The sequence below is a fragment of the Burkholderia sp. D-99 genome (genome assembly GCF_011605345.1).
Lineage (GTDB): Bacteria > Pseudomonadota > Gammaproteobacteria > Burkholderiales > Burkholderiaceae > Burkholderia.
Window position 1 is genome coordinate 229,881 of record NZ_JAAOXM010000004.1, and the last position, 57,671, is coordinate 287,551.

Sequence of the window (57,671 nt, forward strand, 5' to 3'; positions counted from 1 at the left end):
GCGCCGGAGGTCAGCGCCAGACAGGGTGCCGATCGACCTTGACGTGCATGGCCGTTGCCGGCCGCGAGCCGCAACATTACCAGCGAATCGGCGCGGCGAAGGCGGCTCAGTGCCGTGGCGAGAGTGCCCAAAGACCGTGCTGCAGCGCATGACACATGGCGACCACCTGCCCCGGCAGGCCAACGCGCCACCTGCTCCGCGCCATCTCGAAGCAAAACGACGCCAGCGCGAATGCCGTCCTTCACCGCAAAAATATACAATCGACGCGATACATCGAAGGCATGAAGCGCCGGCCGCCCACTCTCGCTCGCCACCATGAACGCACCCGCTGACTCCAATCCCTCCGCCCCGTCGGTACTCGGCGTCTATCGGCAACTCGCGGACCCGTCCGCCGGGCAATGGATCGTCAGCCGCTCCGAACGCGCACACATGTACCGCATCCAGCACCACCGTCCCGACGGCAGCACGTCGGTCGATACGGTCGTCGATGCGGACAACCTCGATGCGAAGCTGCACAAGTGGATCCAGGAAGGCTTCGTCCGGCGCGACACGGGCGACCATCCAGCCCCCGCGCATCGCGACCGGTTCATGCAGGACCTGCGCAGCGCGCACGCGTCGCGACCGGCGGCAGCCGGCGATGCGGCGCACGTCGCGCACGTGGGCGGCGTGCCGATGCCGCGCGGCCCGGGCGGGCCGCTCGTGCCGCCGCGAAACCCAGCCTACCTGTTCACCGCGCGTGCGACGAACGTGCTGGAAGACATCGTCGAGAACCGGCGCATCCTGCTGATCGGCCACACCGGCACCGGCAAGACGAGCCTCATCGAGCAGGCCGCCGCGCTGGCCAGCCACGGCGTGCTGCGCTCGAACATGAACGGGCAGACGACGGTCGGCGACTTCGTCGGATTCTGGACCGTCAAGGGCGGCGAGACGATCTGGGTCGACGGCGTGCTGCCGACCGCGATGCGCGAAGGGCTGTGGCTCATCGTCGACGAGATCGACTTCGCTGAGCCGGCCATCCTCGCGGTGCTCACCGCCGTGCTCGAACCGGCCGGGCGCCTGTTGCTGAAGGAGAAAGGCAACGAGATCGTCGTCCCGCATCCGTCGTTCCGGTTGTTCGCGACCGCCAATGCGGTGGGCGCGATGGGGCAGTTCCGCCATCTGTACCAGGGCGCCAACGTGATGAACGAAGCGTTTCTCGACCGCTGGCGCGTGTACCGCCTCGACTATCTGCCGCCGCCCGACGAGGCGCGCGTGCTGCAACGCACGTTCGGCGCGGCCATGACCGAGGCGATGGCCGACACGCTCGCGGCGATCGCGGCGGACTGCCGCGCCGCGTTCGTCCGCGAGGATCTGGCCGGCGCGTTCTCGACGCGGCGCCTGATCGACTGGGCCGAGCTGATGCTGCGCACCGGCGATCCCGAAGCGGCCGCCGGCCCGACGATCTATGCGAAGGTCAGCACGGAAGACGCCGACCTGATCCGCAGCATCATTCGCCACTACATCGACGTCGAGGCCTGACGCGATGGGCCCGGACGACGATGCGCGCTCGCTCCACCTGACCCGGCTCGCCCGCACGCTCACGCAACGGCACGGCATCGAGGTACGGTTCGCGCGCCACGCGCCGCTCGCGCAGCGCGACCTGCTGGTGCTGCCCGACACGCTGCTGGCCGGCGACGTCGACGACGACGCGATCGTCGGCCTCGTCGACCTCTACGCGGCACGTGCGCGCTTCGGCACGATCGATGATGTTGCCGCGCTGTCGTCGCCGGTTGTGCGTGCCATCGCGCAGGCGATCGACGACCGGCGCGCGGCCGGTCGCCTCGTTGCGCACTATCCCGGCGCGATGACGTTCCTGCGGCGGATGCGGGCGGCCGCGGCCACCGACGCACTTCGGAGATGGCCGCAGATGGCGTGGCGCGACAGGCTCGTGTGGCGCATCGAGCGTGCGCTGTGGGACGAACCGCCGCCCTCCATCGAGCGCGTGCCGTCGCTCGACGCGACGATGGCTGCATCGGACGATCTCGTCGACGAAGCACGCGCGGCGACATCGACGGCCGACAGCATCCGCGCCGCACACCGGATCGTCGAACGCGTCCGCGCGCTGGCGTCTGCCGGCGCGAACAACATGATGTTCACGGCCGACCCGGGCAGCACGATCGACAGCGACAGCATCGCCGCCGAATTCGAATCGGACGGACAGGGCGCGCCGGACGACGCACGCGCGCCGGTGTCGGCCGAATCGAGCGCCGGTGCGCTCGCCGACACGGAATCGTCGGCGGAAGCACCGACGCCGGGCGATGCGACACCCGGCACGATCCGCCTGTCTGAAGACCATCGGCCGCTGCTGTCGATCCCGCTGACCACCGCATTCGATACGGTGACGGACTTCACCGGCAAGGGTGAGCCGGCGCGCTGGCACCGCCTGCGAAGCGCGGCCCGCGCGCAGACCGAGCCGCTCAAGCTACGGCTCGAACGTGCGTTGAAAGTGGACGAGCAGACGCGCTGGAAGCGCGAACAGGAACGCGGCGAGCTCGACCGGATGGCGCTCGCCCGCCTCGTCACGTCGCCCGGCTACCGCACGCCGTTCCGCGTCCGGCGCGGCGCGCCGGGGCGGGACGCGGCCGTCAGCCTGCTGATCGATTGCAGCGGGTCGATGGCCGGCAGGAAGATCGAGCTCGCCCGGCTGTGCGCGGCGGCGCTGTGCGATGCGCTGACGCAGCTCGGCTTCGCGTGCGAAGTCCTCGGCTACAGCTCCGTCGAAGACGCCGCGATGCGCGCGCATTACCAGTGCTGGATCGACGCCGGCCGCGACACGTTCGGCTATAACCGGTTCGTCGAACGGCTCGACCTGCGCGTCTACAAGCGGTTCGATTCCGACCACCCGAGCGGCCTCGCCTGCATCGAATGCGGCCACGAGAATCCCGACGGCGAGGCGTTGAGCTGGGCCGCCGAGCGGCTGCTGGCGAAGCGCGCGCGGCGGCGGATCCTGATGGTGCTGTCGGACGGCTATCCCGCAACCGGCGACGGCAACCCGGCGATCCTGCGCACCGACCTGCGCGCCCGCGTCGACGCACTGCGCGAGCGGCGCGTCGAACTGATCGGCGTCGGGATTCTCGACGATTCGGTCGAAGCGTTCTATCCGGTCAGCAGCGTGGTCGAGCATCTGCACGAGCTGCCGGGCGCGGCGTTCACTGTACTGAGCGATACGCTGCTGGATCGGCGCTAGCCTCCTCCACGGCCACAGCCGCAGTCACGCTCGCGTCGTCGCCGGCCCGCCGGATCGGCAGCCGAACGCAGAACGTCGTGCCGCGCCCGGGCTCGCTCGTCACGTCGATAGTGCCGCGATGGCGCTTGACGATACCGTGCGATACCGACAAGCCCAGCCCCGTACCCTGCCCGACCGGCTTCGTCGTGAAGAACGGATCGAAGATCCGCCGGACGACGTCGGGCGTCATGCCCGTCCCGGTGTCGCTGATCGCGATCGACACCTGTTCGCCGTCGCTCGACGTGCGGATCGTGATCACGCCACGCTCGGGAATCGCGTGCGCCGCGTTCACCAGCAGGTTCATGAAGACCTGGTTCAACTGCGACGGCAGGCACTCGACCTGCGGCACGTCGCCGTAATCGCGCACGATCTCGGCCTTGTACTTGAGTTCGTTGTGGACGACGTTGAGCGTGCTTTCCAGTCCCGCACGAAGATCGACCGCGTGCCACTCGTCGCTGGCCGGGCGCGAGAAATCGCGCAAATCCTGCACGATGCGCCGCACGCGCAGCGCGCCGTCGATCGACTCGTCGATCAGCGTCGCGATCTCGCTGCGCACGTAGTCGAGATCCGCCGCCCGGCCCTTCGCCGCCAGCGCATCGCGTGCGGCCGGGTCGAGCTGCGGCAGCGCGGCTTCATGCGCAGCGATCACGTCGAGCAGGCTGCGCACCCACGTCTTCAGCGTATTGAGGTTCGCGCTGACGAACCCGATCGGATTGTTGATCTCGTGCGCGACACCGGCCGCGAGCTGACCGATCGACGCGAGCTTTTCCGACTGCAGCAACTGCACGTGGGTTTCCTCGAGCGCATGCAACAGGCGCCGCTGCTCCTCCTTCTCCTGTTCGAGCCGAGCCTGCGCGGCCTTGCGTTCGTCGATCTCGGTCGCCATGTTCTCGCGCGTACGCTGCAGCATCGCCGTCGTCTGTTCGTAGCGGTGCAGCGCGCGTTCCAGTTCGACAGTGCGCAAGCGCACGAGCCGCTCGAGCGTATCGGTCATCCCGCGCAGGAAGGTTGTGCGCGCATCGAATCGGCTCAGCAGCAGCGTGACGACCAGGGTCCCTGTCGTAAACAGCGCGACGGTCGTCGCGAGCCACGGCGTGTCGACCCCGTTCGCGGCCCCGCATCGTGCGTCCAGCGCGAAATGCGCGGCCGCCATCGCCGTGTAGTGCATGCCGGTAATGCCGATGCCCATGACGAAGGCCGCGCCGACCCGCTGGGCGGTCGCGTGGCGCGCCTGCTGCACACGCAGCGCCTGCGCGATCCACAACGCGGCAGTCGACGCGAGCACCGCGACGCCGATCGACGCAGCGAACAGCGCGGCATCGTAGCGAATGCCGGGCTGCATGCGCATCGCGGCCATCCCCGCGTAGTGCATGCCGGCGATCCCGCTGCCCATCAGCGCGCCGCCCAGGAGGAGCCGCCACCAGCCCAGCCGCGCGCGCGTGACGACAACCAGCGCGAAGTACGACACGAGCACGGCAATCGCCAGCGACGCGCCCGTATCCGGCAACGCGTAGCCGAGCGGAATCGGCAGGGAAAACGCGAGCATGCCGACGAAATGCATCGACCAGATCCCCGTCCCCATCGCCGCCGCGCCGCCGCCCAGCCACGCACGCCTGAGCTTCGGGTTGTCGAGCAGCGAAATGAAGGCGGCCAGGTCGAGTGTCGTATAGGAGGCCAGCGTCGCGATCGCGAGCGACAGCAGGACGAGCGGAAGATTGTAGGTGCCGTGCATGTTCGAGCGCCCGGATCGAGGTGAGTGCGTTGCCGCGGTGCGTGGTCGTGCACCGCGGCCATCAGGCCGCGCGTCCGGGCTCAGGCAGGCGCCGCGCCCGCGTTCGGCGCCGGCTTCGCCGCAGCCTGGCCGGCCAGCACGAGGATGTCGAACGACGTCCCCTCGCGCGTCTCGAAACGGCGCACGAGGTCGATCTGGTGCGCCGACATCACGCTGCCCTTGGTCATCAGCAGCACGCCTCGATGCGTACGCAGATCGTCGGCGAGCTGCATCCCTTCGCGCAGCTGCGCGGACTTGATCTCCGCGACGGACGCCGCGATGCCGAGACTCGCCGGGTCCCGCATCAGTTCGACCAGGCCGTCGACGATGCGCGGGTCGTAACGCACGCCGGCCTGCGAGCGCAGCGCGTCGATCGCCTGCTCGACCGAATGCGGCGCACCGATGTCGCCATTGCGCAGCCCTTCGAAATCGCGCGCGATCGCGACGATCCGCGAGCCGGGCGGGATCGAGTCGCCTGCCAGCCCGTCCGGCGTGCCGCGCCCGTTGAAGCGTTCGTACTGGTGCAGCACGATCGACGCGACCTTGTGCAATTGCGCGACCGGCGTCAGCACCATCTGCGCGCGCAGCGGATGCTGCAGGAACAGCCCGTGCTCTTCCGCCGTCATCCGCGCGAGCGGCTTGTGCAGCAAATTGTCCGGCAGCGACAACTTGCCGATGCCGTGCAGCAGCCCCGCGTAATAGACGTCCTGCGCGTGCAGCTCGCTCATCCCGGAGGCCAGCGCGAGCCGCCGCGCAATCTCGCCGACCCGCATCGCATGACCGCTGGCGGACCCGCAGCGCATCTCGATCATGCTCGCGCAGACCTGGACCATCGCGGTGAAACTGCTTTTCAGGTCGCGTTGCGCGGCTTCGAGGAACATTACGGTCTGGCCGAGCTCCTCCGTGCGCGCGCGAACCTGCGTTTCGAGTTCCGTGTTGAAACGGCGCAGCGCTTCGTTCTGCGCTTCCGTCAGCGCGGCCAGCCGCGCCGCTTCGCGCCGCAAGCGCCGCTGCTCCAGCGCCTGTTCGATGGTCAGCAGCAGGTCGTGATCGTCCCACGGCTTGTTCAGGTAGCGATAGACGCCGCCGTCGTTGACGGCCTGCACGACCGACGCGATCTCCGCATAACCGGTCAGCAGGATGCGCATCGTGTCCGGGTAGAGCGCCCGTGCACGGGCCAGGAACTCCGCGCCGCTCATGCCCGGCATCCGCATGTCGGACACGATCAGGTCGACTTCGGTCGACGCGAGGACCTCGAGGGCCGCCTCGCCGCTTTCCGCGGTCAGGATCTCGTAGCCGGCGGGCCGGAACGCGCGCCTGAGCGCCGACAGCACGCTCGGCTCGTCGTCGACCAGCAGGATCGACGGTACGCTACCCGCATCGTCGAATGTCGCTGCCGCCCCGGTCGTTTCAGGCGATACCGCATTCGGTCCGTTTGTTGCAGATGTCGTCATGATTGGCCTCGGATCATGTCTTTATATTCTCTCTGCATCATCGGCATACGCCGCGCATTCCACATCCGGGAAAACGCTGATGCGCTCGCCCGGATCACACCGCGCATGCGTCGCGTCGGCGCGTGGCCGCATGCGATCTACACCGTCGCCGAACCCGGTTCGCGCATGTAGTAGATGTCCCACTCCGCTTCGTCTGCCTGCACGAAGCCGTGCCGCGCATAGAAGCGGTTCGAATCGCTGCCGCGCAGCGCGCCGACACGTACGGGCACGCGCTGCGCGTCGGCCTCGGCAAAGATCCGGTGCAGCACGGCCGCGCCGATGCCCTGTCCCTGGTGCCCGGGCACGATGTACAGATGGTCGAGCAACCAGTGGTCTTCCTGCTGCCGAACCACGAAGAAACCCGCGTTCACACCGTCGGCTTCGATGAAACGGCATAGCGCCGGGTCGAACGACGCGAGAAAGCGCTCGCGCGCACGCCGGGGATCGAAGCGGCCGATGCGCTCGAGGCTGTCGCGCATCGCGGCGATGCGGATCGCAACCAGCGTTTCGGCGTCGGACTGGGTGGCAAGGGGAAAGGTCAAGTTCATGGGCAAGTAGCGCTTACGTGGAGAAAACGCCCGGCATTGCATCGCTGCGCGGCCGTCGAAGCCGTCTGGCGACGCCGGCCGGCGGCCGGTGGCCGGCGCACGCGGCGCGCATCAGGGCGTCTCGATGCCTTCCGCCCGCGTGGCAAGGAATCGCAGGTACTTGCCGTCCTCGTCCTCGAACAGCTCCGGTCCGCCAGCCATGTACGCGCGCATCAGTTCGTCGGCCGCGCGGTCGAGATTGCCCAGTTCGAACTGGCACTGACCGAGCCTCAGGTGCAGGAACGGGTTGCCGATCGCGTTGGGGAAATGCATCGCCTGGGCAAGATTGTCGCGTCCGGCCGCGTAGTCCTCTTGAAGGAAATTCGCGTCGCTGATCGCGGCCATCAACCAGGTTCCGGCCTCCCAATTGGTCTTGGGTTCGGGAAGCAGGTCGAATCCCGCCCAGAATTTCGCCAGCGCGCCTTCGTAGTCCCCGTCTTCCATCAATGCATCGCCCGCGTCGCTCAGCGCGCCGATCCGCTCATACAGCACGTTGTCCAGTTCTGCCATGTCGAGTCCCTGTTCAGGAGTTGAATTCGGCCCGGTGCGGCCGGTGGTTGCCATGCGATCGCGGTGTGGCGCGCAGTGTTGCCGTCCTGGTCGTTCACCCGCCCGGCATTCGTCCAGCATACCCGAGCCGTATGACGCGCGCGTCTCGACTTTCACCGCATCTGTGCGGCGTCTGTCGAATGATCCGTGCCAGCGTCGTGCGCGTGAATCCGGCGCGGCGCGAATCCGGATGCTACGCTGACGGATGCCTCGCGCAGCGGTGATCTGCACGTTTGTGCGTTTGCACGTTTGCGCGTTTGCGCGTTTGCGCGTTTGCGCGTTTGCGCGTTTGCGCGTTTGCGCGTTTGCGCGTTTGCGCGTTTGCGCGTTTGCGCGTTTGCGCGTTTGCGCGTTTGCGCGTTTGCGCGTTTGCGCGTTTGCGCGTTTGCGCGGCCAAGCGGCGATGCGCGATAACCGCTTCTCATACGACGCGGTGATCTCATGCCTGTCACCCCGCCCCCGGTTGTGCCGCGGCGACCGCCGTGGCAGCATGCCGGGTTCGTGTGCTCAGTGAAAGGGAGCTGGAAGCATGTTGTCTTGCCGACTGAGGTGGTACGCGCTCGCGACGTCCAACCTGCTGCGCAGGCATTGGCAGGCACTGCTCCTGCTGGCCATGCTGTTGCTGCCGGCAATGCCGGTTTTTTCGCAGACGCGTATTCTGGGTGCGCCGGTACTCGCGGCGCTGGCACCGTCGCATGGCATCGAATGGCGGTTCGCGTGGGTGCACCTGCTCGAAGCCGTGGGCATCCTGTGGGTTCTGGCGCAGCGTAGCGCCATCACCGGGGGGCCGTTCGTCACCTTCCTGGCGTCCTTGCCCGTCTCCAACGGCCGCCGTCGCGTCGTCGACACGATCGTCGTGATCATCGCAAGCACCCCGCTGCTGCTGCCCGTCCTTGCCGCCGCCATCGCGCTCGCGTTTCTGCCGCAGAAGGCGATCAACTATCTGTTCGTCCTCGACCTGTTCCTGATTACGCTGGGATGGCAACTGACCGCGCTGTCGCGCAACATGCGCAACGCAATCGCGTTGATTGTTGCGAATCTCTTCCTCGTCGGCGGCTTTCACGCCGAGGGGACGTTACGTCCCGCGTTGCTGACCGTGCCGTTGTTGATCGCCGCGTTCACGATTGCGCATGCCGCCCCTGCGGCGGCCGCGCGTTCGGCAACGGCAGGCGCGTTCTCGCGTCGCGTCGCTGATGCCATCCGCGCCCGCGTGCGGGACGGGCTTTCGCCCTTCGCGAGGCTGCAGATCGGTATCCTGCGGGAGCGCACCGCGAGCACCCTCGGCCGCTGCCTGGTGATGGGTGGGGTCGCCGCCTCGACATGCTTCCTGCTGGCGCTCTGGGGTTTCGACAAGCGCGCCGTTCCCCTGACCCTGATCACCCAAGCCGCCATTGCGCTGATCGCGGCGACGACCTATCGCGATTTGCGCGCGGCTCACCTGCGTGCGTCGCACTTCATGCAATCGTTGCCGCTGTCGGCCTTCGCGAAGCGCCGGGCCGACTGGCTGACCGTTGCCGCGCTGGCGCTGCCGTTCGCCGCCGTCGCGCCGCTGTTGCTGGTGATGCACGGCGTGCTGTCGTCGCAGAGGGCGGCGGCGCTCGTGTGCTCGGGCGCACCGCTTCTCGCATTACACTATCTGCCGCAACGCTACACGCCCCGACAATCCGTGTTGCTGGGCATCCTGCTGACCGTGGTCTGGGTCACGCTCACCTGGCACGTTTTCGTTTGAACACCCGATCCATGCTCCGCTTCGACAATCTCGGCAAGCGCTTCGACAAGCGCGTCATCTTCCAAGGGCTCAACTTCGCATCCGGCGCCGGGTGCGTCGCGCTGTGCGACGAAAACGGCAGCGGCAAATCGACGTTGCTCGGCATTCTCGCCGGCACGATCGACGCGGATGAAGGCGAGGTATGGCTCGGCGGCTATTCGCTGCGCACCGCGCCGCTCGATGCGAAAGCCGCGCTGGCGTATGTGCCCGACGATTGCCTTGCGTATCCGTTCCAGACCGGACGCGCGTTTCTCGACTTCGTGGCGGACGCCAAGAAGACCGTCGTCGACGCCCGCACGCTAGAGCTGGCCGATCGATTCGGGCTCGCCCCGCATATGGACAAGCGTTTCGAGCAGATGTCGCTCGGCACGCGCAAGAAACTGTTCCTGACGGCAACGACGCTCGGCGCGCCCACCGTCGTGATCGCCGACGAACCGGGCAACGGGCTCGATGCCGCGTCGCGTGCGGTGCTCGTCGATCTGTTCAAGACGTTGGCTGCGGATCGTACCGTCTTTTTTTCGAGTCACGATCTGGCGCTGGCACGCGCGTGCGACGCACAGATCACCAGTTTCGCGGCGCTCGGCGCAACGGAATAGGCGCTATCGTCGCGCGCAATCGCGTGGAAGAAACCGATTTGGCTGCGTGACGCAGGAAGGAGAGGCACCGATACCATTCGCGGCAAGCGCGGTATCGGCGGTAGGCAAGGACTCGGTGTCCGTTGCGGGTTCATGCGGACGGGTGCGACCGCACCTTCAGGCAGGACAGCGGCCAACCAGCGCCATTCCGGCAACTGACGAAGCACCTGCGTTCGCCGCGCCGATCATCGGGCAGCCCGGCATCATTTGCGTGGTTCGTCGATCTGCGCACCGACGATCGATCGCCGCTTTTGCCGGAAGTGCGAAACATCCCGTCCCGTCTCGCACTTCCGTGATCTTGCCGATGCGCATGTCGGGCGTGCCGGGCCCCGATCAACCGGCTGTCCGCCACCATGGCCGGCTACCGTTCGACCCGTGCACACGCACGCCCCTGCTTCCCGTCAGGCCTTCAACGCCCCGAAGACTTCATCCAGCATCTTTTTCGCGTCGCCGAACAGCATCCGGTTGTTGTCCTTGTAGAACAGCGGATTGTCGACGCCCGCATAGCCAGACGCCATGCTGCGCTTCATCACGATCGAGGTCTTGGCCTTCCACACCTCGAGCACCGGCATGCCGGCGATGGGGCTCGCCGGATCTTCCTGCGCCGCCGGGTTCACGATGTCGTTCGCGCCGATCACCATCGACACGTCGGCTTCAGGGAAATCGCCGTTGATCTCGTCCATCTCCATCACGATGTCGTAAGGCACCTTCGCCTCGGCGAGCAGCACGTTCATGTGCCCCGGCATGCGGCCGGCCACCGGATGGATCGCGAAGCGCACGTCGACGCCCTTCTCGCGCAGCACCTTCGTGAGTTCATGCACCGTGTGCTGGGCTTGCGCCACCGCCATCCCGTAGCCGGGCACGATGATCACGCTCTTGGCCTCGCGCAGCATCTCGGCCGTTTCGAGCGCGCTCACCGCCACCACTTCGCCGGCCGGCTGCGAACCGGCGCCCGACGCTGCAGGCGCACCGCTGCCGGTACCGAAGCCGCCGGCAATCACGCTGATGAAGTTGCGGTTCATCGCGCGGCACATGATGTACGACAGGATCGCACCCGACGAGCCCACCAGCGCACCGATCACGATCAGCAGGTCGTTGCCGAGCATGAAGCCGGTGGCCGCCGCCGCCCAGCCCGAGTAGCTGTTGAGCATCGACACCACGACGGGCATGTCCGCGCCGCCGATCGCCATCACCATGTGCACGCCGAACAGCAGCGACATCACCGTCATCACGATGAGCGGCGTCATGCCGTCCTGGATCGTCTCCGCATGCAGGAACGCGCGACCATACACGATCACCACCACCAGCGCGGCCAGGTTGAGCCAGTGCCGTGCCGGCAGCAGCAGCGGCTTGCCGCCGATCTTGCCGGAGAGCTTGCCGAACGCGATGACCGAGCCCGCGAAGGTCACCCCACCGATCAGGATGCCTACATAGATCTCCACTTCGTGGATGGCCTTCTCTGCACCGGCGAACTGCACCGACGTATCGATGTAGCTGGCGAAGCCCACCAGGCAGGCCGCCAGACCGACCAGGCTGTGCATCAGCGCAACCAGTTCGGGCATCTGCGTCATCTGCACCTTCTTCGCGGCGTAGAGGCCGACCGCGCCGCCGACGACCAGCGCGGCCACGACATACGGAATGCCTTCGGCCGACACGCGCGGGCCGAGTACCGTGGCGAGCACGGCGATCAGCATGCCGATCATGCCGAGCAGGTTGCCGCGGCGCGCGGTCTCGGGATTGGCCAGCCCGCCGAGGCTGAGGATGAAGAGGATGGCCGCGCCGATATAGGAGACGGTAGTCAGGTTGGAAGTCATTGTTGTCGTCTCCTTACTTGCGGAACATCGCCAGCATGCGGCGCGTCACGGCGAAGCCACCGAACATGTTGACGGCCGTGAGCGTCAGTGCGCCCACCGCCAGGCCCAGGATCAGCCCCGACGGCCGGTCGCCTGCCGCGGCCGCGCCCAGGGGCGGCGCGACCTGCACCAGCGCACCGATCGCGATGATCGACGAGATTGCATTGGTGACGCTCATCAGCGGCGTATGCAGCGACGGCGTGACGTTCCAGATCACCATGTAGCCGATGAAGCAGGCCAGCACGAACACCGTGAAGTGCGACAGGAACGTGGCCGGCGCAAACTGGCCGACCAGCAGGAACGCCAGTGCGCCGACCGCGAACACGATCGCGAGCGACTTGGCCGACATCGGTGCGCCGCTGCCGTGACCGTGGCCCTTGGACGCGGCTGCCGCGACCGGCGCCGCGGCGGGTTTCGGTGCCGCGACCGGCTGCTGGATCGGCGGCGGCGGCCAGGTCACGTTGCCTTCCTTGATGACCGTGAGGCCGCGGATCGCGTCGTCGTCGAAGTCGACGTTGATCGTGCCGTCCTTCGCCTTGCACAGCTCCTCGATCACGCGCAGCAGGTTCGTCGCATACAACGTCGACGACTGTCGCGCCAGGCGCGATGCGAGATCCGTGTAACCGACGATGGTCACGCCGTGACGGACCACGGCCTGGCCCGGCACCGTCAGCTCGCAGTTGCCGCCTTGCTCGCCGGCCATGTCGACGATCACGCTGCCCGGCTTCATCGACTGCACCATCTCGGCCGTGATGAGCTTCGGCGCCGGCTTGCCGGGAATCAGCGCGGTGGTGATGATGATGTCCGCATCCTTGGCCTGCTGCGCGTACATCGCGCGCTGCGCCTGCTGGAAGCCTTCGCTCATCACCTTCGCGTAACCGCCGCCGCCCGAGCCCTCTTCCTCGTAGTCGACCTTGACGAATTCGCCGCCGAGCGACTTGACCTGGTCGGCCACTTCCGCGCGCGTGTCGTTGGCGCGCACGATCGCGCCCAGGCCCGCGGCCGTGCCGATGGCCGCAAGGCCGGCGACGCCCGCGCCGGCGATGAACACCTTGGCCGGCGGCACCTTGCCCGCGGCCGTGATCTGGCCGTTGAAGTAACGGCCGAACGCATGGGCCGCCTCGATGACGGCGCGGTAGCCGCTCACGCCGGCCATCGACGTGAGTGCATCCATCTTCTGCGCGCGCGACAGCGTGCGCGGCAGCGAATCGATGGCCAGCACCGTGGCCCGCTTCGCGGCCAGCTGCTGCATCAGTTCGGGGTTCTGCGCCGGCCAGACGAAGCCGACCAGCGTGCCGCCGTCACGCATCAGCGCGACTTCCTCGCTGCTCGGCGGGCGCACCTTGAGGACGATATCGCTGCGGCCCCATAGATCGGCGGCCGACGCCACGACTTCGGCGCCGGCGGTACGGTAGTCGTCGTCGCTGAAGTTCGCGCCGGTGCCGGCACCGCTTTGCACGGCCACGGAGAACCCGAGCTTGATCAGCTTTTCGACCACGTCGGGAACAGTCGCTACGCGCCGCTCCTCGTTGGCCGTCTCCAGAGGGACCCCAATCAGTAATGTCATATCCTGAACTGTCAGTAGTGGCCGTCGCAAGGAGTTACGGCCCGCGTTTCAAGTCACCCAACTCAATCCGTGTACGACGTTGCTCCGCGCGCAGCTTCGCACTGCCGCGCCGATTTCACAAACTGTCCGTCCTCTAAATAATCGTCTTGTCAGATCAAGCCGGTTCATGCCCTTGCCTGATCCTCCTGACGAATATCCGGCGCATGTTCGAATCGGATAAGAACTGCGAAGCATATCCCGTGCCAGAGTCTTTCCAAAATTTATATTTTGAATCGGCGCGCATTCAATCCATGAATCCCCTGTCTGGACACGACGGGCCAGCAACCGCCCGCGCTGCCGCCAGAACGGGCCCGCTCGGCCTGTCGGCGCGTCAATCCGTTTGAAATCCGTTTGAAACGTGGAAAAACGGCGATCGGCACAAAAGCTTGGGAATCGGTTTCATCGCGAATCCCCCGCTTGTCGGCACAATACGATTTGTCGCGCGCCAACGACATAATCCGTGCGGCCGATGACATTCGGTGCCGGCGAGTTTAAAGGAGAACCCGGCCTGTCCGGATCAAACCCGTCGACGATCATTCACGCTGCGCGTCGACGTGGGCACGGATGCGGCGCGCGCCCTCTTCCGGCGTGCATGTCGATGTGTCGATGCATAGCGCGTAGGGTCGCGAATAGGCCGGATGCCCGAACTGGGAGCGGGCCATGCCTTCACCGCGATCCGGCCTCGCGCGTTCGCGCTGTTCGAGGATATCCAGCGGGCACGTAACGCCTATGACGAAGGTCTGACGAGGCGACAGCGCCGCAATGCATTCGTCGAGCGCGGACAGATCCCGAAGCACGAGATCCAGCACGATCTCGAAATGGCTGGCCGCGATCCGCGCGAGCGTCGACTGCAGGTTGAGCTGGTGAAGTCTCAGTGCCTGATTCAACTCCTCGTCCGAGCGCATGTCACGCCGGCGCGACATTTCGACGAACGCGTCGAGCGATACGTGAAACGTCGGCACGTCCGAGCCCTGCTGGAGCGCCCTGGCCAGACTGCTCTTCCCTGCACTGGTCGGGCCGTGCAACACGACAGCAACGGGTTTCATGGCGATGGGCGATGGGCGATGGACGATGGGCGAGGATGCCGGTTGCCGCGCTAGATCAGCTCGGCGACGCGCACGATGACGAGCGCGGCAGGAACGAGCACCGCCTGCGCACACAACGTGCCGAGCACGCGCGCGCCCGCGAGTGTCGTGATGGCCCGCCGAAAGCTGTTTTCCGAGATCCGCCCTTCGATGACGTCGTCGGTCATCACGGAAACCTGCGGATCGATGACGACCGCCAGCACGACGGTCGCGAAACCGTTGATGACGGACGACAGATTCGCGCATGTCACTCTCAGATCGGGTTTCAGGTAGCCCGCATACAGCGACGCGAACACGCCGACCGTCCATATCGCCATCGCGGCAACGTTCAGCGCGATGACGCGCCAGGACACGCCCGTGCTCGCGGTCAGTTGCGTGACGTTCTGGCTCGACGGCAGTCGTGCGCCGATGCGCAGATAGTTGATCCCCGCACGACTGCATGCGTGCAGCAGCAGGCGGGGAATCGAGCGGTTCACCTGAAAGTGTTCGACGGCGCGACTGAAATAACGCTGGAACGTCGGGATCAGGAACGACCCGGCAATGGTCGCCAGGGTGGCGGACAGCAGGAACCAACGGAAGTCGATCAGCAACCCGCTCCCCATCCGATGCGCGATGTCCATTTCAACCCGCTTCGCGATGAACGGCCCCTGAAAGGAATTGGCCGTTCGGGACACCAGCGCGATGATCCCGAACAACGAGAACGACAACGCGATACGACGGGTGCGAACGCCGGCGATCCGCACGGCATACGCCAGTGTCGCGATCACATGGATGACGAAGGTAAGCCCGCAGATGATCCAAAGCTGACTGTCCATGCTGTTGCCGCGTGCGTGACGGGACACCGAGTGTACCCGAGCACGGCCTGCGCCCAGTCAGCGAATCAGCCTGGCGGGGAAACGCTGCCGTGATGGCTGCTTCACGATGCGCATCACGCGCTGATCACGCGCTGCCGTGCGGTGCCGATCCCCGGGCTTCGTTCAGCATCCACGCCGCGAAGGCCTGCAACGGCCCCGCGGCCAGTTCGATCGGCTCGGGCAGGACGAGGCAGAAGTTTTTCGTGACCGCCTTGCCCGCCGGCCAGGGTGCGACCAGCCGGCCCTGCTCGAGCTCCGCGTCGATGTAAAGGCGCGGCACCAGCGCGACACCCAGGCCGGCCAGCGCCGCTTCGATCAGCATCGAATGGAGATCGTAGCGCGCGCCAACCGCCGAGTTGGTCAGCACGATGCCGGCCTCCTGCGCATAAGCCTGCCACGCGTCCGGGTTTTGCCGCCGGTGAAGACGGGGTAGCGCATCCAGCGACGGGCTCGCCCCAGCGCCTGCCAGCAACGCCGGGCTGCACACGGGCACCAGCACTTCCTCCAGCAGCGGATGCAGATGCATCCCCGCCCATCCCGGATGCTCGAAATGGATGGCTGCGTCGAAGCCGCTTCCGGCCAGCAGGAACGGCTCCATCCGTTCGGCGATATGCACCGTGATGTTCGGATGCCGGTCTTGAAAGTGTTTCAGCCGGGGGATCAGCCAGCGCGTCGCGAAGGTCGGAATGGCGGCGATATCGATGCTCGCGCCTTCGATGGGCTGCCCCATCAGGTACAAGCTGTCCCGTTCCAGACGATCCAGAATCTCGCGAACCTGCACCGCATACCGCGCACCGTTCGGCGCCAGCCGTACCCGATTGCCGATTCGCTCGAACAGGGTGACGCCCAGGAACGCCTCCAGCCGGCCGATCTGACGGCTGACGGCGCCCTCGGTCCGCGCGAGCTCCTCGGCGGCTCGGGCAAAGCTGCCATGTCGGGCCGCGGCTTCGAACGCCTGCAACGCGGAATTGCTCGGGATCTTGCGGGGCATGGGCGTCTCGCCGGTCAGGGTGGGTTCGACGTCAGCTTGATCAAATGTCACTGAAGGCTGACTTTATTTCGTTTTATCGCGCGGAAATGCGAGCTTAGCATTACGTCAATGCACTGACCATCAAGCGCTCGCTGAAGGATGTGCACCCTGTTCAAAGGACGATCCGATGATCTACACCGTGGAATGCAGCTTCGCCGACCTCGACAGCGAAGCCGAATGGAACGACTTCTACAGCCTTGAAAAGCTGCCCGCCCTGATCTCGGTGACGGGGTTTCACACGTCGCAGCGGTTCAAGGCGATCAACGGCGGTTGCCCTGTCTATCTGGCGATCCACACGATCGACGGCCTCGATGTCCTGACCGGCGACGAATATCGCCGGAAAGGCGGCGGCAATTTCGCGAAGTGGCAGCAACACATCACCGACTGGCACCGGAATCTCTACAGCGATATCGGTTTGGCCCCGGCAGTGAAGGAAGGTGAACACCTCGCGCTGAGTGCCGACGGCCCCGATCCGCTGATTCGGTTGGGCCTCGAACCGCTGGCCATGCAAGCCGTTGCGCTGGAGCAGTTTCCGGCACGACGCTGGCTCGCCGTCGTGCCGCGCAACAGCATGCCGTTTGTCGAGGAACGCGCGGAAGGCATTCACCTTTACGCGCCGATGACGGAGCAGCTCACGAGCGCACGCTCCCTTTCGGCTGCCCACGAGTAGGCCCGCGATGCCAAACGTCACTTTCTCGATCGATGCGAAGCGGATGCCGGCCGATGAAAATCTTGCCGAGCTGTCGCGCGACGCGGTTCAGCTCTGTACGCAGGTGCTCGAGGCGAAGCTCGAGAACGTCCACGTCATGTTTCAGGGGGTTCGTCATGGGCACGGACATCCTGTCTTCGCGAACATTCGATATCGCGTCGCGACATCTCGCACGCCGGCGGTCATGAACCGGTTCATGGAAGCGCTGGATCACGCGATCGTTCGCCGCACCGGTCTCACGGCGCGCATTCGGTGTTTTGGTTACACCGCGTCGAACATTCACGCCCGCAATTAGGCGATTCGGAGCAGCACGATGGCCACACTTACCTTTCCCGGTCAGCAAGTCGGGGATTTCACGATTACCGCCATCAGCGATGGCTACCTCACCGCCAGCCTCGACTTCCTGTCGAATATCGATTCGGACGAGGCGTCAAAAATGCAGCGTGACGCCGGGCAGAAAGAGCCCGCGGCCGTGCATATCAATTGCTACGTCGTACGCGGCGCGGGCCGCACCGTTCTCATTGATGGTGGGGCGGGCGGATTCAGGCAATGGGGCGGCCAACTCAGGACGAACCTGGTGCTTGCCGGTATCGAGCCCGCTGCGATCGACACCATCCTGCTGACCCACGCACATCCCGATCACGTCGGGGGGCTCGTGAATGATGAAGGACAGGTCGCGTTTCCGAATGCGGAGCTGGTCGCGCATCAACGAGAGATCCGGTTCTGGCAGGACGACGGCAATCTGAGTCGCGCCAGCGAGCGGGCACGCGGAAATTTCGGGGTGGCGCGTCGGGTGTTCGATGCTTATGGCGACAGGCTTCGCATGGTCGACGAAGGACAGGTGCTCCCCGGCATCAGCGCACTGCCGATACCGGGACACACCGATGGACACACCGGATATGTGCTTGAATCCCGCGATCAAGGCCTTCTCGTGTGGGGGGATGTGGTTCATTTCCCGCATATCCAGGTTCAGCGGCCGGAGGTGTCGATCGCGTTCGATCATGATGCGTCGCTGGCAGTTGCGACGCGGTCACAGCTTCTGGATCGGGTCAGCTCGGAGGGGCTTTTGATCGCCGGCATGCATCTGGGGGAACTCGGGTTCGCACGCATCGAGCGACTGGGCGGGGGATACCGTTTGCGCTACGAGAACGAGGAATGAAGTTGCGTGCTCGGCATTGAAAGAGATCAGCCGCCAGCAACCGTGGCGTTCTGCATCGTGCTCGGTCATGTTTCCGACCGTCCTACCGCCAACGCATACTCAAGTCCTCATTTCCCTTACTGCTCGTTCCAAATTCGCCTGCACAATCACGCGATGAAACGGCGCAATGGTCGCAAGATAGATACGTCCCAGTCTGTTATGGCAATGCACCACCGTGCCCGCAAGCAGCGCGCGCCCATTCTTCGCATCGGCGAGAAGTTGGATGGTGACGCGAAAGTCCAGATGCCGGTCATCCGCGCCAACGATCAACTCCGTCGCGCTCTTTGACAGCACCGGTAAGTAGCCGATCACCGGTCCACGCGCCGCTCCGGCAAGACCTACGGCGCGAGACGATTTGACGCCGACTGTCGCCATCACCACATCGCGGATACACGTGAGCACACGAATCCATCCCGCCTGGTGCTCGAACGCGATACGTGCCAGCACCTCGAGATCGTCGCTAGCTTCGGCCGGCAATTGAATTGCAAAGGCATCCAGCAGGTCCGCACCCGCGTAGAGCGGCACAAGCACACTGTCGCCAGGCATGGGAACGGCGCGCGCTTTGGTCATGAGTTCAGGTACCGGATGCTGGGGAGGGGCGTAGCCACTACTTCGGCACGTGCTACACTTTTCATAGCAATGAGAATGTAGCTAATTTTCCTGACATGCGCTACTGATTTGATAGCATCTTTGGAGCAAAAGACGTGGCCGACACACCTCTCCCGGGCAATCCGGTTCGTGGCTCCCGCACAGGCCAGCCCGTTATGGCGCTGTTCGATCTTCTCGGGCGCAACTGGACCATGAGAATATTGTGGGAGTTGTGCCATGACGGACCCTGCACGTTTCGAGAATTGCAAGGTCAGTGTGAGTCCATTTCTCCTGGTGTCCTCAACTCGCGTCTCAAGGAACTCCGCGAGTCGCAACTCGTCGAGCTTGGTGCCGAGGGCTACCAGCCGACGCCCATGGGAAGGAGCTTGTTTGAAGTGCTCCTTCCGTTGGATCGGTGGTCGAAACGCTGGGCGACTTCATTAGCGCGCGATCAGTTGCCATGAACCTGGAAACTGCCGTTGGACGCGCCCGAGCGGGCTGCCATGCGGTGCGTGGGTAAGGAGGAGCAACGCTACCCGCGTGCCATAGCGCTGCTCGATCGGGTGCGTAACGCTCTCACCGGGTGGGTGAAGGCGGCCGTCAGTGCCAACGTCAATGTTCGCGAGGCTTCTCTGGCGGAGGCAAGCGATCAACTGCGGTTTCCGGGATGAATCTTCGCCCTGATGTTCTCGATTTTGCAAAAAACTCATCGGAATAACGACCCTATCCAATCAACGAGGCGGCGACGGCAGTTGCATAGCCTTCGGATCGTCGCGGTCGGAGCTTTTTTGTTCGTTAAGCCAACCAGTCTCTCGCTCTAGTATCCGTCAACCTGGTAATGCTATCTCTGTCTACCGCTGCGCTAATCATGGTTCACTTGCTTAAGCCACGCGTTTAATTCACGCGTGCGATCACGTGTTCTGTCGATTTCACAAGTCAGCAGATCAAGATTACGATCCGCGCCTGCCTCGTTTATCAGATACCAAGCGGTACACTCGTTACCGAGAAAACGGATCCATTGTCGCTGAGCCTCGACAAATTTCACCTTGAGTTCCGGATAGTTGACGTACTCGTCACGTGGCCGAGACATCAACTTCAAAACCTTTTGGTAAGTGCGGTTCAACTCGTCGTCTGCTTGCTGAAATTCATCTTGACTACGCTGCAGCAAGCACTCGGGCGCCACGCTATCCGGTTCGCAACTCCGTGCTTGCGCGGCGGAGAACCAAGAAAATGTCAGCGCCATGGCGACGCCGAGCGCTGCGCGACGGGGGCTGGACGCCGATGCGTAGATATGCATTTTTGCTCCCATTCCTGTTTTTCTCATTCATATGGCGATCGGAGTAATTCTGGCGTCGATCGAGGTCGACAGCGCCGACTGAAGCACATATCGTTGACTTACTTTAAAAAAACGCAACCAACTTTGTAAAGTCCAATTTTCAACGAACTACACGGAGACACAGTCAGATCAGGTCGCGAGGGGCCTCACCATTTTCGAGGCAAAGGGCGACAAGCGACACTGAAGAGACAGCCATCTCGCTTGCGGATTCAACCCGACGCGATCAGCACCTGCTACCCTTGAGCAGACCTTCGAACAGTTCGAAAGGAAGTACAAAGCGTCGCGGATCATCTTGCTTCCACTCCGTCAAAGCCTGCGCTTCGCTGCTAACCGAAAGTCGCCGCTATCAGATGCCGCTCAGAGTATGCAATCAAGGCAAATATGATCAGCCCTGTCACAATCCCTGCAACGCGCCGGGTCGTGACATTCGTCGGTTTTGGCATGATATCGCCGGCATTGCGCCGCCCTTTAAGGCGATTCATGGCGTAAAGCACGGCAGCCAATGCCGCCGCCCGGACAATTGCACTCTGAATAGTCACGTATCCCCCGGGCTGATCTGCTTTATCTAATGTGTCGTCGATAGACGGCTATCGAGCGACGGCGAACCATTTTGTTGGTATGCGGCTTTGAGATGCTCGTGAGGGCAATTTTGGACGATTTGAGTCACGGCGTCGAACGACCGAAGCTGGCCGGCAACTGCCGGCCGTGAGCAACAGAAACCGCCCCCAAGCGGACACTCAATCGTCATTGAGGTTCTTCAATTTACCGTTCAATGCTTCCCGTTCATGGTCAGACAGAATGGGCAACTCCAACCAGCCTTGATATAGCGGCCCAAGCCAGCAGCAGTATCCGGAATCCGGCCGCCAAGCCTCCAACCGCTCGAAGTGCCGGTGAATATCCAGCGCGTTGGCTCGTTGCGTGACGGATACCCAGGCAAGCGTCTTGATTGCCGCTATCGTCGCCCAGTCGCTGGGCCCGAGCAAAGCGCTATATAGCAGGCTCCGGCGAAGCGAGCCCTCCCAATCGGTGCCATGCTGCGCGATGATCTGCAAGGCAACCATCTGCACCCGCGTCAACCACGTAAGCGCCGAGATTGATTGTGCGCGGCCCTCCGGTATGGCCGGTGGATGCACGATACACGCGAATACCTGAAGGACTTCGTCCTCGTTGAGCGCAACAGCAACATGACTCGCTTGCGCCCAGTTTCTCGGTGGTGAAAACGGCTCGAGGGCCAGCGCCGATACCGTCTCCAGGATGCGCAAGGAAGGCGACGGCAATGCGGGAGTCGCTTGATCACCTTCGTAGCGCCAAAGTGGATACCCGACAGGCGCAACCGGTTGGCGCGGGTCGGGAGACGGAATGCCCTCCGCAACGATGTGGACGGTACATGCCTCTCGGCCATGGGATGCCAACTCCAGACGCAACGCCAAAGCATTGCTAGGCGCTTCCAGAGACGAGACCTTTAGGCTGATGTCCCCGCCCGGATCGACAGGGTGACCTGTTTGAATGAATCGATCACGGAGTTGTCGAAGAACGTTCGCGCAAGCATCCTGCGGTTCAGGCAATGCGCCGCGTGCTCGAAACCACAAGCTATTGGCGCGCTCATTGCCCTCGCGGGCCAGACCGACAACTTGCTCCAACCAGGTGTCGTCCGCGGTCTCCTTCCACTGGCAATAGAAGCGTGACGGCTGCGCCCACGCATGTCCCGGCTCTTGTCGCAGTACATCTTCATACCAACCCCGCGCGGCGGACCACCCTTCGCACTCCAACCACGTATCGGCGGCTTCGAGATACGCACTGATATCGTCAGGGCGGATCTCGATGGCTTTGCGAAAAGCGTGCTCGGCATCATCCGGGCAACGCATTTGTCGCAGAACCAGACCACGTGCAACGGCGGTGAACCAATCTTGAATCTCGGCCAGCGAGCCAGCCAATCGTAGTGCCTCGTCGAATTCCCCGGCGCGGCGCAAGATTCCAAGGCGCAGCATCGGCCACTGTTGGCGAAGCGCTTCCGACGGCACGACCCGCGCTGACAGGGCGGCCCATCGTCGCGCATCGTGCAACTGACGCGCGCCGGATATCGAGGCTTCGGGGGTACGTGAAATGACGTTGCCGAACAAACGCATCTGCAGGTTTGCAGGGAGGGATTCCAGCGCGCCGGCTGGTTCAAGCCATTCGAGTGCCCACGTGTTCAAGTAGTCCGTCGGCTGGAGGGCGGCCTGTGCCTGCAACAGGCGATCGACCGCCTCCGGCAGTCGTCCTTGCCACGCCCAGAACAACGCCCGAAGCGCTTCGGTCGACGCGTAGTGGTGCTCGGTGTCCGGCAGCAAGACTTCATCCGCTCGACCACCCGCGCGTTCTGCATAACGTCTCGCCAGATTCAGCCACTCCGGGCGCGCAGGTGCATAGGTGAGCAGATTGGCCAAGTGCTCGGCACCGTGCGTGAGTTTCTCGCCCGATTCGATTTCGGCGAAAGCAATAAATGCTTCGAACTCGGCAGTACCCGTGCGAAGTTCAAGTGCGTCACCTGACGCGGTTGCTGGCGCCGGGGCTTCCGATCCGTTTCGTAAAAGACGCTTCCACCAGGACATCGCTTAGTTTTCCAATCTTGTAAAGGAGACTTGCAGTCTGCGAATAGACGGACCTGCAGGCCATCGTTCGACCTCGGGCGCTCGACGACTGCTCTTGGCAGGCTCCGCGCGTGGCGGTCGGTTGAAGTCGCCCCGGAGCGGTCTTTCAAGCATTCTCGGCGCGGTCATTTGATTTCCATGCGGACCTCGCGTCACTTCCGACGCAAGTAGGCTATCTGACGTTCACATACATCGGGTGAATAAGGTTGATAGTCGACGTCGTTCTGCACGACATAGACTCCGTAGCCAACGAATTCATAGTAAACGCGCATCGTCTCGGCATGCGAATGCGCCCAAAACGTCCAGACCCATTCACTTTCCGGCTCGTTGAGCGCGCGGGCGGCATCACCGTCCGGCCCGCTGGGAATGCATGCTGGAAGCAGGTTGCCGTACTCGTCAGGACACAGCCAAACCTCATGCAGATAGCCCAACAGGGTTCTCATCCAAGCATCTCCCGGACTAGTGATCACGTCATCAGCCACCCATGCACTCAGCTACTGATTTGCGGAGCGAGGCATTGTCAACCATTGCCGGGATCGAGTCGAGTCTCTCCAATTGGCCGAGCCGAGACAGACGAACTCGCTTCGGCTAGGATTTGTGTTGTATATCGCCGAGAGGCGCTGACGCCTCCAACTCGCGGCGAACTTTCCGCAGAAAGCGGATGTTCCGAATGCCCCACCCGAATACGGCTATCATAAACACCGCGATTACCGACATAGTCAGTGACCGGTCCCAAAAGCCGCGCACTGTCATGCAAAAAGCCAGAATGCTCCACACGCAAAGGAAAATTTCCCCACCTTCCGGCTCGCACACGATCTCACCGTTCTCATGGTCGCGCCACCCGATCAACGTCTGCCAGTTTCCGGCCTCTTTGAGATAAGCGGTAATCGTCATTCCTGATTCGATACGGGGCTTGCCGGGTGCAGCTACCGAGTACTCCTTGTGACTTGCACTTTCGAAGCCGAACAGCGTGACCTGCTTACGGTTCTGCGACGTCTGTACGACACTAAAAACGCGATCGAGTCGCACCGTTTCAAGCGGCATAGCCGTTTTCCCTGTCTTGAGCCTTTCTACACTGCGCAAGCTGCGTTGGCACACGAGAAAGAAGATCATTCGCCGACGTGACTGTGTGTTCCTATTGCAGCCAAGATGGAACGGAACCCCTCGCGCTCGCCCAAGAAATCGGGCCACCGTGGACCTACCGACTATCCGGCTGCCCGGTTCCTCGTGAATCGTACATGTAGTGCAAACGCACGATGTCGCAGACTCTGAGGAAAACGTCGGTTCTGGGAAATTTCCCGCAGTATGCCGCCTATCTCGTCGTCAACGGCTAGACCTTGTTCCAACCAACCGATCGCAAGGTCACACCAATATGGAGTAGGCCATCGTAGCCCAGCCAAGACAACTTCGCGAGCGGAATCGATGCTCGACGAGAATGCATCCAAAGGGTGTTCAAGCGGCTTGACTAACGAGGGCGATTTCATTTGAGACGTTGCTCAACCTGGTTGGGGAGGTCACGTACAAGGCGAGTCTGATCGATTTTCACCAATGCAGGCGTCCATGTCGACTGACCGCTGCTGGCCGAACTGAGCCGGATGCGATCTGACATCGTCTGTCCAATCAAGTCCAAATTTTTACATATGAGCAGGCATCTGGACATACGTTGCCCGGCCAATGCGTGACATTGCGTTCCCACCATCCGCCGGCCGATTTACGCCGAAGCCGCACTGCTCGCCGCCATCGCGCGGACATCTGCATCTCGACCACTGCGCGCCCGATCGCCGCGCAAGCCGCCCCACACACGTTCCTCCCGCCTGCGAGGCCGCACGTGAATCGCACAAACGCACGATGCCCCCGCCAAACGCCGAACCGCGTTATTCACCAGTTTGAATTGAGTGGCGCATTTTGAGGGTTATACGACCTTTGCGCCATACGCCTCGCATTCCATACTGCACGTGGAAGATCAAGCCGGAAAAGGCACACAAACGCGACTGCGTTTCGAGCCCTCGGCCTGATCAATCACGACGTAAAAATGGAGCAGAAGATGAGGCTTAAAAACAAGTCAGCGTTAATCACGGGCGGTACCAGCGGCATCGGTCTCGCAACCGCAAAGCTGTTCATTGCGGAAGGCGCCCGGGTAGCGGTTACGGGCCGCGACGATGCGGTGTTCGAGCGGGTGAAGGCCGAGCTTGGCGAGAATGCGCTCGTTCTCAAGGGCGACGTCCGTTCGCTCGAGGACATGCGGGCGATTGCCGCCGAGGTAAAGGAGAAGTTCGGCGGCCTGGACGTCGTGTTCGCGAATGCGGGCTGGGCTTTCCCGTCCGCAGTCAACGACATCGACGACGCACTCTACGACAAGATCATGGACGTCAACGTCAAGGGCGTGGTGGTCACGCTTCAGGCGGTGCTGCCGGACCTGCGAGCGGGCGCGTCGGTCATTCTCAATACATCGTTCGTCGCGCAGACCGGCCAGCATGGCATCTCGTTGACGGCGGCAGCGAAGGCCGCCGTCCGATCGCTCGCCCGCAGCTGGTCCTACGAGTTTCTCGACCGGAAGATCCGCTTCAACGCGATCGCTCCCGGCGCAATCGACACGCCCCTGCTCTCCAAGTGGGGCATGCCCGACGAATGGGTTCGCGACCGCAAGGCCGAGTTCGCCAAAGCCATTCCGGTGGGCCGCATGGGCCAGGCCGAGGACATCGCCTACGCGGCGCTTTATCTCGCCAGCGACGAATCCGCGTATGTCGTCGGCACCGAACTGGTCGTCGATGGCGGCGCCTCGCAGCTTTAAGCCGGCCGCGCCCGATTCCTGAGCCCTACACGTCTTCCCGGCTCATCCACATCCTCATCTCACGTCCGCCACGGTGTTCGTCGCGGCGGCCATTCAATCCGGCCCAGCCTGGTTGCGCTCGCAGCGGGGCCGAAGTGCAAGGAGAAACGATCTTGACCGACAGTAACGAAAACAATGCTTCCGGAACGCCGCTCACGAGAGCAGGCCGTTCGCGCCGCGATGCGCTCAAGTTTGGCGGCGTCGCCACCCTCGGCGCCGTCCTGGGCGGAGGCGCATTGCTTGGGCACGTACCCCCTGCTCTTGCGCAGGCTGGCGGCGAGGGCGCACTTGCCCCGAATGAACCGCTCAATATCCTGATCGTCAACTACGACGGCGGGACGCTTCTCGACTTCGCCGGCCCCAGCGAGATCTTCCATCGACTGCCGAATACGAACGTGCGCTACGCGAGCCTCAACGGCGGCAACGTGACGCTCGAATTCGGCGTCGTGTACGGCAAGACCGAGCGGCTGGCCGATATCGAGAAGGCCGACGTGCTCCTGGTCCCTGGCGGGTCCGATCTGTCGGCACCGATGCAACCCGCGTATCAAGCGCAGATTCGGCGCCTCGCAGAAAGCGCCAAGCACGTTACGTCGGTTTGCAACGGCTCGCTCGTGCTCGCCGCAACGGGCGTTCTCAAGGGCAAGCGAAGCGCCTGCCATTGGGCCTTCGTCAACAAGCTGGCCGAATACGGTGCCATTCCCGTTCCCGATCGTTTCGTGGAAGACGACAACGGCCGGTTCATGAGCGGCGGCGGCGTGACGGCGGGCATCGACTTCGCGCTTCGCGTTGCAGAGAAACTGCGCGGTCGACAGGCCGCCGAATTCACGCAACTCGTGATCGAATATGACCCCGCGCCGCCGTTCCACTCCGGCCATCCCAGAGACGCGCGGCCGGAAGTCGTCGCGATGGTCGACAAGGAATTGCCTGGCGCATCCAGGGGGCTCGCACGCATTCCAGGCGTTCGGTGAAACATGCGCAGGCAATGTGTAAGGACCATCTTCAGGTCTCGATGATCACCGGCTCCGACATCGCCTGCTCGCCGCGATAATTTTCGTAGTCCTCTCAATTCAAGCCATGACCGGAATTCACTCGATGCAACAGAATCGTATTTTCGCTACTGCACTTGCAGCAGCCTGCGTCACCTTTTTCGCGTTTGCAACGCCGGCGATTGCCGGTGGTTCGCAACGTCCGCCCGAAGCGGCCATCAAAGCCGAGAATGCACGATGGGCGGATGCCTTTGCGCGAGGAGACTACGAAGCAATCGGTCGCCTCTATACCCGCGACGGCGCACTCTTGCCGCCCGGCGGCGACAAGATCACGGGCAGCAGCGCGATCACCGAGTACTTCACCAAGGGGTATGCCGGATCGAAGCCTGCCACCGTATCGTTCAGCAACTACGAGTTCTACGGTAACGACCGGATCGTGACGGAGGTTTCGGATGCGGAGATCCATGACAACGATGGAAAGCTCAAATACCGCGGCAAGCAGACGCTCGTCTTTCTGAAGCAGGGCGGCGCCTGGAAGCTGCATCGCGACATGTGGAACGACTACGGTCCGCTGACCGCGAATGACCATTGAGCATCGTGCGAAACAGGTCATGACCTGCTCAAAGCACCACTAGTCCGTTAAACGGACATTCATAGGCAGCGCGCCGATCGTCCGGGAGTCGATCAGCGCGCGCCGTTCGATCGGCTCTCTCGTCGAATCGCTTGCGGCGGGTGCCCATGCAATTTGATGAAGGCCCGCCGCATCCGCTCCGGATCGGTGAATCCTACCGCCAACGCAATCTGTTCGATCGGTTCGCTACCGCCCTGCAGGCGCAGCCGCGCCGCTTCGACTCGCAAGCGCTCGACCGCCTTGGCCGGTGTTTCACCGGTTTCCCGGCGAAATGCCCGTCCGAACTGTCGCAAACTCAGGTTTGCGGCATCGGCGAGCCGTTCGACAGGCAACGCTTCAGCCAGATGCTCCCTGGCAAAATTCAACGCGATGCGGATACGATCCGATTCCGGCTCCATCTGCGACATCGCGGAGAATTGGGACTGGCCGCCCGGTCGACGATACGGAACCACCAGAAGCCTGGAGACAGCGCGCGCAACCTCCGCGCCCATATCCCTTTCAATCATGCCGAGCGCCAGGTCGATTCCGGAGGCGATGCCCGCCGACGTCCAGATCCGGCCCTCCTCGATATAGATACAGTCGCCCTCGACCCGGGTGCGCGGGAAACGCGACTGCAATTGCGCCGCGTATAGCCAGTGCGTCGTGGCTCTCAAGCCGTCCAGCAAGCCGGTTTCCGCCAGCAGAAACGCCGCCGTACACACGCTTGCCACCCGCGAGGCGCGGGCGCCCAGTTTCCTGGCGGCGGCGATGTTCTCCGGTGCCTGCATCGGCTCGATATCCCCGCCCACGAAAATGACGGTGTCGAACGTACGCCGTCCGACCGGTTTCGTTTCGATCGAGACGCCCGAGTTGCCGGGAACCGGCCCGCCGGACTGCGAGATGACATGGAGATCATAGGGCGTATGGCCCGCCGCCATGGCCACCTGATTGAAGGCCGACAGTGGCCCACCCAGATCGAGCACATCGTAGCCACTGCAAACGTAGAATCCGATTCGATGCATGACGAAGTCGTTATATGAAAACCCCGGAAAGTCGTATTTTACGGAGAACCCTCGAATAGCGCCATCGAGCCTGAAATGAGGGAAAAATGTCGTTTACGTCGTGATCAATTGTCCGTATGCCTAACGGCTGACATCAGCCCGGCTCGGCCAGGACAGGAGCCAGGCCCACCCCTTTCCGGATTCATCATCCGCCACAGCATCGGCGACATCTCATACCGTCCTCGCAACGCGCGGCAGAAGAAACGCGAACCACACCCGCTTGAACGTCTCGCCATACAGCACCATGAAAAACACCCCAAGGGCTGGATTTGCATCCAGCTTTTGGGGTGTCGTTCATGAAGCGTGTTTCCGTTCTTGCCGCTCGACTCAGTGCCCGGCTTGCTGCTGCGTGAGGTATTTGTCGAGCGCGTCCATTGTTCCGCCCCAGCCTTGCGACATGCTGGCGTGCGACGCGTCGAAGATGGCTTCCTCGGCTTCGCTGGCATCCAGCGCGCGCCACTCGAGGCGCATCAACGTGCCGCTCTCGATTTCGCTCAGCGTGGTTGTCGAGAGCGTATGGAGCGGCCATTGCTCCGCCATCGGATGTCGCGTCACACCACCTTCTGCATCACTGAATTGCACGACGACGACGATACGTTCAGGCGGCGTCAATTCGCGGAATGTCCATTTCCCCCACATCGCCGGGGCGTCGGGCGCACTCTTCGGCTTCATCGCGTAGTGAAAGACGCCACCCACACGCGCGTCCACCGTGCAGTGGGGCATTTCCATACCGGGCGGGCTCATCCACTTGCTCAAGTGCTCGGCTTCGGTCAACGCGGCATAGACGAGTTCGCGTGGCGCAGCGAAGCGGCGCTCGATGACGAAGGGAGCGGACAGTTTGTCAGTCATGGCGGCGAATCTTCCTGGTTCGGGTTGAGGTGACTTTGGACGTGGTTTTCGGTGCAACTTTCTTGTCCAGGTCCTGGACAGGCTTCTGTTGCAATTGCTGCAGGTAACGATCGAGCTGGTCGAGACGCTGCTCCCACAGAGCGCGATATTGCATTGCCCAGTCGGCGGCCTCCTTGAGCGGCGCGGGCACGATACGACACGGGCGAAACTGGCGGTCGCGCCCTTGCGTGATGAGGCCGGCCTTCGCAAGGACGCGCAGGTGCTTGCTGATGGCCGGCGCACTCATATCGAATGGGCCGGCCAGATCGCCAACCGTGGCCTCGCCTTGCGCCAGTCGCGCGAGGATCGCGCGTCGCGTAGGGTCAGCAAGCGCAGCAAATGTGACGCTGAGGTGGTCCGCTTCCAATTATTTTTCCAATTGGTTAATTAGCCGATTGGTTAATCATGATGCAGATCGAACCTGCTCGTCAAGGTGTCCGCGCACATGATCTCCGCGCAGGCACGTTCAGGCGGCTGGCGAACTCACGCAGCCCACGGGTGACACGACCATACATCCCGCCAACGTACCTGCAAACGCCCCCAACGCTGCAGCAGTACCTTCGCCCTACCCGACAACGTCCAACGCGGACAGTTGCGCCAAGCCCCATGCCCGCCCATTCCGGGGCCTGACACGCCGCCCTCTCATCCCTCTACGATGCTCATCGCATCCCCGCCGAAGCGTCCCGCCCGACACGCGCGTTACCCGGTCGAACAAAATCGGAAACATTCAGCGAAACCGTATCGGCTTTCGCACTCGAACGCGTCTTCCGGGCGACCGCCAGGATCGGGGCCAAGTGCTCGTAAAAACATTCGAGCTGTCGCGCATCGGATGCCAGTCGCTCAAGGTCGCACGCCTTCTCGAGAATCAACCGGGAAATATGAAAACGCTGAAGCCCGCGGCCGACCCGAATCTGAAACACGACGCCATCGCTGCTATGCGGCACCCCCGCCCACACAAGCGAACTGCGATCCATGAAGCCTCCGAAAAATCATAATCGTCACATCAATATGCCAGTCATCTCCGACGCTGCATATTTGTATTTCAAAATTGTGGCGCTCGACACATCGACATGTTCCCGGGAATTGAATATTGCGCCGCAGCAAAAGTGTCCGTAGACTGGGTTCGCACGTCCGATGTAGTTGCCCTGCAGTCGCCCCATGACGGGAGAGCACGCCATGACGACTTCTTCGTCCGCACTGAGCCAGGCCCCCCCGGCCCTCCACGTGTTCCAGCAAGACGGTGGCTGGCACTGGGGCATCACGGTTCCTCGTTCCCCGGGGGGCGGCTTCAAACTGATCGCATTCAGTCACCACATCTTTTCCACTGAAGACACCGCCCAACACGACGGCGCTCGAGCGTTGGCGTCCATCGTCGCAAATGACGTGCATTGAGGCTCGCGGCTCAGACAATTGCACCGTCCTTGAGTTTTCACAGTCAGATGCAATACTCCTATCACCCTTCGATGCGAGGCTACGTACCGCGCGCGATGACGGGCTTCGCCACTCGTCTGACCTGCCCGAACGTCGGTGACGAACCAGGCCGGCCGGTCTCCGCCTGCGACCCCGTTTAGGGGTGCGTTGCAATCAAGCTCGCGGCGAACATCACTCGAGAAAGGTGCGGCGCAAAGACTGCTACACCCACGCAATTGCTCACCGTGTTTGAAAGCCATCGAGAGAAGATCACTGCCACGGTCAACCGACCGACATTGCCGAAAGACGGCCGGCAGATCCAACTCGACCAGTCAGACTTCTAAACCGAAGCCAGCTTGCGGGCCGGCATGCCGACAGCAGACAGGAGGCGTTACATGAACATCCGGATCGTGGTTCCCTGCACCCTCGTTCTTGTTGCCCTCAGCGCTCACGCTGCCGACATCACCGGCGCAGGCAGCACGTTCGCAGCACCGATTTACGCGAAATGGGCCGATGCGTACAAGAAGGCGGGCGGTGGCAAGGTCAACTATCAAGGCATCGGCTCGTCGGGCGGCCTGAAGCAAATCAACGCGAAAACGGTCGATTTTGCCGGCTCGGACGCGCCGCTGAAGGATGACGAGCTCGCGAAGGCAGGCCTGTTCCAGTTTCCGACAGTGGTGGGCGGCGTGGTGCCGGTTGTCAACGTGCCGGGCGTGAAGGCTGGCGAACTGACGCTGTCGGGCCCGGTGCTCGGCGACATCTACCTCGGCAAGATCACGAAGTGGAACGACCCCGCCATCACCGCATTGAACCCGAAGGTCAAGCTATCGGATACGGACATCGCCGTGGTTCGCCGGGCTGACGGTTCGGGCACGAGCTTCATCTGGACGAACTACCTGTCGAAGGTCAGCGGCGCATGGAAGGCGAAGGTCGGCGAAGGCACGACAGTCAACTGGCCGACGGGCACGGGCGGCAAGGGTAACGACGGCGTCGCCGCGTTCGTGCAACGCCTGCCGGGCGCAATCGGCTACGTCGAATGGGCGTACGCGAAGAAGAACAACATGGTCTACACCGCGCTGAAGAACTCGACGGGCACGGTGGTCGCGCCGAAGACGGAAACGTTCAAGGCCGCTGCGGCAGGCGCGAACTGGTCGAAGTCGTTCTACCAGATCCTGACGGACGAGCCGGGCAAAGACGCATGGCCGGTGGTCGGCGCGACGTTCGTGCTGCTGCACGCGAAGCAGGACAAGCCGGCACAAGGTGCGGAAACGCTCAAGTTCTTCGACTGGGCATTCCACAACGGCAACCAGGCCGCCACGGATCTGGACTACATCTCGCTTCCCGATTCGGTGGTGTCCGAAATCCGCAAGCAGTGGAAAACGAAAATCACGGATGCCGCCGGCAAGGCGATTGCAAACTGAGGGCTCCTGAGAAGCCGCGATCGGGGACACCACATAGCCGCTGAAACCGACTCACTTTTCGATGAAGGCAGCGCGATTTTTTATCGCGCTACGGCAGATAAGGCCTGATGTTCGTCAGCGCACGAGAAACGTACTCGTCCTTCTCCCCGACCGGCGCAACGTAGTGAAGTGCGCTCCGCGCGGCTTCCTCGCCCTCCAGGCGTGCAATGATCCATGCGGCCAAATATTGCGAAGCAAAACAGCCGCCTGCCGTTGCGACGTTACCTTGAGCGAAGAACGGCTGATTGAGGACTTCGACACCCGCCTCGACTACCCAGGGTTTGGTCGTGAGATCCGTGCAGGCCGGGATGTTGTCGAGGAAGCCAAGCTTTGCCAGAACCAGCGTGCCCGAACACTGGGCACCAATCAATTGCCGGGCCGGATCGAGATTCAACTGCTCCATCAGCGTCGCGTCGTTGACGACATCCCGGGTTCGAATGCCGCTCCCGACGATGACGGCATCCGCCGTGCATGCGTCCGCCAACGTCGACTGCGCCTGCACGGTCACACCATTCATCGATGTGACGAAATGCTCCGGGCATGAAAGCGTGACCCGCCAGTCGGGCTTCTTGATGCGATTGAGCACGCCGAGTGCGATGAGGGAGTCGAGTTCGTTGAAGCCCTGAAAGGTCAGAATAGCGATGTGCATGGGGTGCCCTGTCTGGAGTCAGTCGATGCATCTTGCCAGATCGCCGTCATGAACGGCTTTGCCTTGCGTCGGAATCAGCCCGTCGATGCAACACGTTTGAGGCGGATGCGGTTCGCAAGCGACGCCTGTTGGATCGGTATGCGCGGAGTCGGATTGAGTCGTCCCTCGATGACGGACGATTCTTTACGGCATGCTTACTGTCAACCGTAGCGCCGCGAGGATCGTTCATACGTTGCAAAGCGGCTTTCTCCCGGCGGCCCGTTCATCGCACGCCAGTCCCTGTTCGAATCCATGCTGGTTCCCTCTCGGCAAGACCAGCGCAACCGTTATCGGAGCCCTATGGCATTTCGTCTGTCCGCGCGTGCAGCAGCCACGATTCCCGTCCTTTGCATCGTGATGCTTGGCGGGTGCATCGCCGCGGCGCAGCCCCCTGCCGGCGCGACCGGTTCATATCAGTCACACAGCGACGCGCATCTGACGCCTGCGCCCGGCGCCCGCACGGCCGACGCGCCCTTTGTTCACCCCGGCCTGCTGCATACGGAGCGCGATTTCACGCGCATGCGCGAGAACGTCGCCGCGCGACGGCAGCCGTGGTTCGACGGCTGGCAACGCCTGGTTGCCAACCGGCATGCGTCGCTCGACTGGAAGCCGAATCCGCAGCCGGCCATCTATCGCGGACGCAACCCCGACCACGCAGAGAACTACGCCACGCTCTTCAACGATGCCGCTGCGGCCTACGCGCTTGCACTTCGGTGGAAGATCACCGGTGACGACACCTACGCGCAACACGCCATAGAAGTCCTGAATGCGTGGTCGCGCACGCTGACGACGATCGACGGCAGTTCCGACAAATTCCTGGCTTCCGGCATTTACGGCTACGAGCTGGCGAACGCCGGCGAAATCCTCCGCACGTCCACACTGTGGGGCCCGGACGATCTCAAGCGCTTCCAGTCGATGATGCTCGGCGTGTTCTATCCGATGAACCACGATTTCCTGACGCGGCACAACGGCGCAAAGATCGACCACTACTGGGCCAACTGGGATCTCGCCAACATGGCATCGATGCTGGCGATCGGGGTTCTAGCCGACCGTCGCGACATCTATGCCGAAGCGGTCGACTACTTCAAGCATGGCGCAGGCAACGGATCAATCGAACATATGGTGTGGAAGCTGTATCCGGATGGGCTGGGGCAGGTGCAGGAAAGTGGCCGCGACCAGGGACACACCATGCTCGACATCGCGCTGCTCGGGGCGTTCTGTCAGATGGCCTGGAGCCAGGGCGACGATCTTTACGGATACGACGACAACCGATTCCTGCGCGGGGCGGAATACGCCGCCCGATACAACCTCGGGAAGGACGTGCCTTACACGCAATACACGAACAGCGACGTCACTCAGCCTGTCATCTCGCCGAATTCGCGCGGTGACGGGCGTCCGATCTGGGCACTCGTCTACAACCATTACGTTGTGCTCAAAGGGCTCTCCGCGCCGGACGTCGAGGCTTATGCCCGCAAGGTCGCGCCGGAAGGCGGCGGTGGCGACTACGGTCCCAACAGCGGCGGCTTCGATCAACTGGGATATGGGACGTTGACATATACGCTTGAATGACCGCCTGCGTATCAGGAAGATCATCCGGAGCAGCGTGGCTGGCGTAACAGGAGGCGTGATTTTCGATCAGCGGAGATCGGCCGGCATGTTCCAGGGGAACAGCGCGTCGTAGTCGTCGGCGGTCTTCGCCCGTGATGAGCGTGTATGACTGAGAACCGAAACTTGCGTAGCCGGCTGGTGATTGGTCGGAAACGAGATGGCCGTCGCGAGTACGACAATGCTGCGCGGGACGAACCGGTTCGACCATGCCTGCAGCCCGGCGTTTCGATTGCCCGAACAGCAATGGAGCATGACCTCGATCCCAAACCGCTGTGCAGTTGGGTCGCACGTCATCAGAAAATCCAGGCTCAATTCGAGCATGAGCGAGTAGCTCGCATGCCGGTGGTTGCTGATGGCGTTTCCGTCGAGCTTGATCTACACGACGTCGTCCAGTGCCTTGACCGCTGCGATTCGTGGCTCGGTGATCCAGAGCGCATCGATAATCTGAAACACCAACGGGGCCAGCGGCGTACCGATGACCTGCTCTCGGGCAAGCGCGAGTTCAAACAAGGCAGAAATATCGACACGCCGTTCCGCGGCGTTCACGACGGAGACAGGACCGCCGCCCTTGCGCGGCATATAGATCAATGAAACCAGGACGCGGTCGGCAGGCGCGGCGCTTTCCCCCCAGTCCCCCAACACAAGGTCAATGATCGGTGGATGGTCCGGCCTTCCGATCGCCCATTGGACAAAGTAGACACCAACAACTGAATCGCCCTGGTGCAGTTCGCCCGTGATTCTCCTCGTCTCGTGACCACAGCACGTGCAATTGAAAGTGGATTCTTCCCCAGGGCACGCGTGTATCGATTCGTCGGTTGACATTGGGCGGAGTCCCCAAAATAGTTGAAGGTTGAAAGCGGCGGATCCCGCGGGCATCCGGGAAAATCGGGTTTCCAGGACCAAGCTCCCGGACAGGAGAACCGCCGAAACGAAGCCTACCGAGAAACCGGGCCACCGCCCCCAAAGCGCACCACCCAATTACGCTGAAGAACGTCGTTCGTGGATCGCAACCCTTCGACATCCACTTGCGGAGCAGGTTGGCGTTGATCGCGTGCTCGTGCGCCAGGCCAGCCACCGACACGCCCGGGCGTCACGCCGCTTCGACCAATGCGCGCTTGCCCTTCTCGTCGTAGCGGCGCGGGCCGTCGCGGTCTCGACGAACTACGCTCAACTCAAAGCCTTGTCAGCCATAGGTGCCCACCTTCCGGAAGGGTGGACACCGGTGCGCCTCGTTCAGAGCGCCGTTGGGTAGACGCCGATAATGGATCGCTTACCTTGAAACTGCAGGCGAGCCCCGAACGGCCAGCCCTGTTCCACGACTGGCACGACTCACACCACCGCATCAAGGCTGGCGCTTGCCACGGCCTCCAGCGGATTTGCCGGCCGGCTTGCTTGCTCCCGCAGCCGGCTTGCCCGCCGGTTTGCTGCGCGGCTTTTGCGCGCTGAACGGGCTGCCGATGGTGTAATCCGGTCCGTCGCCACCCGGCTTCGCGTGCGGCGCCGCAGGCTTGCGCTTACCTTCTCCGCCTTGCGCTTGCGGGCGCGGCTTTTTACCGGCCACCGGCTTGGCAACCGGCGCCGCTTGCGGCACTTTGGGCTTCTTCGGCTTTTTGGGTTTCTTGATGATCTCGCCCGTCGCGCTGGTTTCCGGCACACGGTGTTCGGCCTCGAAACCCGGCTCTTCTTCACGCCGCAGCGTTTGCCGGATCAGCGCTTCGATCGCGGCCAGTTGCGGCGCTTCGTCGGCGCACACCAGCGACACCGCCACACCGCTGGCGCCCGCGCGGCCGGTACGGCCGATTCGGTGCACATAGTCTTGCGCCACGATCGGCAGATCAACGTTGATCACCAGCGGCAGGTCGTCGATATCCAGCCCGCGCGCCGCCACGTCGGTGGCGACCAGCATCTGTACTTCACCCGTCTTGAAGCGCTCCAGCGCACGCAGGCGCGCGGGTTGCGGCTTGTCGCCGTGGATGGTGTCGACCGCATAGCCCGCTTCGTCGAGCATGGCCGCCAGATAATCGACGCCGTTGCGCGTCTTGACGAACACCAGCGCATGCTCCCACTTGTTCTCGGCCACGAGGTGCATGAAGAGGTCGGGCTTGTTCCGCTTGTCCACCGGCACCACCCACTGCTTGATCTTGCTGGCCGTGGCATTGGGCGGGCTGACGCTGATGTTGACCGGGCCGCGCAGAATGCTCGCCGCCATCGCGCGGATATCGTCGGTAAACGTGGCCGAGAACAGCAGGGTCTGGCGCTGCGCGGGCAACGCGGCAAAAACGGCGTTCAGTTCGCGCGCGAAACCGAGATCCAGCATGCGGTCGGCTTCGTCGAGCACCAGCGTTTGCACCTGATCGAACTGCACCGCGTTCTGGCGATTGAGGTCCAGCAACCGACCCGGCGTGGCAACGAGCACATCCACGCCCTTGCGCAACTTCATCATCTGCGGGTTGATACTCACGCCGCCGTAGGCGGCCAGGAATCGCAGGTCGAGCCCCTTGCCGTACGCGATGAAGCTTTGCAGCAATTGTTCAGCCAGTTCACGCGTGGGCACCAGCACCAGCACACGTGCGCGGTTGCTGGACACCGCCGGGCCGTGCTGCACCAGCCGCTGCAACAGCGGCAGCGCGAAACCCGCCGTCTTGCCGGTGCCGGTCTGGGCCCCGGCCATCACGTCCTTGCCGTCGAGCACGGCGGGAATCGCCTTGGCCTGCACCGGCGTGGGGGCCTGGTAATTGAGGTCCTGCAGATTACGCAGCAAGGGATCGATCAGGCCGAGCGAGGCAAAAGACATGGACGTATTCCGGGCTAAAACCGCAATTCTAGCGGTTGCCGAGCGGATCAAGGCCCGCCGCTCCCGGCGGGAAGCCGCCGACGGGGAACGACACGGCCAAACCGGAAGCCGCGACCGGCGCAAAGCAAACGAATCCAGCCCCTTTTCCCGCATCAACGCGCACTCGCAGCCGCTCGGCGCTTTACCTGTCTATCACTTCATGGCTTGTGGTTCCGGCAATGAGGTGACCGGAAGCCTGACGTATCGCATCTTCGGGTTGCCGACGAAGGCGGGCTCGCGCCGCTCGACGCTGCTCTTTTGCGAAAGCCAGGTGATAAGCTCGATGCCGGCGCACTGTCGCGCATCGACGCGCCCCGAACCCTGCCCCCACGACCGCAACGAGCCTCCCATGCCCCTCGCCCCGTCCGTTCTCTCCGCGTTCACGCCAACCGGCAAGCTGCGCGCGTCGATCAATCTCGGCAACCCGATCCTCGCGAACCGCGACCCGGAAACCGGCGAACCGTTCGGCGTGTCGATCGACCTCGCGCGCGCGTTCGCCGAACGCCTGTCGGCCGAGCTGGAGCTCGTGGTGTTCGACGCCGCCGGCAAATCGGTGCAGGCACTGACCGACGAGCGTGCCGATTTCGGTTTCTTCGCGGTCGATCCGCTGCGCGGCGAAACGGTCGCGTTTACGGCACCGTACGTGCTGATCGAGGGGTTCTATCTCGTGCGCGATGCTTCGCCGATCCGCACGAACGCGGACGTCGACCAGCCCGACAACCGCGTGACCGTCGGCAAGGGCAGCGCGTACGACCTGTTCCTCACGCGCGAGCTGAAGGCCGCGCAGATCGTCCGTGCGCCGACGTCGCAAGCCGTCGTGCAGACCTTCGTCGAACAGCAACTGGAAGTGGCGGCAGGCGTGAAGCAGCAGCTCGAGGCCGACGCGGCGAAAACGCCCGGCCTGCGCCTGCTCGACGAGCGCTTCATGGTGATCCGGCAGGCAATGGGCGTGCCGAAGAGTCGCGGCGAAGCCGCCGCAGCGGCGCTGAATGCGTTCGTTGAGGAAATGAAGGCGTCGGGCTTCGTCGCGGATGCGCTGCGGCGGCATGGCATCACCGGCGCATCCGTCGCGCCGCCGGGCTGATCGAAAACGGCACGGCGGCATGGCCGGTGGCTGGACGCCACCGCGCTACGCGAGACCGTCGGCGCACTGCCGCTCAACGGCAACGGCCCGCTCATGCGGCGGGAATTGCCGGCGCGGCTGTTGCGCGCGAAGCCGTGCCGGCGCGGCGTCCCCTGCTCCGAAAAACCGCAAAATCTGCAAACCCGCCGACCCTACATTGCTCCTCCAGGAGCCCGTAATTGAAACCCCGAACCCTGACCCAATACGCCCGGCGCATGGACCCCGTCCTGCGCTGGCTGGCAAGCCACCCCGACGCCGACCCGGATCTGTATCTGCTGGCCGACCTCGCGTGCTTGTCGCCGTATCACTTTCACCGCGTCTACCGCGCGATGATCGGCGAGACGGTGAACGCCACCGTGCAGCGCATCCGCATGCACCGCGCGGCGGTCGCGTTGGGCGGGACCGGGGCGCCATTGCGCGACGTTGCGCAGCGTGCCGGCTATGCGTCGGATGCTGCCTTCAACCGCGCGTTCGGCGCGACCTTCGGCGTATCGCCGGGGCGCTACCGCGCGGCCCGCTCCGTTCCGTTCAATCCACAGGAGCTCGGCATGTATCCCGTTACCATCGAAACCTTCCCCGGCGCCGTGCTGGCCGCCTTGCCGCATCGCGGCAGCTATCAGGAAATCGGCCCGGTGTTCACCCGGGCGTTCATGCTGGCCGCCGCCCGCGGCCTGGCGCGCCCCGAGGCGATCGGTATCGGCGTGTATTTCGACGATCCCGAGCAGGTGCCGGCCGACCGGTTGCGCTCGATGGCGGGCATGTCCGTCGCGCCCGACGCCGAGCTGGGCGACGAGTTCGAACGCTTCGAGATCCCCGCGGGCCGCTGCGCGATCCTGACCTACACGGGGCCGTACAACGAGATGGACCAGCCCTATAACTGGATGTTCTCCGAATGGCTGCCCGCCAGCGGCATGGTGCCCGCCGATTTCCCGATGTTCGAGCAGTACCTGAACGACCCGCGTAGCACACCGCCGGCGCAGTTGCAGACGCGCATCTGCATGCCGTTGAAGTAAGCGCCGCAAGGCCCGGCGGATAACCGTCAGGGCCTGCCGCCGATGCTCCCCCGGCCGGGCACGCCCCGCCGGGGGAGATCGCGGCCACCCTGGCGCGTGTTCGCGCAGCGTCTCGGCGGCGAACAACGCATCGCGACGCCGCGACGCCCGACAGGCTCGGCCGCATTGTGAACCCGCGCAAACGGGAACCGGAGAACAACACGCTCGAGCGCTTGCCGGCCGAATCGATACTCGACCATACGGTGCTACATGGCGCTACGCGGCTTGCCCACTCGCACGCCGCAAGCGCCCGTGCCCCGTCCACTACAGCGCACGAACATCGTCAACGGTTCTCAGAACCGATAAGTCGCCCCCACCTGCGCAAACCGCCCGACGTACGAATAGAGCGATGTATCGTAGCCGCTTGGCCCCGCCATCCAAACCGGATCGAACGGCGGCTTTCGATTGAAGAGGTTGTCGATCCCCGCGTACAGCGTCCAGTGCTTGAATCCCGTATAGCCGACCATCAGATTGAACTGGCTGTACGACGCAACGCCATCCGCCATGCCGGGGTACGTGCCCGGCGCAAGAATGGCCTGCGCGTACGGGCCGACATAGAGCCAGCTCAGGGTCGCATTCCACCGGTGATAGTTCCAGCTCAGATCGGTGTTCCCTTTCCAGCGCGGAGAACTGCCGCCAAACGGCTGGTGAAGTGCGCCGTTGTTGCCGGCGTAATCCCTTTCCACGCCGCCAACCGGCATCTTGAAATGCCACATGTACGCCCAGTCGCCGGACAACGTGAAGGTGCCGATGGTCGTCGCAACCGTCTGGCGGAACGTGGCCTCGAAGCCGTCGGTGTCCAGCGACGACAGATTGCGATAGGGCAGCGTGACATAGGCGATGCTGCCGTTGGCATTACGAACCACCTGCGACGGATCGTTCTGATTGACCACGACCTGCACGTCGTCCGTACCGATCACGTTGTCGATGTGAATCTTGTACCAGTCGAAACCGATATCGGTCGTGCGCGTCGGCGAAAACTGGAAGCCGATGTTGTAGTTCTTCGTGCGCTCGGGCTGCAGGCCACGATTGCCCGCGCGAATTTCCTCGACGATATTGTATGAACCCGGATTGTTCGGATCTCGCGCATCCAGCACGCCTTGCGAGCCGAAAGTGCGCGACGACGTGTTCTCGATCAGCGTCGGTGCACGGAAGCCGCGATTGTACGAACCGTACAACGTGAATTCCCGCACCGGCTGAAAGCGCAGCGCGAACCGCGGCGAAAACGCGCCGCCGAAGTCGCTGTAGTGATCGTAGCGGCCCGACTGGCTGAACGTCAGTGTCTTCAGCAGCGGAATATCGAACTGGTAGTAGACGGCCGCGACGTTGCGCTCGCCATTGACGGACTGGATCGACGGCGACGTCAGCTGGCCGCTCGCCCAGCCCGCACCCGTGCCGATGTACTGGCTCTGATGCATGAACTGCGCGCCTAGCCCGAGGCCCACGTTGCCTGTCGGCAGACTGACCAGGTTCGGGCTCGACAGCGTCGCATCCAGCACGTCGAGCTTCGTGATCGCCTGATTCGACGTGCTCTGGTAAAGGCCGTTCAGCCCGTTCGGCGTCGCGGACGGATTCGAGAAATCGAAGGTCCCGTTCTGAATGATGTTCGTCAGCGCGCTGGCGTTCATCTGGTTCGAATAGTTTTGCGAGACCGTGTCCTGCGAATGGGCATACGACGCGCTCCAGTCCCAGTCGCCCACGGAAGGCATCGCAAACGTTCCCTTCACGCCCGTCGCGGCGCGCCAGTAATTCGAACTGACATGCAATGACTGCGACGCCGGAAACGCGTAGCGCAACTGCGTCGGCACGCCGAACGGGTTGTACGGATTACTGCCCGGCACGACGTTCGATACCAGCGAAACGCTGCCCGTCGCCGGATCGTAGGTCTGCGTACTGGTCGTCAGGCGGCCGACGCCCCGGTTCGCGACCGTGGTGTTGTTGCTCTCCCACAGATCGGCGAACGCCTGCGTCGCATCGTCGATCTTGAACTCGCCATGCACTTTTGCGCTCAGGCGCTCGGTCCACGGCGAGAGCGACGTCGCGCCTGCCGTGTTGCGCTGGCAGACCGTGCCGCCTGCCCCGAACGACTGCGAATTCGTGTTGCCGGGTACGACCTTGCCGCCGTACGCACAGGGATCGAGCGGCACGTTGCCGTTCGCCCTCGCCCAGTATGACGTCGACTGGTTGGACAGGCCGCCCGGGTAGTTCGAGAAATTCTGATTCTCCGTCATGTCCCGGTCGGAAGCGAGCACGCCGTTGTTCTTGTAGTAGCTGAGCGCCGCCGTCACGTTGAAGCGATTCGCGTTGACGTCGCCGAAGCCGCCCAGCAAGCCGAACCGGGTCGTGCCCGCGCCTCCGCCACCGTTCGTCGCGCCGCCATAGCTTCCGGAAAGCTCCAGGCCCTGGAAGTTCTTCTTCGTAATGATGTTCACGACACCGGCGATGGCGTCGGAGCCGTACTGCGACACCGCGCCCGTCTTGACGATCTCGATCCTGTCGATGATGTTGAGCGGCAGCGTGTTGAGGTCGAAGAACTGATCGGTGCCGTTGGCCGCGTAGGCGTACGGTGCGACGCGCTGGCCATCGATGAGCACCAGCGTGTATTTTTCGCTCAGCCCGCGCAACGCGAGCCCTGCTCCGCCGACCGCGAAGTTGGCCGTGGTCGAGCCGTCACCCCAGCTGCTCGATGAATTGGCCGCCACACTGCGCAAATAGTCCGCGACCGTCGTATAGCCGCTGTTCTCGATATCCTTCGCCGTGATCGTCTGGACCTGGTTGAAGCCGACCTTGTCGGCGCTGCGGATCAATGACCCCGTCACTTCGAAACGCTTGACCGTCAGCGCGTCGTGCGCGCCCGATGCCGGCAACGGCGGTGCCGCAGGCGCAGCCACGGACGACGCCGGCGCGTCGGGCGCCGGCAGTTGCTGCGCCCACGCGGACGCTCCCGGTACCGCGGTGAGCGCGCAGAGCAACCCTGCGGCCGTCACCATCATCACGCTTCGTTTCATCTTTTTTCCCGCCCACATTCGCCGGCATTGCCGACGTGTATTTTTCAATACGGTATCTATTTAGATATCCGAATTTGTATTCGAGATGCAGATCTTGCCTGCTCGACAATTCGTCGGCCGCGTTCGGGCACCGTGCCCGATTTCACGTAGTCCGGGTTACATGCACGCTGCACGGCGGGCGCCCGTGGCGTCAGGTCAACGCTATCCGGAAAGACCGCATGCGCGGACGGCGCCCTAGCTCGATCCAGGCCGCACGCCCGTCGAGCAAGGCGACGGGTGCCCGGCCACCGCCCGGGCACTCGCCTGCCATTGCGTTTGAGCCGCTCGCGCAATCATCCGCGAGCGATGGGTATTCGCTCGCCGGTCAGTCGATGGCCACCGCCACCGACTCGCGCGACAGGATGTGGTACAGCACGCCGGCCGCGAGGATGATGGCCGCGAGCGCCAGCATCAGTGTCTGGTAACCATGCCGGAAATCGTCGACCTGCCGCATCAGGAAAATGGCGAACGCAATGCCGCTCGCGCCGCCCACGTTGTGCACCGTCCACGACGTGCCCATCGCCACGGCCGCCTTGTCGCGAGGCAACGCGCCCAGCGCCACCAGCGTCGAGGGCCCGAGTATCGCGCCCCAGCCGATCCCGAACAGCAGCAGCGGCACGACGAACCAGCCTGCGTCGAGCTGGCCTGCCGCGACCGACAGCAGGATCGACGCGACGACGAACAGCGACAGGCCGGCTGCGATCACCCGCGACGGGCCGAGCCGTTCACTGCGCCCGCCGATCCAGGACGACGCGATCGAAAACGTGATGGTCGCCGGCAGCAGGTACAGCCCGATGGTGATGTCGCTCTTGTGGAGCTGGGTCGAAAAGAAGATCGGCAGGGTGAGCAGCACGATGCAGTAGAAGAACGCGAGAAAGAACGTCGCGAGCAGCGCGGACACGAACTTCGGTTCGCGGAAGAAATGAAACTCGACGATCGGGTCGCGCGTACGCAGCTCATGCCAGACGAACAGCGCCAGCGCGACGAGCGACACCGGCAGCAACCAGAGATTGAGCCGGCTCCCGTCGACGGACAGATAGCTGACGAGCGTGGTCAGGCCGACGACCAGCAGCAGGCATCCCGTCACGTCGAGGCGCTTGCGCGCCTGCGCCTTGAACTCCGGTATCGCCCATGCGCAGAGCGCCAGGCTGATCACGATGAACGGAATGTTGATCAGGAACGCATCGTGCCAATCGAGCGCGCCGGCGAACAGGCCGCCGATGATCGGGCCGAGCGCCAGCCCGACGCCGTTGGCGCCGAACAGGATCCCCAGCGCCTTGCCCTGTTCGTTCTCGTCGAACGTATAGCTGACGATCGCGCCCGATACCGTGTACAGGATCGCGCAACCGATGCCCTGCAAGAAGCGGAACGCCACCAGCAGCCAGAACTGATGCGCAATCCCCGCGAACAACGAAGCCGCGCCGAAGATCACGAGGCCGATGATCAGCAGTTTCTTGCGGCCCAGGTTGTCTGCCAGCGTGGCAACCGGCACCATGAACGCGGACAGCGCGACCATGAAGATGGACGTGATCCACTGCGTCGTCTGGATCGGGATCGAAAAATCGCGGCCGATCGCCGGAAGAATCGTGTTGACGACCGTGAGATCGATACATCCCAGGAAGCTCGCGATACAGATGCCGGTCAGCCCGACGTACTTCCGAACCTTGCTCGATGAATTAGTCATGCGCCAGCGCCTCGGTTTCTTCGTCTGCGTGCGACTGCGATTTTTTCTTGAACTTGACCGCCAGCCAGTTGGCGCGAGCATCGCTCCCGTTCTGCACGAAAATCTCGCGCGTCTTGCTCATCGCGGCGGTCATCTGCTTCGGGTAAATGATGAAATCGATGCCGTCCTGCGCCCACATCGGCATGATGATCGGGCATTCCTCGAGAATGTAGAAGAGCGAGCGATAGAACGCGTCCTCGTGTTCGCGGGTGCCTTGCACGAGCCCGTTTCGCTCGGCAAACACGCCGATGGTGTCGTTGATCGCGTAACGGTATTCGGGATTCGAGTAGTACTCGTTCGTGATCAGATGGTAATACTGCGAGTAGTCGTCGCGGCGCAGCAGGTCGTCCCATCGCAGGATCTCGCGTCGCATCGACAGTTTCGCGAGGGTGTCCGCGTGATCCCGCAGCCATGCGTCGCCGCGGTCGCGGCTTTTCTGATAATTGCTATGCGCGGAGCCGGTCGCATAGTTGTGGCGCTGCAGCGTATCGGCCACGCCGATCACGCATTGCCCGAACCCCGCCACGTTGATCTTGTCAACCGTCGCCGCGAGTTTTTCGCCTTCGTGATATTCCTTGCCGACGCTGATCAGCAGCAGTGCGGTCTTGCCGAGGTACTCGTGTGCCTGAAATTTTCCTTGTGCCTGCAATGAAACCTTGTACATGGTCAGCTCCAGTAAACTAAGGGTTCGGTAACGGATCGGATCCCGACAAAGGCACTCAACGTGACCCGGTCGGCGCCCCGGACAGGGCGAACCGCGTGGATGAAACGCGGATTCAGGAAGATCAGGTCGCCCACCTCCGGCTTGATCACCAGGTCGGGCGCGCCCACCTGCTCGCGGCCGATCCCGTAGTGGCGATCGCCCTTGAGCGCTTCGTATTCGCGCGCATCGGGTGCGACGCGCCAGAGCTCCAGCTCGCCGCCTTGCGGAGGCACCTGCAGATAGAGGTTGGCCGACAGCTGATACTGCAGCGCCCAGCCGGTGCCGGCCGGCAGCGTCCATTCCAGGTTGTCGATGTGCGGCTCGAGATCCACGCCGGGCGTCAGGTAGCGGCACACGCCGACGAAGCACTTGTGCCCGCCCACACTCAGCAGCCGCGCCCCTTCGGGCCACGCGTCGTCGAGCAGGGTGCGGAACCGGTCGACCGGCGACGCCAGCTCGCCGAACAGCGTACGCACACGTTCGATATTGGCGCGCGCATGCCGGTGATAGGCCTGCCGGACCTCTTCGGATCGCACCTCCGCGTACGCGATGCCGAGCCGGGTGAATTCGACGGCGTGGCCCAGCGCGCCGCGGTCGGGATGGGCGAACAGTTGCTCCTCCGCGCGCCGGATGACTGCCGGCGGCGTGAACGCACGAATGCGTATCGCGAGCGCATTGCCTTTGCACAAATCGAGAATGTGATCGGCGCACAGCGACGTTTCGTCGACGTCGATCACTGCATGGTCAACCTCTGCCGGTCGGTTCATGGCGTGATGGAATGAAGGGGTGAAGGAGCCGCGCGCATCAGAGCAGGTAACGGGCGCGCAGGTAATAGAAGCCGCCGTTGATGCCGATCGGCGACGACACGATGTCGTACTGCGTGCCGAGGAACTGGTTCTCGACTGGCAGCTTGCTCGGGTACACGTTGAACAGGTTGTTCGCGCCCACCGCGATTTCGAACTTGCGCGTCATCGCATAGCGCAGCTCGACGTCGGTGACGTATCTCGCCGCGTTCGTGAAATGCGCGAAGCGCGTCGTCGAAAATGCATTCGGGCCGCTCCAGTAGCTCAATTCGCCGGAGGTCGTGCCGTAACGTGTCTCGTGCAGGCTGAGCGCCCATTTGTCACGGTGCCAGGTGCCGCCGACGATGATCTTGTTCTTCGGCGTCGACGACGTGATGTAGCCGACCTGCTGCGCGTTCAACAGCGTGTTGCCGTTGGTGTCGCGGCCCACGCTCGTCATGCTCGTCGTGTTGAAGTTGATGCCGAGATCCCAGTCGACGCTCCCCCACCTCGCGAAGTTGCTGTGATACGTGCCCAGGATGTCGAGGCCGCGCGTGCGCGTATTGACGCCGTTCGTGAAGTAGTTCGCCGTCACCGACGGCAAGCCCGCGGGCAATGTGATGCCGGCCTGCGTCAGTGCATCGATCGCGGTCTGTCCGCTATAGGTGCCGCCCTGCACGATCCGGTCGCGGATGTTGATCTGGTACGCATCGATCGTCACGTTCAGGTTCGGCAGCGGGTTGAGCACGAGCCCGATATCGAAGTTGGTCGACTTTTCAGGCTTGAGCGGCGTCGCGCCGAGGTTGCGTGCGGCCTGCGAGTTCGGGGCCAGTTGCCCGTACGCGGAAAGCGGCGAGATGTTCAGGTTCGTGAAATACTGCTGCGCGAGCGACGGTGCGCGAAAGCCGGTTCCGACGCTACCGCGAACCGCGATGCGCGGCGTGATGTCGTAACGCGTCGAGACCTTGCCGTTGGCCGTGCTGCCGACGTCGTTGTAATGCTCGAAGCGCCCCGCGAGATCCACCTGCCAGTTCGGCGCAAGCCGGGTGGCGAGATCGATGTAGGTGCCGAGCACCTCGCGCGATTTCGACAGCGCACTGAGCGGCGACAGGCCCGGCAACGCCTGGCTGCCCGCGCCGTAGGTCGAGGCGGGATCGCCCGCGCCGATCGTGTAGCTTTCGTGGCGATGCTCGGCGCCGACCGACACGTTGAGCGGCGCGGGCAGCAGCGGCACGCTGAATGCGCGCGACAGGTCGAGGTTGTTGGTCCACTGCGTGTTCGTGAAGGTCGACAGGCGGAAACTGGTCGGCGTCGAGCCGGTCGCGTCGAACAGGCTCGTGTTCGCCGAATTGACCATGCCGATACCGATGTTGTCGCGGCCGTAGGTCGAACTGATATCCCATGCCCAGCCGAGCAGCCGGTCGCCTTTCACGCCCGCGGTCAGCGAAAAGTCGTTTTCGTTGATCGTTTCCTGCGGCGTGAAGCCGTTCGGGTAGAGCGTCGGCAGGACCGACGGCAACCGGTAATTCTGGTAGCTGCCGCCGCTCCGGTGTGCATACGTGCCGAAGCCGTACAGCTTCGCGCCGCCTTCGAGCAGGTAGCCCGCGTTGAAGGCGACCGCTTCCCGCGTGCTGGACGGCGACCCGAGAATCAGGTTGTCGTTCTGGCCGGTTCGCGGATCGGCGCCGGTTCGCACCGTATGATTCTGCCGGTTGTATTCGGCGCTCAGGTCGACATAACCTGCATCGCCGAGCCTTAGCCCGATGGTGGCCGCGTTGTTCTGCGCGAGGCCGTCGCCTTGATAGGTCTGGCCGGTCGTGTTCGACACCTCGCCGCCCTGGTAATTCGACTTGAGGATGACGTTGATCACGCCGGCAATCGCATCCGAGCCGTATTGCGCGGATGCGCCGTCACGGAGAATCTCGACGTGATCGATCGCCGTGACCGGGATCAGGTCGACGTCGACACCGGTCGATCCTTGCTGCGGCCCGCGATTCAGCGAGACGTTCGCGGTCGAATGGCGACGCTTGCCGTTCACGAGCACGAGCACGTAATCGGGGCTCAGCCCGTGCAGCGTCAGTGCGCTGGTCAGGTTGCCCGCATCGCCGCGCATCGCCTGGCGTGCGATCGACGGCGAGAGCTGGACGAGTGCGTCGCGCAGATTGCCCTGCCCGGTGCGCCGCAGCGCGTCGCCGCTGATCACTTCCACCGGGGCAGCGGCATCGCGCACTTTCCGCGCGCTTTCACGCGTGCCGGTCGTGACGATGACGTCTTGAACGGTGACGACCACATCCGGGGTAGCGCCGGCGGGCGCCGGGTTGGGTTTCGTGTCCTGCGCCCACGCGCCGCCGCCGGCGGTAATCCAGCATGCAGCCAGCGCCAGCGAGCGGCAACGGGGGTACCTCACGCGCGCAGTGTCGTTTCTCTGATAAACCACTTCAAGGCCCTCATTTCAGCGAGCCGCGAAGTGTTGTCTCATTCTCGCGTCACGCTTCTCGTTTGTTTTGATATCAGTGCGTGACGCATCATCCTCCTGGTGAAATATTTTGTTAAATAACAAATACGCATTTTCATTTATCAATTCAAATGACCATTACCGATCCTGCGTACGATTACGCAATCACGCAGAAATTGTTGCGATTGCATGGCGAATGGAAATGACGGCAGTTGAGTGAACTGACATCAGCGATCTGCGATTTGAACAATTGATTGGAGTATGCGCATATCGGTGAAATATCGATTTCGCTCGATAAGCTGCGCATTGCATGTTCGAACCACTGCGCTGGAAAGTATCGTGACAATATCGACATCATTGCGATGGCGGAATGATCGCGGGCCTTGCTCCGCTTCGAATAGTTTCTGCTAATGGCGTGGCGGGCCTCGAAGAAACGCATCGGTTTCTCGATGCTGATGGACAGCCGGTTGCCTGGTGTACCCGCTGCGCGTGTCGAAGCGCCGGGCCTTGCCTGTCCGTTCACGGGCGAGCCGTTCGAGTTGACCGATCCGTCCGTGAGTGGACCGCCGGCACACCGTCCCGCGGAAAGCCCGGCTCGCCCTTGAACAGCGACACGACCGATTCGGGGAGCACGATGTCCTTGTGCGGGTTGCGCACGTCGTCCACGCCGGGAGCGTTCGCGACCATCAAAAGAAAACACCCCAAAGGTCGGATCAAAATCCAACTTTTGGGGTGCAGTTCACGAAGAGGGATGCACGCGCCGGATCGCGGTGCTCTCCCCAGCCAATTGTCTGTTAGCCAGGGGAAATCACCGCCCGACACCGGGGCCGTCAATACGAAGTGTCGCGCTCACCCTACCCGCGCTTCTCCCTCGCGCTCGGCTTCCCCTTCGTCCGTGCCCGTTCTCGCGAGCACGGGCCTGAGCGCCTGCCCGGTATGGCTCGCGCTTACCTGCACGAGCGCTTCCGGCGGCGCCGCCGCGACGATCGTGCCGCCGCCCACGCCGCCTTCCGGCCCGAGATCGATGATCCAGTCGGCTTCCGCGATCACGTCGAGGTCATGCTCGATCACGACCACGCTGTGCCCCGCATCGACGAGCCGGTGCAGCACGCGGATCAGCTTCGCGACGTCCGCCATGTGCAGGCCGACCGTCGGTTCGTCGAGCACGTACAGCGTGTGCGGCGCCTTCTGCCCGCGCCGCGTGATGTCGTCGCGCACCTTCGTCAGCTCGGTGACGAGCTTGATGCGCTGCGCCTCGCCGCCCGACAACGTCGGCGACGGCTGGCCGAGCGTCAGGTAGCCGAGGCCGACATCCTTCATCAGCTGCAGCGGATGCGCGATGTTCGAGATCGGCGCAAAAAACTCCACTGCCTCGTCGATCTCCATCGTCAGCACGTCGCCGATGTTCCGGCCGCGCCACGTGACGGCGAGCGTCTCCGGGTTGAAACGCTGCCCGTGGCACACGTCGCACGGCACCTTCACGTCGGGCAGGAAGCTCATCCCGATCGTGCGCACGCCTTGCCCTTCGCATGCGGGGCAGCGCCCGTCGCCCGTATTGAACGAGAAGCGCGACGCCGTGTAGCCGCGCGCACGCGCTTCCAGCGTATCGGCGAACAGCTTGCGGATCGTGTCCCACACGCCGATATAGGTGGCCGGGCACGAGCGCGGCGTCTTGCCGATCGGCGTCTGGTCGACTTCGAGCACGCGATCGATCTGTTCCCAGCCGCTCAGCGATTCGCAGCCCTGCCATGCATGCGTGACGTTCAGCGACGGCCGCGGCGCGCTACGCGCGAGCACGCTCGAGCGACGATTGGTAGCCGGCGTGTCCTGCTGCGCGGCCTTGCGCGCGCGGCGCGTGGCCGGCGACGACAGTACCGAGCGGCCGACCGCGTCGAGCAGGTTCGTCATCAGCACGTCGCGCGCGAGCGTCGACTTGCCCGAGCCGCTCACGCCCGTGACCGCGACGAGCCGCGCGAGCGGAATGCCGACCGTGACGTCGCGCAGGTTGTGCAGCCGTGCGCCATGCACGGTCAGCCAGGCGTCCGGCACCGCGGCGCCGCCCTTCTTGCCCGGCAGGCTCACGCTGCGACGCGGCTGCAGCGGGTGCGTCATCGGCTGCGCGAGTAAGCGCCCCGTCACCGAATCGGCCTGCGCGGCAAGATCCGCGACCGCGCCCTGCGCGACCAGCGTGCCGCCGCGCTTGCCCGCGCCCGGGCCGACGTCGATGATGTGATCGGCGCGGCGGATCGTGTCCTCGTCATGCTCGACGACGACGAGCGTGTTGCCCTTGTCGCCGAGCTTGCGCAGCGCGTCCAGCAGGATCTGGTTGTCGCGCGGATGCAGGCCGATCGTCGGTTCGTCGAGCACGTAGCAGACACCTTGCAGGTTGCTGCCCAGCTGCGCGGCGAGCCGGATGCGCTGCGCTTCGCCGCCCGACAGGCTCGGCGCCGCGCGATCGAGGCTCAGGTAACCGAGCCCGACTTCCTCGAGAAACGCGAGGCGGCTACCGATCTCGCTGACGATGTCGCGCGCGATCTGCGCGTCGCGCCCCGTCAGTTCCAGAGCGTCGATCCAGCGGCGCGTGTCCGACACCGTCCATTGCGCGACCTCGACGATCGGATGTGCATCGAACGTCACCGCGCGCGCAGACGGGTTCAGCCGCGTGCCATGGCAATCCGGGCACGGCTCGTTGCCGACGCCCTCGGGTTCCTGTTCGTCCGACGGCAGCGTCTGCTCACGGCCGCGATCGTCTCCGGCGAGCACCGTGTCGTCGTACGCCGCGCGCTGTTCGCGCGTGAGCGTGACGCCGGTGCCGACGCAGGTCGTGCACCAGCCGTGCTTGCTGTTGTACGAGAACATCCGCGGGTCCAGCTCCGGGTAGCTCGTGCCGCACACCGGGCAGGCGCGCTTGACCGACAGCACCTTGACCGTGCCGACGCGCGCGGTCGAATGATCGTTCTGCATCGCATCGTGCAGCCCGTCGAGCGGCGCGAGCAGATGCATCACGCCCTTGCCGAGTTCGAGCGTCTCGTCGAGCACGCGCCGCAGTTCGGCCTCGTTGTCCGGCGACACGACGATATCGGCGACCGGCAACTCGATCGTATGCTCGCGGAAGCGGTCGAGTTTCGGCCACGGATCGACCGGCACGAACTCGCCGTCGACACGCAGATGCGTGCTGCCGCGCGCTTTCGCCCACTTCGCGAGATCCGTATACACGCCCTTGCGGTTCACGACGAGCGGCGCGAGCAGCCCGACGTGTTGGCCGCGATGGTCGCGCAGCAACTGCGCGGCGATCGATTCGACGGATTGCGACGTGACCGGCGTGCCGTCGTGGATGCAATGCTGCAGGCCGAGCTTCACGTACAGCAGCCGCAGGAAGTGCCAGACCTCGGACGTGGTCGCGACCGTACTCTTGCGCCCGCCGCGCGACAACCGCTGCTCGATCGCGACGGTCGGCGGAATGCCGTACACCGCGTCGACCTCGGGGCGGCCGGCCGGCTGCACGATCGAGCGCGCATACGCGTTCAGCGATTCGAGGTAGCGGCGCTGGCCTTCATGGAACAGGATGTCGAACGCGAGCGTCGACTTGCCCGAACCCGACACGCCGGTGATCACGTTGAACTTGCCGTGCGGGATGTCGACGTCGAGCGATTTCAGGTTGTGCTCGCGCGCATTGACGATCCGCACGACGTCCTCGCCTTCGATCGCACGCCGCTCGCGCGCCGCGCTCAGCACGGCCTGCAGCGGCTTGCCTTCGTCGGCGAGCGCCATGTCGGCATCCATCGCGCGGTCGTACTGCAGCAGCGCCACGCCCGTGTGCGATTCGGCGCAGGCTTTCACGTCGTCGGGCGTGCCCGCGCACAGCACGAGGCCGCCGCCGTCGCCGCCTTCCGGGCCGAGATCGATCAGCCAGTCGGCCGCGCGGATCACGTCGAGGTTGTGCTCGATCACGATCAGCGAATGGCCGGCCGCGAGCAGCTTGCCGAACGCCTGCATCAGCTTCGCGATGTCGTCGAAGTGCAGCCCGGTGGTCGGCTCGTCGAACATGAACAGCTTCGCGCGTGCGATGCGCGCCTCTTCCGTCGCAACCCGGCGCCCGTTGGCCGCCGCCGCCGATTCGGCGAGGAAGCCGGCGAGCTTCAGGCGCTGCGCCTCGCCGCCCGACAGCGTCGGCACCGGCTGGCCGAGCTTCACGTATTCGAGGCCGACGTCGACGATCGGCTGCAGCACGCGCAGCACCTCGGCGTCGCTCGCGAAGAACGCAGCCGCTTCGCTGACGGTCAGGTCGAGCACGTCGGCGATGTTCAGCGCGCGGCCGTTGCGCTCGATGCGCACTTCGAGAATCTCCGCGCGGTAGCGGCTGCCGTCGCAGTCCGGGCAGCGCAGGTAGACGTCGCTCAGGAACTGCATCTCGATGTGCTCGAAGCCCGAGCCGCCGCAGGTCGGGCAACGCCCGTCGCCCGAGTTGAAGCTGAACGTGCCGGCACTGTAGCCGCGCTGCAACGCCAGCGGCGCCTTCGCGAACAGCTTGCGGATCTCGTCGAACGCGCCGACGTAGCTCGCCGGGTTCGAACGCGTGGTCTTGCCGATCGGCGACTGGTCGACGAACACGACGTCGCCCACCTGGTCGGCGCCCGTGAGGCTGCGGTACGCGCCCGGCGACTCGGTCGCCTTGCCGTGGTGCCGCGCCATCGCCGGATAGAGCACGTCCTGCAGCAGCGTGGACTTGCCGGACCCCGACACACCCGTCACGCACACGAGGCGCTGCAGCGGAATCTCGACCGTCACGTCGCGCAGGTTATGTTCGCTCGCGCCTTCGAGCACGATGCGCGGCGTATTCGCGTCGACCACGCGGCGCGCCCAGTTCGACGCGTGCGCGACATGCTTGCGGCCACCGAGATACTCGCCCGTCAGCGTGTGCGCCGAGCGAATGTCGCCCGGCGTGCCGTCGTAGACGATCGTGCCGCCGCGCTCGCCCGGGCCGGGCCCCATGTCGATCAGGCGATCGGCCGCGAGCATCACCGACGGATCGTGTTCGACCACGACCAGCGTATTGCCCGCGTCGCGCAGCCGCTGCATCGCCTCGACGATCCGCGTGAGATCGCGCGGATGCAGCCCGATGCTCGGTTCGTCGAGCACGAACAGGGTTTTCGTGAGCGACGTGCCGAGCGCGGTGGTCAGGTTGATCCGCTGCACCTCGCCGCCCGACAGCGTGCGGCTCTGCCGGTCGAGCGTCAGGTAGCCGAGCCCGACGTCGCACAGGTATTTCAGGCGCGTGCGCACCTCGGCAAGCAGCAGCTTCAGCGCATCGTCGAGCAGCGCGCTCGGCAGGCTGATGCCGTCGAAGAAGCGACGGATGCGCTCGATCGGCAACAGCATCAGGTCGTGCACGGTCAGGCCCGGCAGCGCCTCGAGTTGCTCGCGGCTCCAGTCGACGCCGCGCGGCATGAAGCGGCCGGCCGGCGCGAGCACGCCGTCGGCGTTCTCTTTCGAGCCGAGCCGCCACTGCAGCGATTCCGTCTTCAGGCGCGCGCCGCCGCACACGTCGCACGGCGTGTAGCTGCGGTATTTCGACAGCAGCACGCGGATATGCATCTTGTACGCTTTCGATTCGAGATAACCGAAGAAGCGCTTCACGCCGTACCACTGGCTCTGCCACTTGCCGTTCCAGTCCGGCGAACCGTTGACCACCCAGTCGCGCTCGGCGTCCGACAGCTCGGCCCACGGCGTGTCGCGCGGGATGCCGGCTTTCGCCGCGTAGCGCATCAGGTCGTCCTGGCACTCTTTCCATGCGGGCGTCTGCATCGGCTTGATCGCGCCGCCGCGCAGCGTCTTGCGCGCGTCGGGGATCACGAGGCCGAGATCGACGCCGATCACGCGGCCGAAGCCGCGGCAGGTTTCGCACGCGCCGTAGGCCGAGTTGAACGAGAACATCGCCGCCTGCGGCTCCGCGTAGCGCAGGTCGCTGTCGGGATCGTGAAGCCCGGTGGAGAAACGCCACACCTGCGGCTCGGCGGCCGCGTTTTCTGCTTCCGGTGCAAGCACGTATACGTTCACGCGCCCGCCGCCGCGCTTCAGCGATGCCTCGATCGCTTCGACAACGCGCACCTTGTCGGCCTGCTGCACGCGGAAGCGGTCGGCCACCACGTCGAGCACCTTGCGCGGCCCGGTGGGCGACGCGACCTCGCGCTGCGCCTGCACGCGCGTGTAACCGCTCGCGGACAGCCACTGCGCGACTTCATCGTCGGAGGCCGTTTCAGGCAGCTCGACCGGGAACGTGACGACGACGCGCGGATCGTCCGCCTGCGTGCGCGCGACCAGCTCCGCGTAGATCGTCTCCGGCGTGTCGTGCCGCACCAGCCGCGCGGTCTTGCGGTCGAACAGCTCGGCCGCGCGCGCGTACAGCAGCTTCAGGTGATCGTTCAGCTCGGTCATCGTGCCGACGGTCGAGCGCGAACTGCGCACCGGGTTGGTCTGGTCGATCGCGATCGCGGGCGGCACGCCGTCGACCCGCTCGACCTGCGGGCGGTCCATCCGGTCGAGGAACTGGCGCGCGTACGCGCTGAACGTCTCGACGTAGCGCCGCTGCCCTTCCGCGTACAGCGTGTCGAACACGAGACTCGACTTGCCGGAGCCCGACGGGCCGGTGACGACCGTCATCTCGCCGGTGCGCAGGTCGAGATCGAGGTTCTTGAGGTTGTGCTGACGCGCTCCGCGAATGCGGATCAGATTGCTGGATGACAATTTGCCTGCCCGTCTGAATGAGTTAGCCAGAGTGCCCGGTGCCGGAACGCTGCGGTGGATGCCCGCAGGTGTGGCTTACGTGCTGCAAGGGTTGCAAGGGTTGCGCCCGTGCGGCTCGAGTTCGACGGGTACTATACTGTATATTCATACAGTTTTCCATGACGACCCTGGGGGCGGTATGGGATGGGGGTTGGGGGGCGGGGTTCTCGTTACGCAGAACTCGGCGCAGCGCGCACTGGCGGGTGGAAGTCATTCGGCGGAGGTGTTGCAACCGAAGCCATGGGGCACGGGGCTGGGGCTGGGGCTGGGGCTGGGGCTGCTATAGGAAGCGATGCGGACGTCACAGGTCAATCGACTCGGTTCGGCCGCTGCCAGCCGTTCGACCTGGAGGTTCGAATCATTGACAATCGAGGGCCGTCGCCGCTGCTCTAGAAGATCACGTAGTCTTCGAGGTTTCCGCCTGATGCTCCGTCAACCAGTGCACATTGCCATCGTCCGCGCCAATCTTGTACGGCACCGGTTCTTCGGCTGTATACCGCCCGTTTCGGCCAGAATCCGTTGCACCGAGGAATGGTTCCGATCAAACAACTGGGCGATCTGCTTCAGCGACTCGCCCTTGCGCCAGCGCTCCCACATTACCGCTTTCTGACTATCCGTGTAGCAGATCCGCCGTCTCTGTTTCATTGCAACACTCCTCGGTGCTATGCGGCCTCTCGTGTGTTGCATCGACGGGTTGAATCCGCAGCTAACAGCTGACGTTCGACAACTGCCACTTCTTGGAGCTTCTGTTGCCCCATCTAAACGACCACGTGCTAGCCCGCTTGCATTTTCCATACGGGGGGGCGTCAAAGAAGCGTGTCATGAGAGCAAAGACTAGGCCAATTCTTTGGTGGCCCGCATTGCCGCCCGCACCTGTCGTCGCGCTACCGCCCTCTTTCAGTGGCTAGGAGGCGCTCGCTATTAGGAAAATGGCCTACGTCGAGGTGCTGCCCCAAGCCTAGTTCGCTACAAACCAAGTCGATCTTTACGCAGGCCAGCGCCGACGTGGGTTTAGCTCTGACGCTGTGGTTCACCGCGCACAGAGCGATCGACGCCTAGACTCCTGGCTGAACCCTTGCCGCAGCTACGGTGCTCTGACTGGCTGCCGCCGCTTGCATCTGCGTACTCAGTATCGTTCAGATGTCAGCGAATTCGCAGCCCAATCTCCCTCATCTCCATGGGATGATTCTCGTAAGAAAACAGAAACTGGCGCAAGGGGGATGATTTTGCGGCGAGCCAGCTTACAGGCAGCCAAGCCGAAGCTATTGAGCGATCAGGCGCTTGCACGCCTGCGCGAATTGCCAATGGCGGACGTTGCATCAGCCGTAGGGATCACCCTACGTGGCAACAAGGCGATGTGCTTCAACGGGCACGATGCAGCGAGTCCAAGCTTCACCGTCAGCAAAGCGAAAAATACCTGGAGGTGCTTTGGATGCGGTGAGCATGGCGACGCAATCGCGCTAGTCCGGAAGATTTTAGGCCTAGGGTTTATGGATGCTTGTGACTGGCTCTGCGGTCACTTCGGCATCGTCGGCGGCGAGGCCCCGCTCGGCCGACGCGCACGTTCAATGTCGCAGGCTAAAAGTCCCAAACCAGTTAATCCCGCTCCTTCCGAACGCTCGGCTAGCCCTGACCCCGAACTGTACACCTGGCTGGTGGCGCACTGCGGACCGGTCATTGCGTCCTTGGGGACAGCCTACCTCCAAGCTCACGGAATTGCACCGGATTTGGCGCTTAGGTTCGGCGTCGTAGAACTCGTGGACCCGGCGAGGGCGTATCGAGAGCTAGAACGGCGTTGGGGGGCAGAGCGAATCCGCAGCGCAGGACTATCTGGGAGCCGACGGGCGCTAAGCTGGTCTGGCTACGCCCTAGTTTTCCCCTTCAAAGTCGATGCCACCACTCAGTACTTACAGGTTCGCTGCCTTCAGAGCAGTAAGAAATTCTTCGGTCCAAGCGGTATCCCTAAACCTATGTTCAACAGTCAACGGCTGAGCCAGTTGCAGCCAGGAAGTCTTCTGCACATTTGCGAAGGCGTCCCAGACGCAATTGCCATGGAGGGATCCGGACTAGCCGCCGTTGCAGTTTTAGGTGCTACGTCGTTTCGTTCTGACTGGGTGGAGGAACTTCTCCCTTTTGACCTAGTGGGTGTTCCCGATGGTGATGCTGCAGGTGAGAAATTCACGAAGGTTCTTGCGAATGAGTTTCGAGCCAGAAGTAAGAGCATTCGGTTTGTAGTTCCACCTGAAGGCATGGATGCCAGTGACGTGATTGCGCGAGGAAAGAATGCGTAGCTTTCTAAGTCAGGTGTGCGACCAATTGAACATGCGCTGGGCATGGGAGAAGGTAAAGCGAGCGTCTGTCCCCGGTGACATCTGGATCGACGAGGCAGACCTAGCCCATTTTGAAGTTCATTTAGACCGCGAACTCCGAAGTCTTGGTGACGATTTACGCTCCGGAAGATTTCGGATGTCACCAATTCGGCCGATGGCTTTTCCAAAGAACCCTGATGGGGATGGGAATCCTAGGGTTCGACAATACTTTCATTTCACTGTCAGAGATCAAGTAGCGTGGACTGCTGCCGTGAACGTATTGGGGCCCTACGTCGACGCACGGATGCCCGTTTGGAGCTATGGCAACAGACTCTTCCGGTCAGCGTGGATTGAAGAAGATCT

General features: G+C 63.6%; 47 protein-coding genes and 2 pseudogenes (1 of these 49 only partly in view). 19 read left to right on the top strand and 30 right to left on the bottom strand.

From position 1 onward, the window contains the following. The first annotated feature begins 315 nt into the window (after window positions 1-315). Complete coding sequence (locus HAV18_RS18285) at window positions 316-1,518, top strand: AAA family ATPase (protein WP_166958242.1); 1,203 nt, start codon at window positions 316-318, stop codon at window positions 1,516-1,518. Window positions 1,519-1,522: 4 nt separating this feature from the next. Beyond that, window positions 1,523-3,226 (top strand): cobaltochelatase CobT-related protein, encoded by a 1,704-nt coding sequence (locus HAV18_RS18290; RefSeq protein ID WP_166958244.1) that lies wholly within the window; start codon window positions 1,523-1,525, stop codon window positions 3,224-3,226. On the opposite strand, the gene HAV18_RS18295 is transcribed toward HAV18_RS18290, so the two are convergent. The 4 genes from HAV18_RS18295 to HAV18_RS18310 all read right to left on the bottom strand — a co-directional run bounded on the left by HAV18_RS18295 (window position 3,189) and on the right by HAV18_RS18310 (window position 7,680). Further along, window positions 3,189-4,997 carry a histidine kinase gene (locus tag HAV18_RS18295; RefSeq protein ID WP_166958246.1) on the bottom strand — a complete coding sequence of 603 codons (1,809 nt, stop codon included), beginning with the start codon at window positions 4,995-4,997 and terminating at the stop codon, window positions 3,189-3,191. The two genes, HAV18_RS18290 and HAV18_RS18295, sit on opposite strands and share 38 nt — an antisense overlap. Window positions 4,998-5,077: 80 nt before the next feature. Continuing rightward, the gene (locus tag HAV18_RS18300) at window positions 5,078-6,490 is read right to left on the bottom strand and encodes an HD domain-containing phosphohydrolase (protein WP_166958248.1); all 1,413 of its coding nucleotides are present in this window, start codon (window positions 6,488-6,490) and stop codon (window positions 5,078-5,080) included. A gap of 137 nt (window positions 6,491-6,627) precedes the next feature. Next, the gene (locus HAV18_RS18305; protein ID WP_166958250.1) at window positions 6,628-7,077 is read right to left on the bottom strand and encodes a GNAT family N-acetyltransferase; all 450 of its coding nucleotides are present in this window, start codon (window positions 7,075-7,077) and stop codon (window positions 6,628-6,630) included. Between the two features lie 111 nt (window positions 7,078-7,188). Then, window positions 7,189-7,680, bottom strand: coding sequence for a tol-pal system YbgF family protein (locus HAV18_RS18310; RefSeq protein ID WP_243771695.1), 492 nt, complete (start codon window positions 7,678-7,680; stop codon window positions 7,189-7,191). A gap of 514 nt (window positions 7,681-8,194) precedes the next feature. On the opposite strand from HAV18_RS18310, the gene HAV18_RS18315 reads away from it, so the two are divergent. Then, window positions 8,195-9,394 carry a hypothetical protein gene (locus HAV18_RS18315; RefSeq protein ID WP_166958252.1) on the top strand — a complete coding sequence of 400 codons (1,200 nt, stop codon included), beginning with the start codon at window positions 8,195-8,197 and terminating at the stop codon, window positions 9,392-9,394. Window positions 9,395-9,405: 11 nt separating this feature from the next. After that, window positions 9,406-10,029 carry an ABC transporter ATP-binding protein gene (locus HAV18_RS18320; RefSeq protein ID WP_166958254.1) on the top strand — a complete coding sequence of 208 codons (624 nt, stop codon included), beginning with the start codon at window positions 9,406-9,408 and terminating at the stop codon, window positions 10,027-10,029. Between the two features lie 440 nt (window positions 10,030-10,469). On the opposite strand, the gene pntB is transcribed toward HAV18_RS18320, so the two are convergent. From pntB to HAV18_RS18345, 5 genes are all read right to left on the bottom strand, one after another. Further along, complete coding sequence (gene pntB, locus HAV18_RS18325) at window positions 10,470-11,882, bottom strand: Re/Si-specific NAD(P)(+) transhydrogenase subunit beta (protein ID WP_166958256.1); 1,413 nt, start codon at window positions 11,880-11,882, stop codon at window positions 10,470-10,472. Window positions 11,883-11,895: 13 nt separating this feature from the next. Further along, window positions 11,896-13,488 carry a Re/Si-specific NAD(P)(+) transhydrogenase subunit alpha gene (locus HAV18_RS18330; RefSeq protein WP_166958258.1) on the bottom strand — a complete coding sequence of 531 codons (1,593 nt, stop codon included), beginning with the start codon at window positions 13,486-13,488 and terminating at the stop codon, window positions 11,896-11,898. Window positions 13,489-14,060: 572 nt separating this feature from the next. Next, window positions 14,061-14,555 (bottom strand): phosphotransferase-like protein, encoded by a 495-nt coding sequence (locus HAV18_RS18335; RefSeq protein ID WP_166958260.1) that lies wholly within the window; start codon window positions 14,553-14,555, stop codon window positions 14,061-14,063. 68 nt (window positions 14,556-14,623) lie between these two features. Further along, a complete protein-coding gene (locus HAV18_RS18340) occupies window positions 14,624-15,427 on the bottom strand; it encodes a lipid II flippase Amj family protein (protein ID WP_166958262.1) in 804 nt (267 codons plus the stop codon). A 124-nt stretch (window positions 15,428-15,551) separates the two neighbouring features. Further along, window positions 15,552-16,457 (bottom strand): LysR substrate-binding domain-containing protein, encoded by a 906-nt coding sequence (locus HAV18_RS18345; protein WP_166958264.1) that lies wholly within the window; start codon window positions 16,455-16,457, stop codon window positions 15,552-15,554. Between the two features lie 166 nt (window positions 16,458-16,623). Here HAV18_RS18345 and HAV18_RS18350 point away from each other — a divergent pair, with 166 nt between their 5' ends. From HAV18_RS18350 to HAV18_RS18360, 3 genes are read left to right on the top strand one after another with little or no spacing between them, the layout of a single operon-like run. Then, window positions 16,624-17,166: a sugar ABC transporter gene (locus HAV18_RS18350; protein ID WP_166958266.1), complete on the top strand. Its 543-nt coding sequence runs from the start codon at window positions 16,624-16,626 to the stop codon at window positions 17,164-17,166. A gap of 7 nt (window positions 17,167-17,173) precedes the next feature. Beyond that, window positions 17,174-17,500, top strand: coding sequence for a hypothetical protein (locus HAV18_RS18355; RefSeq protein ID WP_166958268.1), 327 nt, complete (start codon window positions 17,174-17,176; stop codon window positions 17,498-17,500). A gap of 18 nt (window positions 17,501-17,518) precedes the next feature. After that, window positions 17,519-18,364 carry an MBL fold metallo-hydrolase gene (locus HAV18_RS18360; protein ID WP_166958270.1) on the top strand — a complete coding sequence of 282 codons (846 nt, stop codon included), beginning with the start codon at window positions 17,519-17,521 and terminating at the stop codon, window positions 18,362-18,364. A 99-nt stretch (window positions 18,365-18,463) separates the two neighbouring features. Here the strand turns inward: HAV18_RS18360 and HAV18_RS18365 are convergent, their stop codons facing one another. Further along, window positions 18,464-18,973, bottom strand: a complete 510-nt coding sequence (locus tag HAV18_RS18365; RefSeq protein ID WP_166958272.1) for a DUF2867 domain-containing protein — start codon at window positions 18,971-18,973, stop codon at window positions 18,464-18,466. A 194-nt stretch (window positions 18,974-19,167) separates the two neighbouring features. On the opposite strand from HAV18_RS18365, the gene HAV18_RS18370 reads away from it, so the two are divergent. After that, a complete protein-coding gene (locus tag HAV18_RS18370) occupies window positions 19,168-19,455 on the top strand; it encodes a helix-turn-helix domain-containing protein (protein WP_166958274.1) in 288 nt (95 codons plus the stop codon). 398 nt (window positions 19,456-19,853) lie between these two features. On the opposite strand, the gene HAV18_RS18375 is transcribed toward HAV18_RS18370, so the two are convergent. The 4 genes from HAV18_RS18375 to HAV18_RS18390 form a co-directional block, all read right to left on the bottom strand. After that, window positions 19,854-20,288 carry a lysozyme inhibitor LprI family protein gene (locus HAV18_RS18375; RefSeq protein ID WP_243771696.1) on the bottom strand — a complete coding sequence of 145 codons (435 nt, stop codon included), beginning with the start codon at window positions 20,286-20,288 and terminating at the stop codon, window positions 19,854-19,856. Window positions 20,289-21,064: 776 nt separating this feature from the next. Next, the gene (locus HAV18_RS18380) at window positions 21,065-22,918 is read right to left on the bottom strand and encodes a hypothetical protein (protein ID WP_166958276.1); all 1,854 of its coding nucleotides are present in this window, start codon (window positions 22,916-22,918) and stop codon (window positions 21,065-21,067) included. A gap of 191 nt (window positions 22,919-23,109) precedes the next feature. Beyond that, on the bottom strand, window positions 23,110-23,400 hold the full coding sequence (locus HAV18_RS18385) for a hypothetical protein (protein WP_166958278.1): 291 nt from the start codon (window positions 23,398-23,400) through the stop codon (window positions 23,110-23,112). A gap of 145 nt (window positions 23,401-23,545) precedes the next feature. Next, a complete protein-coding gene (locus HAV18_RS18390) occupies window positions 23,546-24,070 on the bottom strand; it encodes a hypothetical protein (RefSeq protein WP_166958280.1) in 525 nt (174 codons plus the stop codon). Window positions 24,071-25,001: 931 nt separating this feature from the next. On the opposite strand from HAV18_RS18390, the gene HAV18_RS18395 reads away from it, so the two are divergent. From HAV18_RS18395 to HAV18_RS18405, 3 genes are all read left to right on the top strand, one after another. Further along, entirely contained in the window at window positions 25,002-25,748 is a 747-nt protein-coding gene (locus HAV18_RS18395) for an SDR family oxidoreductase (protein ID WP_166958808.1), read from the top strand. A 152-nt stretch (window positions 25,749-25,900) separates the two neighbouring features. Next, the gene (locus HAV18_RS18400; protein WP_166958282.1) at window positions 25,901-26,755 is read left to right on the top strand and encodes a DJ-1/PfpI family protein; all 855 of its coding nucleotides are present in this window, start codon (window positions 25,901-25,903) and stop codon (window positions 26,753-26,755) included. Window positions 26,756-26,879: 124 nt separating this feature from the next. After that, window positions 26,880-27,365 (top strand): DUF4440 domain-containing protein, encoded by a 486-nt coding sequence (locus tag HAV18_RS18405; RefSeq protein ID WP_166958284.1) that lies wholly within the window; start codon window positions 26,880-26,882, stop codon window positions 27,363-27,365. A gap of 92 nt (window positions 27,366-27,457) precedes the next feature. Here HAV18_RS18405 and HAV18_RS18410 read toward each other — a convergent pair whose 3' ends face one another. The 4 genes from HAV18_RS18410 to HAV18_RS18425 form a co-directional block, all read right to left on the bottom strand. Continuing rightward, a complete protein-coding gene (locus HAV18_RS18410; RefSeq protein ID WP_166958286.1) occupies window positions 27,458-28,405 on the bottom strand; it encodes a GlxA family transcriptional regulator in 948 nt (315 codons plus the stop codon). Window positions 28,406-28,771: 366 nt separating this feature from the next. Then, a complete protein-coding gene (locus HAV18_RS18415; RefSeq protein ID WP_166958288.1) occupies window positions 28,772-29,293 on the bottom strand; it encodes an SRPBCC domain-containing protein in 522 nt (173 codons plus the stop codon). After that, entirely contained in the window at window positions 29,286-29,699 is a 414-nt protein-coding gene (locus tag HAV18_RS18420; protein ID WP_166958290.1) for a helix-turn-helix transcriptional regulator, read from the bottom strand. Before HAV18_RS18420 ends, HAV18_RS18415 begins: the two co-directional genes overlap by 8 nt. Window positions 29,700-29,991: 292 nt before the next feature. Beyond that, the gene (locus HAV18_RS18425) at window positions 29,992-30,306 is read right to left on the bottom strand and encodes a hypothetical protein (RefSeq protein WP_166958292.1); all 315 of its coding nucleotides are present in this window, start codon (window positions 30,304-30,306) and stop codon (window positions 29,992-29,994) included. A 202-nt stretch (window positions 30,307-30,508) separates the two neighbouring features. Here HAV18_RS18425 and HAV18_RS18430 point away from each other — a divergent pair, with 202 nt between their 5' ends. Further along, the gene (locus tag HAV18_RS18430; RefSeq protein WP_166958294.1) at window positions 30,509-30,724 is read left to right on the top strand and encodes a hypothetical protein; all 216 of its coding nucleotides are present in this window, start codon (window positions 30,509-30,511) and stop codon (window positions 30,722-30,724) included. Between the two features lie 413 nt (window positions 30,725-31,137). Continuing rightward, the gene (gene pstS / locus HAV18_RS18435; protein ID WP_166958296.1) at window positions 31,138-32,163 is read left to right on the top strand and encodes a phosphate ABC transporter substrate-binding protein PstS; all 1,026 of its coding nucleotides are present in this window, start codon (window positions 31,138-31,140) and stop codon (window positions 32,161-32,163) included. 88 nt (window positions 32,164-32,251) lie between these two features. Here the strand turns inward: pstS and HAV18_RS18440 are convergent, their stop codons facing one another. Next, entirely contained in the window at window positions 32,252-32,851 is a 600-nt protein-coding gene (locus tag HAV18_RS18440) for a DJ-1/PfpI family protein (RefSeq protein ID WP_166958298.1), read from the bottom strand. A gap of 339 nt (window positions 32,852-33,190) precedes the next feature. On the opposite strand from HAV18_RS18440, the gene HAV18_RS18445 reads away from it, so the two are divergent. After that, window positions 33,191-34,459: an alginate lyase family protein gene (locus HAV18_RS18445; protein WP_243771697.1), complete on the top strand. Its 1,269-nt coding sequence runs from the start codon at window positions 33,191-33,193 to the stop codon at window positions 34,457-34,459. A gap of 66 nt (window positions 34,460-34,525) precedes the next feature. Here the strand turns inward: HAV18_RS18445 and HAV18_RS39985 are convergent, their stop codons facing one another. After that, window positions 34,526-34,819 carry a hypothetical protein gene (locus HAV18_RS39985; RefSeq protein ID WP_243771727.1) on the bottom strand — a complete coding sequence of 98 codons (294 nt, stop codon included), beginning with the start codon at window positions 34,817-34,819 and terminating at the stop codon, window positions 34,526-34,528. Between HAV18_RS39985 and HAV18_RS18450 the strand changes: the two genes are divergently transcribed. Next, a complete protein-coding gene (locus HAV18_RS18450) occupies window positions 34,709-35,089 on the top strand; it encodes a hypothetical protein (protein WP_243771716.1) in 381 nt (126 codons plus the stop codon). The two genes, HAV18_RS39985 and HAV18_RS18450, sit on opposite strands and share 111 nt — an antisense overlap. 421 nt (window positions 35,090-35,510) lie before the next feature. Here the strand turns inward: HAV18_RS18450 and HAV18_RS39990 are convergent. Next, window positions 35,511-35,669 (bottom strand): annotated as a pseudogene (locus tag HAV18_RS39990) (transposase); the annotation flags it as partial. Window positions 35,670-35,840: 171 nt separating this feature from the next. Next, window positions 35,841-37,292, bottom strand: a complete 1,452-nt coding sequence (locus HAV18_RS18455; protein WP_166958302.1) for a DEAD/DEAH box helicase — start codon at window positions 37,290-37,292, stop codon at window positions 35,841-35,843. A gap of 388 nt (window positions 37,293-37,680) precedes the next feature. On the opposite strand from HAV18_RS18455, the gene HAV18_RS18460 reads away from it, so the two are divergent. Then, window positions 37,681-38,415, top strand: a complete 735-nt coding sequence (locus HAV18_RS18460) for an ABC transporter substrate-binding protein (protein ID WP_166958305.1) — start codon at window positions 37,681-37,683, stop codon at window positions 38,413-38,415. A 218-nt stretch (window positions 38,416-38,633) separates the two neighbouring features. Continuing rightward, window positions 38,634-39,467, top strand: a complete 834-nt coding sequence (locus tag HAV18_RS18465) for a GyrI-like domain-containing protein (RefSeq protein ID WP_166958307.1) — start codon at window positions 38,634-38,636, stop codon at window positions 39,465-39,467. A 332-nt stretch (window positions 39,468-39,799) separates the two neighbouring features. Here HAV18_RS18465 and HAV18_RS18470 read toward each other — a convergent pair whose 3' ends face one another. The 8 genes and pseudogenes from HAV18_RS18470 to HAV18_RS18505 all read right to left on the bottom strand — a co-directional run. Beyond that, window positions 39,800-42,514 (bottom strand): TonB-dependent receptor, encoded by a 2,715-nt coding sequence (locus HAV18_RS18470; RefSeq protein ID WP_166958308.1) that lies wholly within the window; start codon window positions 42,512-42,514, stop codon window positions 39,800-39,802. A 364-nt stretch (window positions 42,515-42,878) separates the two neighbouring features. Continuing rightward, window positions 42,879-44,237 (bottom strand): MFS transporter, encoded by a 1,359-nt coding sequence (locus tag HAV18_RS18475; protein WP_166958310.1) that lies wholly within the window; start codon window positions 44,235-44,237, stop codon window positions 42,879-42,881. Next, the gene (locus HAV18_RS18480) at window positions 44,230-44,940 is read right to left on the bottom strand and encodes a hypothetical protein (protein WP_166958312.1); all 711 of its coding nucleotides are present in this window, start codon (window positions 44,938-44,940) and stop codon (window positions 44,230-44,232) included. The genes HAV18_RS18475 and HAV18_RS18480 overlap by 8 nt, the downstream gene beginning before the upstream one ends. 2 nt (window positions 44,941-44,942) lie before the next feature. Beyond that, entirely contained in the window at window positions 44,943-45,716 is a 774-nt protein-coding gene (locus HAV18_RS18485; protein ID WP_347814770.1) for a 2OG-Fe(II) oxygenase, read from the bottom strand. Between the two features lie 67 nt (window positions 45,717-45,783). Continuing rightward, the gene (locus HAV18_RS18490; protein ID WP_347814771.1) at window positions 45,784-48,168 is read right to left on the bottom strand and encodes a TonB-dependent receptor; all 2,385 of its coding nucleotides are present in this window, start codon (window positions 48,166-48,168) and stop codon (window positions 45,784-45,786) included. A gap of 205 nt (window positions 48,169-48,373) precedes the next feature. Next, window positions 48,374-48,739 carry a hypothetical protein gene (locus tag HAV18_RS18495; protein ID WP_166958318.1) on the bottom strand — a complete coding sequence of 122 codons (366 nt, stop codon included), beginning with the start codon at window positions 48,737-48,739 and terminating at the stop codon, window positions 48,374-48,376. A gap of 326 nt (window positions 48,740-49,065) precedes the next feature. Further along, complete coding sequence (gene uvrA, locus HAV18_RS18500; RefSeq protein WP_208102016.1) at window positions 49,066-54,960, bottom strand: excinuclease ABC subunit UvrA; 5,895 nt, start codon at window positions 54,958-54,960, stop codon at window positions 49,066-49,068. 486 nt (window positions 54,961-55,446) lie between these two features. Next, window positions 55,447-55,644: pseudogene (locus tag HAV18_RS18505) on the bottom strand (IS30 family transposase); the annotation flags it as partial. A gap of 467 nt (window positions 55,645-56,111) precedes the next feature. On the opposite strand from HAV18_RS18505, the gene HAV18_RS18510 reads away from it, so the two are divergent. Continuing rightward, window positions 56,112-57,290, top strand: a complete 1,179-nt coding sequence (locus HAV18_RS18510; protein WP_166958320.1) for a CHC2 zinc finger domain-containing protein — start codon at window positions 56,112-56,114, stop codon at window positions 57,288-57,290. A 289-nt stretch (window positions 57,291-57,579) separates the two neighbouring features. Beyond that, window positions 57,580-57,671, top strand: the 5' end (the start) of a protein-coding gene (locus tag HAV18_RS18515) for an RNA-directed DNA polymerase (protein ID WP_166958322.1). The gene runs 2,836 nt beyond the window's last position; 92 of the gene's 2,928 nt are visible here — the first part of the coding sequence; the start codon lies at window positions 57,580-57,582; the stop codon falls past the right edge of the window.

Bases quoted from the DNA above. Each gene is read 5' to 3' on its own strand.
- HAV18_RS18425 (WP_166958292.1), bottom strand. From the start codon at position 30,306: ATGGATCGCAGTTCGCTTGTGTGGGCGGGGGTGCCGCATAGCAGCGAT.
- HAV18_RS18480 (WP_166958312.1), bottom strand. From the start codon at position 44,940: ATGTACAAGGTTTCATTGCAGGCACAAGGAAAATTTCAGGCACACGAG.
- HAV18_RS18380 (WP_166958276.1), bottom strand. From the start codon at position 22,918: ATGTCCTGGTGGAAGCGTCTTTTACGAAACGGATCGGAAGCCCCGGCG.
- HAV18_RS18470 (WP_166958308.1), bottom strand. From the start codon at position 42,514: ATGAAACGAAGCGTGATGATGGTGACGGCCGCAGGGTTGCTCTGCGCG.
- HAV18_RS18330 (WP_166958258.1), bottom strand. From the start codon at position 13,488: ATGACATTACTGATTGGGGTCCCTCTGGAGACGGCCAACGAGGAGCGG.
- HAV18_RS18415 (WP_166958288.1), bottom strand. From the start codon at position 29,293: ATGACTGACAAACTGTCCGCTCCCTTCGTCATCGAGCGCCGCTTCGCT.
- HAV18_RS18370 (WP_166958274.1), top strand. From the start codon at position 19,168: ATGGCGCTGTTCGATCTTCTCGGGCGCAACTGGACCATGAGAATATTG.
- pstS (WP_166958296.1), top strand. From the start codon at position 31,138: ATGAACATCCGGATCGTGGTTCCCTGCACCCTCGTTCTTGTTGCCCTC.
- HAV18_RS18320 (WP_166958254.1), top strand. From the start codon at position 9,406: ATGCTCCGCTTCGACAATCTCGGCAAGCGCTTCGACAAGCGCGTCATC.
- HAV18_RS18355 (WP_166958268.1), top strand. From the start codon at position 17,174: ATGCCAAACGTCACTTTCTCGATCGATGCGAAGCGGATGCCGGCCGAT.
- HAV18_RS18375 (WP_243771696.1), bottom strand. From the start codon at position 20,288: ATGCATATCTACGCATCGGCGTCCAGCCCCCGTCGCGCAGCGCTCGGC.
- HAV18_RS18445 (WP_243771697.1), top strand. From the start codon at position 33,191: ATGGCATTTCGTCTGTCCGCGCGTGCAGCAGCCACGATTCCCGTCCTT.
- HAV18_RS18460 (WP_166958305.1), top strand. From the start codon at position 37,681: ATGCCCCTCGCCCCGTCCGTTCTCTCCGCGTTCACGCCAACCGGCAAG.
- HAV18_RS18390 (WP_166958280.1), bottom strand. From the start codon at position 24,070: ATGATCTTCTTTCTCGTGTGCCAACGCAGCTTGCGCAGTGTAGAAAGG.
- HAV18_RS18365 (WP_166958272.1), bottom strand. From the start codon at position 18,973: ATGACCAAAGCGCGCGCCGTTCCCATGCCTGGCGACAGTGTGCTTGTG.
- HAV18_RS18315 (WP_166958252.1), top strand. From the start codon at position 8,195: ATGTTGTCTTGCCGACTGAGGTGGTACGCGCTCGCGACGTCCAACCTG.
- HAV18_RS18360 (WP_166958270.1), top strand. From the start codon at position 17,519: ATGGCCACACTTACCTTTCCCGGTCAGCAAGTCGGGGATTTCACGATT.
- HAV18_RS18430 (WP_166958294.1), top strand. From the start codon at position 30,509: ATGACGACTTCTTCGTCCGCACTGAGCCAGGCCCCCCCGGCCCTCCAC.
- HAV18_RS18455 (WP_166958302.1), bottom strand. From the start codon at position 37,292: ATGTCTTTTGCCTCGCTCGGCCTGATCGATCCCTTGCTGCGTAATCTG.
- HAV18_RS18290 (WP_166958244.1), top strand. From the start codon at position 1,523: ATGGGCCCGGACGACGATGCGCGCTCGCTCCACCTGACCCGGCTCGCC.
- HAV18_RS18395 (WP_166958808.1), top strand. From the start codon at position 25,002: ATGAGGCTTAAAAACAAGTCAGCGTTAATCACGGGCGGTACCAGCGGC.
- HAV18_RS18440 (WP_166958298.1), bottom strand. From the start codon at position 32,851: ATGCACATCGCTATTCTGACCTTTCAGGGCTTCAACGAACTCGACTCC.
- HAV18_RS39985 (WP_243771727.1), bottom strand. From the start codon at position 34,819: ATGCTCGAATTGAGCCTGGATTTTCTGATGACGTGCGACCCAACTGCA.
- HAV18_RS18340 (WP_166958262.1), bottom strand. From the start codon at position 15,427: ATGGACAGTCAGCTTTGGATCATCTGCGGGCTTACCTTCGTCATCCAT.
- HAV18_RS18295 (WP_166958246.1), bottom strand. From the start codon at position 4,997: ATGCACGGCACCTACAATCTTCCGCTCGTCCTGCTGTCGCTCGCGATC.
- HAV18_RS18310 (WP_243771695.1), bottom strand. From the start codon at position 7,680: ATGGCAACCACCGGCCGCACCGGGCCGAATTCAACTCCTGAACAGGGA.
- HAV18_RS18385 (WP_166958278.1), bottom strand. From the start codon at position 23,400: ATGAGAACCCTGTTGGGCTATCTGCATGAGGTTTGGCTGTGTCCTGAC.
- HAV18_RS18300 (WP_166958248.1), bottom strand. From the start codon at position 6,490: ATGACGACATCTGCAACAAACGGACCGAATGCGGTATCGCCTGAAACG.
- HAV18_RS18345 (WP_166958264.1), bottom strand. From the start codon at position 16,457: ATGCCCCGCAAGATCCCGAGCAATTCCGCGTTGCAGGCGTTCGAAGCC.
- pntB (WP_166958256.1), bottom strand. From the start codon at position 11,882: ATGACTTCCAACCTGACTACCGTCTCCTATATCGGCGCGGCCATCCTC.
- HAV18_RS18350 (WP_166958266.1), top strand. From the start codon at position 16,624: ATGATCTACACCGTGGAATGCAGCTTCGCCGACCTCGACAGCGAAGCC.
- HAV18_RS18285 (WP_166958242.1), top strand. From the start codon at position 316: ATGAACGCACCCGCTGACTCCAATCCCTCCGCCCCGTCGGTACTCGGC.
- HAV18_RS18305 (WP_166958250.1), bottom strand. From the start codon at position 7,077: ATGAACTTGACCTTTCCCCTTGCCACCCAGTCCGACGCCGAAACGCTG.
- HAV18_RS18475 (WP_166958310.1), bottom strand. From the start codon at position 44,237: ATGACTAATTCATCGAGCAAGGTTCGGAAGTACGTCGGGCTGACCGGC.
- HAV18_RS18405 (WP_166958284.1), top strand. From the start codon at position 26,880: ATGCAACAGAATCGTATTTTCGCTACTGCACTTGCAGCAGCCTGCGTC.
- HAV18_RS18410 (WP_166958286.1), bottom strand. From the start codon at position 28,405: ATGCATCGAATCGGATTCTACGTTTGCAGTGGCTACGATGTGCTCGAT.